Origin of the sequence: Porphyromonas uenonis 60-3 (assembly GCF_000174775.1) — a bacterium.
GTDB lineage: Bacteria > Bacteroidota > Bacteroidia > Bacteroidales > Porphyromonadaceae > Porphyromonas > Porphyromonas uenonis_A.
The window spans coordinates 1-41,745 of the sequence record NZ_ACLR01000183.1 but is presented as its reverse complement, the minus strand read 5'-3'; the positions used below and the strand labels follow the sequence as shown (position 1 = coordinate 41,745).

Below are 41,745 nucleotides of genomic sequence, written 5' to 3'. Positions count from 1 at the left end.
CCCAAGAACTAACTTCTAATCTCTATCTTCTAATCTCTATCTTCTAATTTCTATTATACCCTAAGGGACATGTATACGTATCGGAGAGTTTTTAGTATCTTTGTGGGACTTGAAATTAAGATCGCAACCAGTAAATATGAAGAGAACTTGTAAGTTTACACTTGATGCTACGCTGCCCAAGTACCCCACCTTTGAGGAGGGCATCCGTCGAGCACCTGATAGGGGCTATAGCTTGACCCCTGCACAAACACGTGTGGCACTACAGAATGCGCTACGCTATGTACCTAAAGAACTCCACGCTGAGCTCGCACCCGAGTTCCTCAAGGAGCTCAAGGAGCGTGGTAAGATCTACGCCTACCGTTATCGTCCCGAGGGCGATCTCAAGGCTGGTCCCATCGATAGCTACAAGGGTAAGTGTATCGAGGGTAAGGCCTTCCAGGTGATGATCCACAACAACCTATCGCATGCTGTAGCGCTCTATCCTTATGAGCTTGTAACCTACGGTGAGACAGGTCAGGTATGCCAAAACTGGCTCCAGTACCGCCTCATCATCAAGTACCTCGAGGAGCTCACACAGGATCAGACCCTAGTCATCGAGAGCGGACACCCACTGGGACTTTTCGCCTCGCACCCCTCTGCTCCTCGTGTCATCATCACCAACTCCATGATGGTCGGTCTCTACGACAATATCAAGGACTGGGAGATAGCAGCTCAGATGGGCGTCGCCAACTATGGTCAGATGACCGCTGGTGGCTGGATGTACATCGGGCCACAAGGTATCGTACACGGGACGTTCAATACGCTACTCAACGCTGGCCGTCAGCAGCTACACATCCCTAGCGGTGGCAACCTCGCTGGCAAGCTCTTTATCTCCTCTGGTCTAGGCGGTATGAGTGGTGCACAGCCTAAGGCTGCTGACATCGCAGGTGCTACCTCTATCATCGCTGAGGTAGATATGTCTCGTATCATGACTCGTCACAATCAGGGCTGGGTCAAGCACATTGCAGAGACAATCCCTGAGGCGCTTAAGCTCGCTGAGCAGGGTATGAAGGCTGGTGAGCCGTGCTCTATCGCGTACCACGGTAATGTAGTGGATCTGCTGGAGTACTGCGTTGAGCACAACATTCATGTCGACCTACTCTCCGATCAGACGAGCTGTCACGCTGTCTACGAGGGTGGTTACTGTCCTGTATCGCTTACCTTTGAGGAGCGTACCGACTTGCTCGCACACGACAGAGAGCGCTTCTGTCAGGAGGTCGACAAGGGTCTGCACCGTCACTACGAGGCTGTCAAGGCTCTTGTGGCTCGTGGCACTTACTTCTTTGACTATGGTAATGCCTTTATGAAGGCTTGCTTTGATGCTGGCATCCAGGAGATCTCTCGCAATGGCGTAGACGACAAGGATGGCTTCATCTGGCCAAGCTATGTAGAGGACATCATGGGTCCTGAGCTCTTTGACTACGGCTATGGCCCATTCCGCTGGGTATGCCTCAGCCACAATCACGAGGATCTGATCAAGACCGACCACGCTGCTATGGAGTGCATCGACCCAGATCGTCGTGAGCAGGATCGTGACAACTATATATGGATCCGCGACGCTGAGAAGAATCAGCTCGTCGTCGGTACCGAGGCTCGTATCCTCTACCAGGACGCTGCGGGTCGTCTGAAGATCGCACTTAAGTTCAACGATATGGTACGTCGTGGCGAGGTTGGCCCGATCATGATCGGTCGTGACCACCACGATGTGAGCGGTACGGATAGCCCCTTCCGCGAGACATCCAACATACGTGACGGTAGTAACGTCATGGCCGACATGGCTGTCCAGTGCTTTGCGGGCAACTGCGCTCGTGGTATGAGCCTCGTCGCTCTGCACAACGGTGGTGGCGTCGGTGTCGGTAAGGCGATCAACGGAGGCTTTGGTATGGTCCTCGATGGTAGCCGTCGTGTCGACGAGATCCTACGTCAGGCTATGACTTGGGACGTGATGGGCGGTGTCGCTCGTCGTGCTTGGGCTCGCAATGAGAACGCTCTGTCTACCTCTCGCGAGTTCAACGAGGAGCACTCTGACCTCTACCACATCACCATCCCCTTCCTCGTGGATGACGCACTCCTCGATGAGGTTCTCAAGTAAACCTTCATCGAATATCTAACGAAAAGCCTCGCCTCCCTAAGCGCACTGCTAAGGGGGCGAGGCTTTTTTCCACACTTTTACTAGATACTCACGGACTAATGGAAGAAAAACATCACTACACGGGACTGACTGACGCTCAGGTACTAGAGAGTCGCAAGGAGCACGGAGCGAATGTATTGACACCGCCTCAGAAGGAGCCACTATGGCGACAGTTTTTGGAGAAGTTTACCGACCCGCTGATCATCATCTTGCTGATTGCTGGTGGACTCTCCGTCGGCATCTCCTGCTACGAGTACTTTGGGCTAGGACAGGGCGCCGAGGTCTTCTTCGAGCCTGTGGGTATCTTCGTAGCGATCCTACTTGCCACGGGGCTTGCCTTCTACTTTGAGCTACAAGCAGACAAGGAGTTCACCATCCTCAATCAGGCACATGACGATGAGCTGGTGACGCTCATCCGCAATGGCAACGTAACGCAGGTGCCTCGCCGTGAAGTGGTCGTAGGCGACATCGTAATCCTAGACAGTGGCGAGGAGGTGCCAGCCGACTGCGAGCTACTCGAGGCGACGATGCTACAGATGGACGAGTCAACCCTCACGGGCGAACCGTTTTGCAACAAGAGCGTTCGCCCAGAGGAGTTTGACCAAGGCGCCACCTACCCCACCAATCATGTGATGAAAGGGACCAAAGTGATGGAGGGGCACGGCATCTGCAAAGTCCTCGCCGTGGGCGACAAGACGGAGCAAGGCAAAGTGTTCGAAGCGGTTCAGATCGAAGAGGGTGTCAAGACCCCGCTGAGCGAACAGCTCGACGGTCTGAGCAACTGGATCACATGGGTGAGCTACGGCATCGCAGCCCTCATCGTCATAGGGCGTGTCATCGTTTACCTAGTCACCAACGGTACCGACATCTTTGGCTCTGTAGAGCAGGCTACCCCCTTCTTTGCATACATCCTGCAGACCTTGATGATTGCCGTGACGCTGATCGTTGTGGCGGTGCCAGAGGGTTTGCCAATGGCGGTGACGCTGAGTCTAGCCTACAGTATGCGTCGCATGCTACGGACCAATAACTTGGTGCGCAAGATGCACGCCTGCGAAACGATGGGCGCGACCACCGTCATCTGTACCGATAAGACGGGTACCCTAACGCAAAACCAGATGAGCGTCGACGAGATGAAGCTCTACGGCGACACCCCTCAGGATCTACTCCACGAGGGCATTGCGGTCAATTCAACCGCTTCGCTCGACCTCTCCGACCCCGCCAATCCACAGGTGCTAGGCAATCCAACGGAAGGCGCTCTGCTCCTATGGCTTCACGGTCAGGGCGTCGACTATCGCTCTTTGCGAGAGCAAGCGGAGACGGTCGCTGAGGTTCCATTCTCCACAGAGCGCAAGTATATGGTGACGCTCGTTGAGTCGACTCGTCTGCAAGGCAAGCGGGTACTCTATATTAAGGGAGCCCCCGAGATCGTCTTTGACCTCTGCGCTGAGTCTGCCGTGAGCCGAGAAGAGCTGGAGCAGCAGTTGACCGAGTATCAGCATCGCGCTATGCGTACGCTAGGCTTTGCCTACCAGTTGGTTGAGGAGGGCGACTCAGTCATTGAGTTTAGTCAATTGACCGCCAGCAAGCTCTGCTTCATCGGTGTAGTCGCCATCGCTGACCCCGTCCGCGTGGAGGTGCCTGCAGCGGTGCAGGAGTGTGTCCATGCGGGGATCGATGTGAAGGTAGTCACAGGCGACACCTCTGGCACGGCACGCGAGATAGCTCGTCAGATCGGCCTGTGGGATGATAGCCAAGATGGAGAGAATAGCATCATCACAGGACCTGACTTCGCAGCGCTCTCTGACGAAGAGCTCCTAGCACGTGTCAACGAGCTAAAGATCATCTCTCGAGCTCGTCCGATGGACAAAAAGCGACTCGTCGAGGCGCTCCAAAACAATGGTCACGTAGTGGCTGTCACTGGCGACGGCACCAACGATGCGCCGGCTCTCCGTGCAGCGCACGTGGGGCTCTCCATGGGCGATGGCACGAGCGTTGCCAAGGAGGCTTCCGACATTACCATCATCGACAACTCCTTTAGCAGTATCGGCAAGGCAGTCATGTGGGGACGCTCACTTTATCAAAACATCCAGCGCTTCCTTCTCTTCCAGTTGACCGTCAATGTGACCGCCTGTCTACTGGTTCTCTGTGGTGCCTTCATGGGTACAGAGTCCCCGCTGACCGTCACGCAGATGCTCTGGATCAATCTGATCATGGACACCTTCGCCGCCATGGCGCTTGCCTCGCTACCACCCTCTGAGAGTGTGATGAAAGACAAACCACGTGACCGCAACGCCTTCATTCTCAACAGCCCAATGCTGCGTGAGATCATTGGCGTGGGTAGCTTCTTCTTTGCGCTGCTCCTGGTGCTACTCTATATCTTCCAGCGCACCGATGTGACGCAGCTGACCGACCTGCTCACGATGCAGCTCGGCACCAAGGGTCACGTCTCAGCGTACGAGCAGACGCTCCTCTTCACGATCTTCGTGATGACGCACTTCTTCTACCTCTTCAATGCGCGCGCCTTCGAGACTGGACGCAGTGCGCTCCACTTCAAGGGGTGTCGCGGACTGCTCATCATCGTCGCCATCATCCTCATTGGTCAGGTTGCGATGGTCGAGGTGCCAGGACTACAGCAGTTCTTCAACGTGACAGGGCTCAAGTTCATCGACTGGGTCATCATCGTCATCGCCTCCTCGCTCGTCCTCTGGGTGCGTGAGCTGTGGCACCTCTTGACCAAAAAGAAGAGTTAGCGCTAAATAGCCACTAAATAGCTATTAAACACCCGAAAGGTCACGGCAGGATCGCTCCTTGTCGTGACCTTTTCTTGTTGTCCTAAGGGGGACGTGGCTAAAACCTCGCTGTACAGCGCTGTAGGCTTACTTTACAGCGAAGCGGGCATCTCCGCTGATTGCGATTTCTCCCGAGGAAATCGAGAAGCTTCACGGAGCAAACGAAAATTCCCCACGGAACCGGGAAATAAAAGTTCGGAAGAATGAAATGAAACTTCGGAAGAAAGATTTCGAAGTTCCGAAGAATTTTCCCGTTCCTCGCTGGAGTTTCCAAAATCTCCACTGAGCAATCCGTCGATTTCCTTGATAGTGCCATTGATGCCCCCTCCCGATCATACGTCCACTTGGGGTGTCCAACTTTTTTCATGCCTATGAAAATGGATTTTCCTCGGTAGGAAAATGGATTTTCATACGGGAGAAAATGGATTTTCATGCCCATGAAAATCTAGTGCCAACGGTGTGGCAATGTTTTTTGTAACAGCCATTGCACGAAATAGTCGTACCTTAGTGGTGTCTTTAGGTAGACGGATCTATAGAACAGACGCAAGATGATACCACAATACAAGTGTAATCCACCGCAGTGGACAGAGATATACAGCCAGTCTAACCTCCCGGCAGAGCTACAATCGCTCAGGGCGTTGACGATGAACTTATGGTGGTCTTGGCAACCACGGGCGATACGACTCTTTCAGTCTATTGACCCTGAGCTATGGGCGCAGACTGATGGCAATCCTTGCTGGATGCTTCACCTCCTAGGGGCGGAGCGTATAGCGGAGCTTTGCCAGGACCAGCACTTCCTCGCAGAGGTGCAGGCGCTGTACGATGAGCTGCAGGCTTATCTGCAGGAGCGTCCCGATGAGACGCGTCCCTCGGTCGCTTACTTCTGCATGGAGTACGGCATTAGCAATACGCTACACATTTACTCGGGAGGCTTAGGCATCCTCGCGGGTGACTATGTCAAGGAGGCGAGCGATAGCAACGTTCGGCTCACCGCCGTGGGGCTCCTTTATCGCTACGGTTACTTCACACAGAGCCTTGACCCAAGTGGTAATCAGGTGGCGCACTATGTGCCGCAAAACTTTCACAATCTGCCCCTTGAGCCCGTACTCAACGAGCGTGGTGAGCGTCTGACACTACATCTGGAGATGGCTTCGCTGCCTGTGGCTTGTCAGGTGTGGCGTGTGCCGGTAGGTCGTGTGTCGCTCTATCTGCTAGACACGGATGTGCCTGAGAATGGAGATCTGGCGAAGAGCATTACCCACAGCCTCTATGGTGGTGACTGGGAGAATCGACTCCGTCAGGAGTACCTCCTAGGTATCGGTGGTACGATGCTGCTCAAGCAGCTCGGCATCACGTGTGATGTGTACCATATGAATGAGGGTCATGCAGCCTTTATGAATGTGGAGCGACTGGTCAATCTAGTGGAGGATAGGGGCTTGCCCTGTGACGTGGCACTGGAGGTGGTGCGCGCTTCTTCGCTCTATACGGTGCATACGCCTGTGCCAGCGGGTCATGACTACTTTGAGGATGCTTTGATAGATCGTTACTTCACTCCCTTCTATAGTCGTCTGGGTATCTCTCGTGATGAGTTTATCCAGCTGGGCAAGGACAGCCACGGGAGCGGTGGTAAGTTCTCCATGAGCGTCTTGGCGCTACACACTTCGCAGGAGGCCAATGGCGTGAGCAAGCTTCATGGCGATGTGTCGAAGCGTATGTTTGCTCCTGTATGGGAGGGTTTCTTTCCCGAGGAGAGCCACGTCTCCTATGTAACGAATGGGGTGCACTTGCCTACCTGGGCAGCGCCTGAGTGGCAGCAGTTCTTCGTCCGTCACTTCGGCGCTGACTACCTGAACCATCAGTCTCAGGAGGAGATGTGGGCTAGGATCATGAGTGTGCCGAGCGAGGATATACGTCAGATACGCCAGTGCCTGAAGAGACGACTGATACAGCACATCCAGAGCACGATCATAAAGACTCACGGAGAGATAGGACTGCCGCCACAGCTTGCTAAGGCAACGCTTGACGAACTACAGGAGCGGGCCCTTTACATAGGCTTCTCCCGCCGCTTCGCCACTTACAAGCGTGCTCATCTGCTCTTTGAGGATCTAGAGACTTTGGCAAAGATACTAGACAACGAGGAGCGACCCGTTCGCTTTATCTTTGCGGGCAAGGCGCACCCTGCCGATGGCGGTGGGCAGGCGCTCATCAAGCGCATCATAGAGGTGAGCCGTATGCCACAGTTTGTCGGTAAAATCATCTTCCTACCTGACTACGACATAGCGCTTGCCAAGACGCTTATCCCGGGTGTCGATGTATGGCTCAACAATCCGACGCGCCTCATGGAGGCCTCTGGTACTTCTGGTGAAAAGGCCGAGATGAACGGAGTCCTCAACCTCTCCGTGCTGGACGGCTGGTGGTACGAAGGGTACAAGGAGGGCGCTGGCTGGGCACTCTCGGCAGAGCGCACTTACACCGATCAGCATCTGCAGGATCAGCTCGATGCCATGACGATTTATCAGCTCATAGAGCAGGAGATCGTACCTACTTACTATGCCGATATGCCGACTGGTTGCTCGGATCGCTGGGTAGACTATATCAAGCGCTCGATGCTCTACATCGCGCCACACTTTACGATGCGTCGCATGCTGGATGACTACTACGAGCGCCTCTACAATAAGTTGGCAGTACGCTCCGAGCTCCTAGAGCATCAGGGCTACCAGCAGGCTCGTGATATCGTTGCTTGGAAGCAACGGGTCGCTGCCACATGGGATACGATCACCGTGCAGGAGGCGACCTTCGAGGGGGTCATGCGAGAGCCAAACTACAACGGCCAGCATAGCGATCCGACCTTTAGGGTGACGATCGATGCGGGACAAGTGGAGGCAGAGCTCGTTGCCGAGCTGATTGTTACGACGCGGGACGATCTGACGGGCGAAGTGCAGTATGTGGGCAAGGATCTCTTTCACGAGGTGATGCCACGCATGGGGACAACCCGTACCTATGAGCTAACGGTGCCATCGGCTCAGCCAGGCAAATATCAGATAGCAGTGCGTCTGCGTCCCTATCTACCCGAGCTACCTCATCTGATGGACTTCGCTTACGTTCGCTGGATCTCGTTCTGAGTGCTGGCTGTTGGCTGCTGGCTGTTAGCTTTTGGCAATGGTCGCATAGCTAAGGCGGGATAAATAACGAGAGGACTCAATCGCTGAATCGGGACGATTGAGTCCTCTGCTTTTATTCAGATCTTCTTATGATAACCTATTGGTAGCAAAAAGACAACGAAGGGGCAATCGACAGACGATACCTTTGCGTAGACAATCTAGGAAACGCAATATATCGTAATCGACAATGAAGCAAAAAACACAATCCCTCACACGACTTGCCTCGCTACTCATTAGCACCATCATCTTGCTAGCCCTCCCACTAGAGGGGTGGGCTGAGCGTCCCCCGCTCAGTGTGAAGTCGCAGTACACGCTCCTCGTCTGTAGCGATCCGCACATTATGGCTCCTGAGCTAGTCGTTCAGGAGGGCTCTGCCTTTGAGGAGACATTACGTAGCGATCGTAAGCTGCTCCTCGAGAGTGTGCAGATCTTTGATCAGTTAATAAAGGAGGCACTAGAGATACGTCCTGATCTCTTCCTCATCTGTGGAGACCTCACGAAGGATGGTGAGCTGGCTAGCTATCGCTACCTCACACAGCGGCTAGATCGGCTCACCGAGGCTGGTATCAAGGTACTTGTCGTGCCTGGTAATCTATGACATTAACAATCCCCTTGCTCAGATCTACCTAGGGGATCATACGACTGCTACGGAGCATGTTACTCCCGATCAGTTTGTCCAGATTATGGCACCATACGGGTATGACGCCTCCTCAAGTATCTCGAGAGGACCGGCGCTCTGCTACGTGTCGGAGCCACTCCCAGGGCTACGCGTCATCGGCATCGATGCTTGTCAGTACGATGACAATCTCGCCAATAACTACCCCACGACGGCTGGTCGTCTTGATGAGGAACGCATCCAGTGGATCGAGGATCAAGTGCGACAAGCCAATGCTCAGGGCAAGCAGGTCATAGCGATGATGCATCATGGCATCGTAGAGCACTTCCCGGGGCAGTCGCTACTGGCTAAGGAGTATCTGATACAGGATTATGATCGCATCGCAGAGCGACTCGCCGAGGCTGGTCTGCAGTATGTCTTCACGGGACACTTTCATGCTCAGGACATCGCAGCCAAGAGCTACAACCAGAGCGTCATACATGACATAGAGACTGGATCCACAGTCACATACCCCTGTCCATATCGTTTGGTTGAGGTCACCCCGACAGAGCTACGTATATCCTCTCGTCAGATCGCCTTAGCGATGCCCTCTCAGATCGCTTCAGAAGGAACGATCTCTTTACAGGACTACGCTTATCAGCACCTAGAGCTTGGGATGAATGATCTGGTACGCTTCCTCACGGAGCATCTAGAGAGTCAGGATAGTGCCTCGGTTATAGCTCCTTATAAGGGTGTGATTGATCAGGCGATACCAGAGCTAAAGCCTCTATTTATGGAGATCTATGCAAATCACCTGCAAGGTGACGAGCGGGGTCTGCATCACAATCCAGATAGTACGGCAAGGATGACGGAGCCATATCCGGGTGATCTCTTTGATCAGACGAAGGGGCTGATCCAGGGATTGGTACCATCGCTAACTCAGCAGATAGAGCTTTTTGAGACGGCTCTATACGATACCTCAGAGTCGGACAATAACGTGTCGCTGCCTTACGATCACACTGCTCGTCTGGACCGACAAAGACTTGCCAAGAGCAAGCCATAGGATATAGAAATACTCTTTAGTCTCTGGCTAGACGTGCGAAAGGATCTTTCGGTAGAACTGTAGTACCGAAGGGGCGGTGCGTAGGTTGTGCGGTTTGAGTGGCTGTGTGAGCGTCAAGCCCTCGAGCGTGCGACAGCGACTGAGTGCCACGTACCCTTGTCCAGGGGCGAAGAAGCGACTCGGGTCGACCACGATCTGATCGCACGTTTGCCCCTGCGCTTTGTGTACCGTGATAGAGTAAGCGACGATGAGCGGTAGCTGCGTGTAGGAGCCGGTCTGTCGCTCGACGATCTCCCCCTTCTTCTCGTCATAGTCGTAGTCTACCTGCGACCAGGTGTGAGGCGTGACGATGATGGTCTCGCCTTCGGGCGTCTTCACCTTGGCGTACGGCTCCGTGATGTCGCCGACAGAGCCACCGACGAGCTTCGTGATGACGCCTGTAGTGCCGTTGACCCACGCCCCGTCGGGATGGTTGCTCACGAGCATCACCTGAGTGCCCACTTTGAGCGAAAACTCTTCGGGGACGGGGAGCGCAGAGGCGGGGATCTTGCCCTTAAGCTTGCCACGGAAGGTCACTTCTTTGGCATCAAGCTGAGCACAGCGAGATAGGTTGTACGCCTCCACATTGGCTCTATGAGAGAAGAGTAGCACCGCATGCTGGTCGCTCTGGAGCAGTTCCTTCTGCCACTGCGGGGAGACGCGGCTGTTGAGCAGGGCGACCGTGTCCTCGCTGACACGTCCTAGGCGGATCTCCTCCAGTGCAGAGACAAAGTGCTGGTCGCTCTGGCGATACATACGACGCAGGACTATGGAGATGGGCGCTAGTGCAGCGTAGGAGTGCGCCTCGAAGAAGTAAAAGCCGTCGCTCTCAGGATAAGCGCGCTGCATCTCCTCCTGATCGGCTGTTGTCGTGACAGGTGGTAGTTGAAAGGGGTCGCCCACCATGAGGAGTTGCACACCCCCAAAGGGCACCTTGCTATGTCTCACGCTGCGCAGGATACGATCCATGGCATCGAGCAGGTCGCATCGCACCATCGAGATCTCGTCAATGATAATCAGGTCGAGCTGGCGGATGAGCTCTCGCTTGTCTTTGCGATAGCGACGTGTGATGGCGGAGGTATGGTTGGGATCTGTCAGCGGAGCGAGTGGTAGTCGGAAGAAGCTGTGGATCGTCTGGCCATGAATGTTGAGCGCAGCGAGTCCCGTCGGAGCCAGCTTGACAAACTTCTTGCGAGTCACCTCGCAGTAGTTCTTTAGGAAGTAAGACTTGCCAGTCCCCGCACTACCCGTCAGGAAGAGACTCATAGAGGTCTGCTCCAAACATTGCAGGGCAGACATCTGCTCGGCATTGTTCTGATCGAAAGCTTCTGGGACAACTAGCATACCGCCACCTACTCCTCGTAAAGCGTCGGATCCTCTAGTCCGTTTGCCACAAAAGCATCGTGCCGCTCCCGACAAGTACCACAGCGTCCGCAGTGGCGCTCGCCCCCCTGATAGCAACTGTACGTTTTGCTGTAAGGCACTCCAAGACGAGTGCCCCGAGCTACGATCTCAGCTTTTGTGAGGGCCGTGTAGGGCGCCACCAGCTTGACCCCATTGCTGGTACCAGCCGTGATCGCCTCGCCCATAGGCTTGACAAAACTCTCCCGACAGTCTGGGTAGATGGCGTGGTCACCGAAGTGATTTGCTATGAGTACCTGCTGCAAGTCTCGGCTCTCGGCCAACCCTGCGAGGACGCTCAGCATGATGCCATTGCGAAAGGGCACCACCGTCGAGCTCATATTCTCCTCCGAATAGTCCCCGAGCTGCATCTCGCCACCCGAGAGAAGGAGGTCACTGCGAAAGTACTCCCCGATGAAGGCGAGCGGGATGATCAAGTAAGGGATCTCTAGCTCACGACAGATAGCCTTGGCAGCGGCGAGCTCACGGGCATTGTGCTTGGAGCCGTAGTCAAAGCCTACGGCACAAGCTATCTCCTCACGATATTCGTAGAGGAGCGTCGTGCTATCCACGCCACCGGAGAGAGCAATCAGCGAATTGCGCATTACCGTGGTCTTAGTAAGAGCGAGCGATGATGACTCTACACTTAGAGGGGCGACCAGTCACCATACAGCGACCAGGCTCCGAGGGAATGTCGCGAGGTATGCAGCGGATCGTTGCTTTGGTCTCCTCCTTGATACGTGCCTCGGTCTCAGCCGTGCCGTCCCAGTGGCAGAGGAAGAAGCCTCCGTCTTCGATGCGCTCCTTGAATTCATCGTAGCTGTCGCAGATGTAGGTGCGCTCCTTGAGCGACTGGAGTGAGCGGTTGTAAAGGTTGCTCTGGATATCCTCGAGCAGTTGCTCAATATGTGCGGAGATGCCCTCTAGGGGCATCGTCTCCTTGGTGAGTGTGTCACGACGAGCCACCTCGACGGTACCATGCTCCAGGTCGCGCATACCGAGAGCGAGACGTACGGGGACACCCTTCATCTCATACTCAGCAAACTTCCACCCCGGCTTCTTATTGTCGTTGTCATCGATCTGAACCGATACGCCATGCTGACGCAGCTCGCTGACGATCTTGTCGGCCGTCTCGTGGATGCGTTGTAGCTCCTCCTCGCTCTTGTAGATCGGCACGATGACCACCTGGATAGGCGCAATGCGTGGAGGCAGCACCAGTCCGTTGTCGTCGCTGTGTGCCATGATGAGCGCACCGACAAGGCGAGTGGATACGCCCCACGAAGTAGCCCAAACGTAGTCACGATTGCCCTCTTTATCAAGGAAGGTAACGTCAAATGCCTTAGCGAAGTTTTGCCCTAGGAAGTGCGAAGTGCCAGACTGCAAAGCTTTGCCATCCTGCATCATAGCCTCGATGGTGTAGGTGTCGATAGCACCAGCAAAGCGCTCGGTCTCACTCTTGACCCCAACGATAACTGGCAGCGCCAGCATCTCACGGGCAAAGTCCTCGTAGACCCCGATCATCTTGCGTGCCTCAGCGATTGCCTCCTCCTGGGTAGCATGTGCCGTGTGACCCTCTTGCCAGAGGAACTCAGCCGTGCGGAGGAAGAGACGCGTACGCATCTCCCAGCGCACTACGTTAGCCCACTGATTACAGAGCAGTGGCAGGTCACGGTAGCTCTGGATCCAGTTTTTGTAGGTACTCCAGATGATCGTCTCACTCGTTGGGCGAACGATCAGCTCCTCCTCGAGCTTCGCATTGGGGTCTACCTCTACGCCATCGCCCGCCTCATTCGTACGTAGTCTATAGTGCGTCACGACGGCACACTCCTTGGCAAAACCCTCGACGTGCTCTGCCTCGCGGCTAAGGTAGCTCTTAGGAATAAATAGTGGGAAGTAAGCGTTGCTGTGTCCCGTCTCTTTAAATCTACGATCAAGGTCTTGCTGCATCTTCTCCCAGATGCCGTAGCCGTAGGGCTTGATGACCATACAGCCGCGCACGGAGGAGTTCTCTGCCAGTCCGGCCTTGACAACGATATCTTGGTACCACTGTGAATAGTTTTCGTCACGTGGTGTGAGTTCTTTAATCTCTTTTTTAGCCATGATGCTAGTCTATCTGATTTATTTGCTAGCAAAGGTACCGCTTTTCGCTAGAATTCACAATCAGAGACGGTTGTCTCACTGCTTTTGCCGAGAGATGCTGAGTGGAAGCGACTGAAGCTGACAGGGGATGCCTTTAAATGGCAAATTCTTCCGAGGAATTTGCCAAATAGCTCGGAGGAAATCGACCATTTTATCGGAAGAGTGAAATAAAAGTTCGGAAGAATGAAATGAAACTTCGGAAGAAAGAAATCAAAGTTCCGAAGTATTTCCCGATTTCTCCGTGACGAATTCTCATTTCTTCGGGAGGAACTCGGACAAGTCAAGAGTCTCGTCGCAAATGTTTACAACTTGTCAGAAACAAAAGAAGCCCCCTCATCGTTAGACGAGGGGGCTTGGTTATTTCGTAGGGCTTCGGTGCGAAGCTATCTCGACTGCGAGATGAGCTGCTCTAGCTGGTCTACCCAGCGGGGCAGGCTGTCGCCGTCTTGTAGCGGAGCATAGCGTGTGAGCTCGACCTCTGAGAGGAGGGTGAGCCAGACGTTGACCTCTGCGTCCGCTACGCCTTGCTGCTTGAGTGCGCTCGCTAGTTGCTGCCGTGTGAGACTGGAGGTGGTGAGTGCGTAGCGATCTTGGAGATACTGCGTTATGGTTGCATAGAGTCGGGTCGTAGCCTCGGTCTGCTGTCCCGCTTTGACGAGCTGTCGTATCGCTTGGATCTGCTGCTCCGCCATGGGTGTGGAGCGCTTCTTGTGATAAGCGACATGGTCGGCACGCAGGCGCTGGCCGCTACGTATGATCCTGTAGGCGACCCCGCCAGCGATGATAAGGAGTAGGTAAAGGAGCCAGTAAGCCCAGCCAGCACGGCTCCAGGGGTGCCACCCGCTCATCGGAGCAGGAGCCTCGTAAGGGTAGGGTGCATATCGCTGTGAGTTGGTGCCTGCCTCTCCAGCTTTACCAACTTGTGGCACATCGTTGGAGCCTTGTGCGACCTCAATGCGGATAGGCGCTGTGGTAGCGGTGCGGTAACTACTCGTAGCTGGATCGAAGTAGGGGAGACTGACGGCAGGTAGCGTCTGCTGTCCCGTGGCATGCGGTATAATGGTGTATTCGTAGGTGCGGTGCACCTCCGTATTGCCATTGCGCACCTCTTGATCGTCACGGATGAGCTGCGGCTCGTACACTTCAAACTTATCGGACAAGCCTAGCTCTGGAGCTAAGAGTAGGGAGACATTGCCCCGCCCAGTGATGTCCAGTCGATAGGTCATGGCGCGACCCGTCTCGTAGGTCGGATCGGGTGCGGAAAGCGTGCCTTGTACCTGGAAGGAGCCGACCAACTGATCGTACCCTTCGGGAGCACCCTCGGGGAGTGGTCGTACGGTCAACTTCAAGGGTTGCGAGTGCAACTTCTTATGTGTCGTTGCGACAGCTTTATTGGCAAAAAGATCCTCTTCGTTGTCCACATTCCGATTCACCGCCACTTGAAATTCATACTCAAAGGAGGGAATGATCAACTCACCGCTACGCTGCGGGTAAGCGAGGATTTGCCAGATGAGCGCCTTGTACATGAGCCTGCCACCGACTCGCTCGGTGCCCCAGGTGGTGCGCTGTAGCGGTATTTCCTTGGTGACGAAGTCGGTCACCTCGGGGGGCTTGCGATCTACGCCTGCGAGGTTGCCATAGCGTGAGTAAAGGTAGAGCGATACAAGGACTGGCTGCTGCGTGTAGACCGACTGCGAGGAGACGACGGCACGCATATACATGTCTCGGTCTGCTATCCGTAGCGCTTCGCCCGAGGCGAGCGACTGCTGTGACAGCCCCTGAGCCTTGACGACTTGTACGCGCTTGGAGAGTGCCATGAGGCTCCGTTGTCCGACTCGTAGCTGAGCCGCACTGATGGCGTATGAGCCAGCCTTGCTCGCTTGCAGGGTATAGGTGATGGTGGTGTACTCTTTGGAGGTGCCTCCACGCATCTCATGTAGCACATTGAGCTGCGGACCGTAGAGGACCTTCAGCTCGGAGGCAATCTGCGGAGCGGTAAAAGCGCCCAGCTCGTGCGCTCCAGCTACACGATAAACTAACCGAAAGGTCTCTCCCTCGGCGACCTGCGGAGGAACGATCACTGTGAGCTGTGCTAAGCCCGCGAAGGCAACGGCACAGAGCCATGTGAGCGTCAGGAGGGTGCGTTGTATCGAAGTGCGTAGGCGTAGCATTACCAGTTCTTCTTGTTCGGATTCTGTTGCTGTGGCTGGCGCTGGTTGATGCGCTGGCGTGTGTGTTGCTCTTGCTGGCGGAGCGCATCAAGGATACGGTCAGCCTGTGACTTGTCGAGGTCGGGCTTCTTGCCTTGCGGCTGCTCATTGGGCTGCTGCTCAGGAGGTGTCTGCGACGGATCGGACTGTGACCCTCCGCCACCACCTCCACCGCCACCTTGCTGTGGGGGCTGCTTGTTGAGCTTGATTGCTAGGGCTAAGTTGTAGCGCGTCTCATTGTCAGTAGGGTTTCTGCGGAGGGACTCTTTGTAAGCTTCGATCGCTTTGTCATACTGTCGGGTATCCATACAGCGGTTGCCCAAGTTGTGCCACGCTAAGGCCTGCAAGCGTGGATCAGCCTTGCTGTCGCTCACTATACGCTGCCACATCTGCACAGCAGCGACCGTGTCGCCAGACATGTAGAGTGCGTCGCCTAGACCAAGTCGGGCTGGAGCGTAGACTGAGTCCCGAGCCACCGACGAGAGGTAAGCCTTACGTGCTGACGAGTAGTTGCCCCGCTGGTAGCTCTTGTTGCCCCGGCGTGCGTCCAGTCGTACGGTCTGGCTGACGAGTGTCAGGCTAGAGAGCAAGAGTAAGACAATGTATAAAGACTTACGCATCATGATGACCAAAGATTTGAATACGACTGAAGAGGCGACTCTTGCGACGCATGATCCCGTTGGCGAGCAGAAGCAAGATAAGCGCCGCTAGCGTGGGTAGCGCGTAGAGCTCCTCGATCTGATCACCCTCGCCACTTAGATTGGCTTGGGGTAAAGTGCGGAGCTGGTTGACCAACTGGTTGCTAATGGCTCGGGGACTGCTACCGACGAAGCTCTGCCCGCCCGTAGCGTCGGCAATATCAGCCGTGATCTCAGGATTAGGCTTCGAAAGCACAGGCACACCAAGCGAGTCGGTGAGGAGCGTTTCGCCAATTGGTATGGTGGCTCCCTCGGGGAGTCCGATGGTTACGACGTAAGCTTTGATCCCCTGCTCTTTGAGTCGCTTGATGCCTTCCTCTAGTCCGCCTTCGTGGTCCTCGCCATCGGTCAGGAGAATGACCGCTTTGCCAGCTCGTGAGGGAGCTGAGAGCGCTTGGGCGGAACGCTCGAGCGCTTGCCCTAGATTGGTGCCTTGGTTGGAGACCATGCCTGGCTGTATGTCTGCGAGGAAGGTGCGAGCCGTTGGCAAGTCGGGCGTGAGTGGCAGACGTATGTAAGCGCCTCCGGCGAAGACGATCATGGCGATCCGTGAGCCCGCCAACTGCTGCATCGTATGGGTCACAATCTGCTTAGCAAAGCCGATACGGTCGGGCTTGACATCACGCGCCGCCATCGAGTTGGAGACGTCTATGCAGAAGGCGAGGTCCACACCGACCGTCTGCTGTGCCGAGACGGGCGCATGGGTGTAGAGTTGCGGACGAGCCAATGCCACGATGAGCAGAGCGATGGAGAGGAGCTTGAACGAGGCGCGCCACCAGTCACGCTTGGCTGAGCGGTCGGGCATGATCTGCCGTAGCATCTGAGTCGTGGCGAAGCGCAACTGCTGCTTGCGTCGCCGTCTCTGTCCTGCGATCATGACGAGTAGCAGGAGTGGTACGAGTAGCAGGAGCCACAGCAAGAAGGGATAGGCAAACTGTATCATGGGTTAGCTCGCAGCAAGGTGGTTCGTAATAAGAAGGCGGCGCCAAGGAGCACGATGGCGAGCAAAGCAAAGAGCATGTAGCGCTCTTCGTAAGCACTCACCGAACGAGACGTCAGACGAGACTTCTCGAGTGAGTCGATCTCCTTGTAGATCTCGTGAAGCTTCGTCTCGTCGGTCGCACGATAGTACTTTCCACCCGTTTGCTGGGCGATATGTCGTAGCGTGCCTTCGTCAATTTGTACGTCGGCCTCCACATATTCGATGCCAGAAGCGGTCTGCACGGGAAACTTGGCGACGCCATTGGTCCCAGCCGCCACGGTGTAGATACGTATACCGTACTGTTGCGCCAGTTCAGCGGCCATTGAGGGAGTTATGTCGCCCGCATTGTTTGACCCATCGGTCAGGAGGATGATCACTTTGCTCTTGTTGTCGCTACCGCGGAGCGTATTGATAGCGGTCGCCAGTCCTAGTCCGATGGCGGTGCCGTCCTCCAGCTGTCCTATCTCCGTGGCGTCGAGCATTTGTAGGATCACGTCGTGGTCCACCGTCAGCGGACAGAGCGTAAAGCTCTCCCCAGCGAAGACAACCAGACCGATGTTATCATTCGGACGAGCAGCGATCATTTCGCTCGCCACATCACGCGCTGCCTCAAAGCGGTTAGGCTTTAAGTCTAGCGCCTGCATACTGCCACTGAGGTCCATGGCGAGGACAAGGTCGATGCCTTGTATCGATCGCTCCTCCCAGTGGCTGGAGTCCTGAGGACGAGCCAAGGCTAAGATCATCGATGCCAAAGCTAGTAGTTCTAGGGCAAAAGGCAAAGCCCGCAGATAGCTTCGCCAGCCGCTTCCTTTAGGCAAAAGACGGTACGCTGAGAGCGAAAGCTTTGCTTGGTGACGCTTGTTGTAGCGAATGTAGAGCAGCACCAGTAGCGGTAGGAGCAGGAGCGCCCAGAGCCACTCAGGATGAACCCATATCATAGCGACTTACCCTCCTTTCTGCTAGCTAGTTGATGTACTACCTCGTAGATGGTGGTCGCGTCTTCGTCTTGCCAAGCAGGCTCCGCCCAGGTGTCGGCAAAGCGCACCCACTCCGAGTGGATCACCCACTGCGCTAGCGCATTCGGAGCCACATCGTAGGGAGCCTTTTGAAGTAGCTGGGCTAGTTCGCGAGCGGTCAATTCGTCTATCTCCAAGTCTAAGCCTTCGGTCAGATAGCTTCGCAAGGCGGTGATCAAGCCATCGTAGTAAGCTATCTGCTCCTCTTGATGGTCAAAGGGTAACGCACGCAACGTGGCGAGCGTTTGGTCGAAAGTCTCCAAAGCGGTCAACGGGACCACGACCACCTCTGGCTCGGGGCGTGTGCGCTTGTAGTTTCGGTACCACAAGATGAAGAGCACCACTGCGACGATGCCCAGCACCACCCACGTAATTGGGCTCATGAGGACGAGGAGGATGTACTCCCACCAGCGTAGCGAGACCGAAACAGGGGCTTTGATCGGGTTGTACTTGAGCGGTTGCGTTGTGTCCACCTCGGGCATTGTCACCTTGAGGTAAAGGGGCTTGGAGAAGTAGCTCTTACCGCCTACCGTCACGCCAAAAGCAGGTAGCTCCGCCATTCCCTCGGCAAACGAGGTGATGGTCATCAGTGCGTTCAGCTGCACCTCTGTCCCCTGGAGCGGTATCGTGTCGGTCACCTCAAAGGCAATCATCTCCGCCTGCCCCATCTGCCGCTCTTGGGGTATCACGAGGAGCGTGTTGTCGAGGTCATTCGTGCGGATAGTCATCTTGATCTGTGCATACTCGCCGATCTGAATCGTCGAGGGCGTCAGCTCAGTCGTGATGGCGACATCCTGTGCCGCCGCGAAGCTCCATAGACCTCCGCCGCCACAGATCAGTAGTATATATAATAGTAGACGATATCGCATAGATTAGCCTTAAGCATCTAGATTGGCAACCGCTGACTATGTGCCTCTAGACCGTACAACGCCACAAAAGTACCGATAATTCACGAATAGGAGGTAAATACAGGGCTGACGCATTAGATACGATGAGGTCAACCACCTCTCTATTCCTCTCTTGAGACTATTGCAAAAGTCAATAGTCTCCTCTTTGACAGCTATCTTACACCCATCGTCCTCCAAAAACGTTTAGGACACTATTGACTGACTATCTATTTACTGCTACGATAAAATCCAATTTGAAGCACTACTCATAGATTGGAATTAGCAAATACATGTCATGTTTCTTTTCCACTCTAAATTTCGCATTGCGTTTCTTCATTTTCAGTTTTCTTATATTGTGATCAAGCATTACACCAGTTTGTGGTTTATCTGGTGTGTAATACCAATCTTGTGTGTAAGTTATTCTGTTGTCATGAACAAAAATCATTCTATCACTTGTGTCTTCGAACTCATTAAACTGTATGCCTAAATCCTTGTTAATCTCCTCTAAAGAGCATTTGCTGGAGAAATAATAACATACATCCCAGTCGAAGCTAAAACAAGAAGAAAAGTCTACAATACAATTTATGCTATCTTGCTGCCAATGATTCGAGACTATCTTATTGATGTCGTTTTTGTTTTGGCAAGCTGCCAAAACAAAAACGACTAAGATAGAATGTAATATATTTCTTATCGCCTCATTGCTCTCCATATCTGTTGTAAAGTTTCTAATTCCTGTTTGGCTTTTGCATCAGCATTTTTCAATGGAATCTTTTTTTAGAAGTATTGGAGTTCTTACCTGTAATCCAAAGATACCTAATAAGAAAAACAAGTGCAATTACAGCTGAAATATTAGGAATCATCTTTTCGATCAAGAATGCTGTAAAACTCACTGATGTCGACATAGAGAGCAAGTCAAAAATCGACATGTGCAGTATCATAAATACAGAATATGTTAGAATCAAGGTTATAATAACTTTAGTTAGTATAGAAAAATTCTTATATGTCATGCTATTTGTCTTTTAATACGGTCACAGCTTGACTTATTCTAAAAGGACCTATCAAGATATGACCATGTCGTAGCCAATCTTGTTCACATAGTCGTAGCTGTAGGACTTGTAACCACGCACATGATCCACCAGCCCACCGAGGTTGTAAGAATGCAAATCATTTACCATGGCTTTATCTTTAGATATCCAAAAGACCTAGGGTACTTTTCTATAAAATAGCTGATATCGCATTTTCCTTGACTAGCTATTCCTATTAAGAGATATCCTTTGACACTTATTTTTTTTTGATTGACTTAGAAGTGTAAGGGCTTTGAAAACAAACACGTCACCTTTTTCCCGTAATATTTCTAGTAAAATTTGTCCATGTTCTGAACCTGTTGAACAAGTGGAAAAATAATCTATGCTTAAGAAATGAGATAAGTCCTCTACGTTATTTGAATCCAAAGACTGATTCAATAATCTTACATACGAATTATAATGCCCTGTTCTTACAAGCTCTTGTTTTAATTCTTGAGGTATTGCTATTCTTGGCTCTAATGTACAAGAATAGCAATGCCATAGAAATAGAAAGCAGAGGAGATATTTATTTTTTATCTATCTCGAACTTTTAGAACGCCAAACTTAATCTGCTTACCATGGAAATACTTATGTAATCCACGATTGTCGGGGACTTTCTCCGTTTTTGTATGACTTATCATATTATGAATTATATGCCATTCCTGTTCCCTTTCCTCAGGGGATAGCGTGTTGTTTCTACAAACCGTAACACAGCCTCAGCTTACATTTCCAGGATGAAGATAGAGCCAGCTTCTTTCTTTGCCCGCAATCAGGTCATCACACAGAATCTCGGATGGACCAGTTTTTGAGCGAGATGAAAGTCATCGGACAGTGATAGTTCAATTTATTCTTAGGGGAATGTCGAATTTTCTAACAGAATCAATAAAAGACAAAGAATCCATTGGTCCGATTAACCCATTAGTAATAATAGGATAGGCAATGCCATTTATGTATAAAACAACAGAGTCCTGCTTATTGTGATGTATTGGCATTTCTTTGTCGATAATCCAATAATTGGTTAGACTTGAACTATTTTTCTTCTCCTGTAAATTGCGTGTTATGGAATATCCTTCGGTGTATGCCACAATCCATTTTGTATTGTATGTATATTTTGTCACTCCAAATGGAAGTACAAAATACTCCGTATTACCATCTCTATATAATAAACTTTTGTCTGATGTGATTATAAACCCACTCCCAAGTTCTTCAGATATACCCCAGTTCAGTGGATATATTATTATAAAATAGGATGCAATTCCAGCTCCTATTATTAGCAACATCTTCAATAATTGTTTCTTCATCGCACATTTCAGTGTCAAGTGCAACACAGTTACAAATGTAGGAAAAAACTTCATGGCGCACAGTCCAGTGTCAAGTGCAACAGGGTTACAAATGTAGGGAAAAAACGGCGTAAAGGTCAAAATGGTTGGTGAAGTACCAGGACTGACGCATTATGAGACTGTTGCAAAAGTCAACAGTCTCACAATCTTGCAAGCAAGATTGTCTAGACTTTGCAGAAAGGATGAAGCGCAAGGCGCTGAGGGTGAGGTCTGAAGGGAGCATACCTCCGTATGTGACCAAAGCCGAATCCCGAAAGCAACACAGCGATTCGCCTTTATGCAACAGCCTCATTATATATAATGAACTCACCGATTCCTCTCTGGTCGCTATGTGTAGCTTCTGAAAGATCGATTATGATGCGTCATCCCTAGCTGGGAAAATACAACGCCGGCTCGTTACAATAGTTTAGAGCTGACTACATATCAAAACGGCGTCATGTCGGGGAAAACTGATTTCCACGTGGATATTTCGAAATCCCCACGTGGAGAATAAAAAATTCTTCGGAGGAATGAAATGAAACTTCGGAAGAATCAAATGAAACTTCGGAAGAAATGATTCGCGCCCACGTGGAAAATAAAAAATATCCACGTGGAGATTTGAGATTTCCCACGTGGATATTCGAGAAAGGAGGGAATCGGACGAATTTCCCTGTAAAGATATGTTATTAGAGATTAGAGGTTAGAGATTAGAGATCCGATCACTCTGATAGATCCGATGGTTCCGATAGCTAACAGCCTATAGCTAACAGCCAACAGCCAATCCATAGGTGACACATTATATTATAATGCGTCAGCCTGGGAGGTAAATAAGCACCGAAAGCTTCACTGAGATGAGAGATCTTTGTTCGGGCAGTGTGCTAGATGTTTGTTTAGATCTAGTGATTGTATCTTGCTGATAGCTAATGCCTATCGTGTGCTACGTGCGAGATGTGTCCCCTTGCAGATGATAGATGTCTGTATCATGAACAAGAGTGAAGTGAGTCTTCGGCCACTCTCGTTTAGTTAGATGCGCTTGCGGAAGAGCTGCGAGAGGACGGGGATGATGTCTTCGCCGGTCTCGGCGATGGCGTGGTCAATGCCCGACTCACGCATCAGTCGCTCCCACTCGGTGGCAAAGGTCGTATAGTTGGTCGCGTACTGCTCACGAAGTCGTGCCGACGAGGTGTCTACGTAGCGACTCGCTCCCGTCTCTAGGTCACGCATGAGCGTCAGGCCCATAGCCGAGAGGTCGTAGTCACGTCTGTCCACAACGCGTATCGCCAGCAGGTCATGTCTGCGTGCCGTGCGCTGGATTAGAGCTCGCTCCGCAGGGGTCGGTTCGTCGGTTATAAAGTCACTCACGATGAAAGCTGAGCAACGCTTCTTGACCACTCGCGAGAGCATCTCTAGGCTAGAAGAAATCTGCGTAGAGTTACGCTCGGGGCGGTAAGTCAGGATCTCACGAATGAGCTGTAGCACATGCTTGCGGCCCTGTCCTGCGGGGATGTAGCGCTCCACACGGTCGGTGTAGAGCATCAGCCCGACACGGTCGTTGTTGTGTATGCAGGCGAAGGCGATCGTCGCGGCAATCGTCGCAACCAGATCACGCTTCGTCTCACTCGTAGAGCCAAAGTCTAGACTGTGGGAGACATCCACGAGGAGCATAATCGTCAGTTCGCGCTCCTCTTCAAAGACCTTGACGTGTGGCTGCGCATAGCGTGCCGTCACGTTCCAGTCAATGTCTCGCACATCATCTCCTACGTAGTACTCACGCACCTCGCTAAAAGCCATCCCTCGACCCTTAAAGGCGGAGCGATACTGCCCAGCCAAGATGTTTTGGCTGAGACCCCGAGCTTTGATTTCAATGCGTCTGACCTTGCGCAAGAGATCTTGCATGAGACTTTAGACTTTAGAGATTAGACCTTAGAGGTTAGAGATTAGATATTAGATGTCCTATCTTTCCGATAGCTCCGATGGCTCCGATACTTTTAGCCAACAGCCAATTAAGGTACTGGCACCACGTTGATAATCTCGTCAATCGCCTTGTCGGCACTCATGCCAACTGCATCCGCCTCGTAGCTCATGCCGAGACGATGACGTAGCACATCGTGGCACACGGCACGCACATCCTCAGGGATCACATAGGCTCTCTGAGCGATGAAGGCATATGCCCGTGCAGCGGCTGCCAGCGAGATCGACGCACGTGGCGAAGCGCCATAAGCGATCATCCCTTGTAGCGCTGGGACGCTCTCTGCTTGTCGTGTTGCCATCACCAAGTCTACGATGTAGCGAAGGATCTTCTCATCTAGATAAACCTGCTGCACCGCTTCGCGAGCTGCTAAGATCTGCTGGGCAGTCGTCACAGGCTTTACCGAGGGTAGCTGACTAGCCAGATTCATCTCAATAATCTTCATCTCCTCCTCGTGCGAGGGGTAGTCCAGCACCACCTTGAGGAGGAATCGGTCTACCTGCGCCTCGGGCAGTCGGTAGGTACCCTCCTGCTCAATGGGGTTTTGCGTTGCCATCACTAGGAAAGGCGAAGGGAGCGGATAGGTCTCCTCACCGAGCGTCACCTGTCGCTCCTGCATCGCCTCGAGGAGCGCACTCTGCACCTTGGCGGGAGCACGATTGATCTCATCTGCGAGGACAAAGTGAGCGAAGATAGGTCCCTTCTTGACCGAAAAAGACTCGCTACGCTGACTGTAGATCAGTGTACCGATGAGGTCGGCCGGGAGTAGGTCTGGGGTGAACTGTATGCGGCTATAGTCTGCATCAATGAGCTTAGCGAGCGTCGTGATAGCGAGTGTCTTAGCGAGCCCTGGTACACCCTCGAGGAGGATATGTCCATCGGCTAGCAAGCCGATCAAGAGCGACTCCACAAGATGCTCCTGCCCGATGATCGTAGTGTGCATCCCTTCCTGTAGCTGGCGTATGAAGCCACTCTGCTGGGTGATGTATGCTTGACGATTCTCTAGATCTGATACCTGCGTCATAGTTTTCTTCTAGCTTAGATGCTACAAAAGTAACGATAATCTCCGAATGGACGCTCTTCCCGCCTCACAACCCTCGATAATCAAGACTATCTGCGGAGGAAAATTGGGCCCCCCGCTAGTGAAGTTCTAAAGAGCCGAAAAGAGAGACACCACACACCATAGCATTGTCTATGGGGCGTGGTGCCGCTGTCGTGTGTGGAGAGACAGGGGGGCTGTGTGGCCGTCGTCTCCCTCTGTGTGGATGTGCGCTTACTTCAGCGCTGCGATAGCCTTGTCGTAGTTAGGCTCCTGGGTGATCTCGGGCACTAGCTCCTCGTAGATGACCTTGCCCTCAGCGTCGATGACGATGACGCAGCGAGCCTGTAGCCCTGCGAGAGGTCCGTCCTGCATCATTAGCCCGTAGCCCTTGCAGAAGGCAGGCTCTGAAGAGGGGATCGAGCAGCAGCGGAAGGCAGAGAGTGTCTCAACATTGTCCAGACCCTCAGCGCCACAGAAGCGTGCCTGTGCGAAGGGTAGATCCTGAGAGATGCAGAGGACGACGGTGTTGTCGAGCTTAGCAGCCTCAGCGTTGAAGCGACGTACAGATGCTGCGCAGACGCCAGTGTCGATGCTGGGGAAGATGTTGAGGACGACACGCTTGCCACGATAGTCTGAGAGCTTAGCCGTGGAGAGGTCCTTGCGAACTAGCTCGAAGTTGGGAGCCATCGTACCTACCTTAGGTTGCTCACCAGAGAGTGTGACTGTGATCTTATCTTGAAATTTTACTGTAGACATACTGTTTGTTTGGTTTATAGTTACTGTGTATTAAGTGTTTTACTGATTATTCGTCTTGACGCCTATCTTGCCGAGGAAGCCCTCGATATGCTCCATGGGAAGATCTCCGAGGCTCTTGTAGGGCAGGTCATCAAGTGGCACGAAGAGTACCATCGGGATGCTCTGTACCCCAAAGAGTGTGGCCAGCTGCGGGTTCTCGTCCACATTGACCTTGTAGACGACGAGCTGGTCAGCGTATCGGTCGGCAACCTCTTGTAGCTTAGGGGCTAGCTGGCGACAGGGACGGCACCAGTCGGCGTAAAAGTCGATGATGGCCGGCTTGTCACCCTTATAGACGAAAGTGTCGGGATGCGCTTCAAAGTCGTAGATATGCTCGCGCATATAGTTGGCATTGATGTGCTGGATCTCGGCCTTAGTCGTCTCTTTCTTGCTCTGAGCTGTGCAGGCGACACTGAGCGTGAGGAGCACAGTCATGAGTAGGAGAGACTTCTGTATGAATTGTATTCGTTTCATCTGTTATACTCGTTAAAATCGCCCTCTAAGATAGGGAAAACTTGCGACACCGCCAAAAACTCGCTTGTAGGAATGCCCGGGAGTGTCTAGTGGAAGGGTGTCCGTTGTGTCAAAGCGGGACGAGTAACTGTTTTGACGTGTAGCCCTTTGTAGGAACGCACGATCGGGGCGTCCGTTGTATCAAAAGTTACAGCACCCGTGGTTTTAACGGGGACGGACGCCCTCCCGCTAGACACTCCCGTGCGTCCCTACACAGGACTACACGTTTCGTTATTCGTATCGTGTTGTGTACGTTGCATATACGAATTTCAGAATAATTCCTCCCTTGGGATTTTTCATTTTCAAGTGAGGGGCTTGAGATTATCCAGCGAGGAATGGAAAAATTCTTCGGAACTTCGAAATCTTTCTTCCGAAGTTTCATTTCATTCTTCCGAACTTTTATTTCCCGGTTCCGTGGAGAATTTTCGTTTGCTCACTGGTTATTGTGGAGTTCCTCCGTGGAGGTTGCTACCTGCACTCTTACGGTGTCGCGTTTAGTCGCAGTCTCTCAGCGCGCCAAAACAGGGGGCGACAGTCAAATCGGGCCAAAACGACGAAATAAAAGCGCAAAATCGGGACACGCTGTCCCGATTTTGCGCAAAAAGATGGTATCTCTGTCCCGATTAGAGGATCATTCAGTATGACGACAGAGGTAGAAATATTGCAATACTTGCATTCTCATCCGCTATCCAAGCGGGTTGACATAAGTAGTGCAAGAAAGAAGGTGTGTCAAAAGGCTCCAATAGTGGCTCCTTGACACACCTTCAGTAGTTAAGTCAGAGATAGACTAGCGTGGCAGTGATTGGTACATCTCGTTGACTCGCTTCTGAATCTCAGCATAGCGAGATCCGAGGTTTGCCTTACGAGTCGTGCCATTGCCATATAGCCCTCTGATGACATCTCGAGCTACCTCGTCTATAGACTTGTTGGGGTCTACCGTAGCAGATGCAGATGCTCTAGTCTCAGTTGCCGTAGCAGTGCTAGCATCTTGTGCGGGCTTGCTCTCAGTACTGACAGGATGCTCTTTTGCTGGCTCAGTAGCCGTAGCAGCAGAGGCAGGAGCCTCTGAGTCTTGTTGAGCCTCTGTCGACTGAGGAGCATCAGGCAGCTCTGGAGTAGCCTCACCATCTGCGTCTTGAGAAGATGCTTGCTCTCCTGCAGGACTATCAGATGGAGACACTTCCGTAGCTGCAACTAGCTCGGTACTCTCAGTGGGCTGAGCATCTCTATTGTTGAAGAGGAAATACCCACAACCGATGAGTGCTACTATCACTATCACCAGTATCCACACCTTCGGTCTGCTAGACTTGGGAGCCTGATCTGATGGCGTAGGGGTAGCACTGGGCTGCTTCTCACGAAGAGTCACCTTGCGCTTGAGGGTGACTTTGTCTTGGTGGGGTGCCATAGCCTAGTTGCAAATAAGAGCGAAGCCTGGGATGTCCTCAAAGGCACGGCTCAGATCCATCACTTGGCTCTCGTTCTTAAGAGCGTATGTGCCACCATTGTTCTTGATGGAGCAGACGCAGTACACAGGCCCCTCATCAGGAGAGTCTGCGAGTACCTCAAGGTAATCGCCCGAGTCGCTCTGAATCTCAATACGTGCACTAGCCTGTGAGTAAGTTACATCAAGTTCGTTGACAGCCGCAGTATAATTGACTATACATGCGTAAGCCTCATCAATCTCATCAAGGCTGGCAACATTAATCTGCTCTGACTCCTCTGTGTCTCCAGTAGCCTCTTTAGCATCTCCCATATGGAGTATGTAAGGGAATTGGTCAAGTGAGCCTAGGTCACTCTTCTTGCCACGGTACTCGTTTGAGAAGACACCACCTACGGAGCCATCCTTCTTCTTGAAGAAGAGGCATAGATCCATATCAGACTCTATCACTCCTTCCTTCCAGAAGAGTTTGACCTTCAGCTTACCATCGAAGGTAAAGTCTGCTTGCTCTTGCTTCTTGCGAAGCGTGATTTTCTTTTTTAGCTTTACTTCTGCCATAATTGATTTGGTTATTGGTTTATAAATTAGAAATTGAAGTCGTCTATAAGTGAATGACTGACTGTGAATGAAAGGCTAATTACAAATTAGAGCGAAGCCTGGGATGTCCTCAAAGGCACGTTCCAGGATTCATCACTTGGCTTGCATTCTTAAGTGTGTAGATACCTCCGCTGTTCTTGATGGAGCAGACGTAGTACACAGGGCCACTATCGGGGGAGTCTGCTAGTACCTCAAGGTAGTCGCCTGAGTCGCTCTGGACCTCAATGCGCGCATTAGCCTCTGTGTAGGTTGCATCTAGCTCATTAATAGTAGCGTAGTGGATGAAGCAGACGTATGCTTCATCAATATCTTCAAGGCTAGTTACGTTGATCTGCTCTGTGTCTTCAGAGTAATCAACTGGTTCCTCTGCATCGTCACCTAAGTGAAGGATATAGGGAAATTGGTCAAGTGAGCCTAGGTCACTCTTCTTGTCACGGTAATCGCTTGAAAAGACACCACCTACGGATCCATCTTTCTTCTTGAAAAGAGGGCTAAATCTAAGGTGTCGTAATATGGCGTGTATCCCCCCCCAGAAGAGCTTGATCTTCAGCATGTCATCGAAGGTGAAGTTTACTTGTTCTTGCTTCTTGCGAAGAGTGACTTTCTTTTTTAGATTAAACTCAGCCATAGTTGATTCTAGGATTGAGAATTAGAAATTGAAGTCGTCTAGTGTGACTCCTTTCTTGCTCGTGCTAGGAGAGGCGGTCCCGAAGAAGTCGTCTGCGGAGGTCTCTCTTTGAGGTTTAGGAGGATGGTTTGTGCTGCCTTTCCCTATGGGCTTCTCTCTCTTGGAGGGAGAAGGCATATCGAAGAAGTCGTCGGTTGTGGCTGGAGTGGTAGCCCTCTTTGTAGCTTTGTCAGAGCTACGCTGGGCAGAGCTTGCCTCGCCTTCGAATATCTGATTGAAGAGTTTCTTGAAGCTCTCTTTCTTCTCGGGATACTGCTCTTGTAGCTTTAGGAGCATTTCATTGGCTTGGTTCCACTCCTTGTCTACGATGTAGCTCTTGACCTGTCGAGATGCCTTGGTCGTATAGCTCTTGCTGTCTGATGGTATCGAGCTTTTGTCGAGCTCTGTCGAGATTTGACTTGAGGAGAGGATCCTCGCGAAGCTTGAGAGCTGTCTCTCCTAGACGGACTACCTCATCCCACTGTTCGCTAAACAATGCCTTGTCTATCTGCTCCTTGAGGCTGGCCCACTCGGCAGCCTCCTGAGCGAGCCTCTGCTGCTCAGCTTTGAGGTGCTGAGACTGCTCAGCCCACGCGTCGCTGATGCTCGGTGTCTATCTCTATGAGCTTATTTGCTAGGGAGATCGCAGTGTCAAGGTCTCCAGACTCCGTGGCGCCCTCCAGCTCCAGCTTGAGGGCATCAATCTTCTTGTGGAGCTCCTTTATAGCTTGATCAATGGCTGATAGCTGGTCAATGGCTCTCTTATTGTTTTTGTCTAGAGCTAGGACCTTTTGGATCTCCATGCGAGCCTCCTTGTAGACTTTTTGACTTAGATAGGTCTCTGCTTTGGTAAAGAAAGTATCAATCTGCTCGGCACGCTCGAGGAGCTTTGAAGCCTCGGACTTTATGCGGTTTGCCTCCTTAGAGGTTGGCTTGATACTCAGAGCCATCTCCGCTTGAGCGATAGCTTCTGACCATAGGCCATCTCCAAAGCTCTTCTGAGCTCGCATCATAGTGGATTTGTACTGCTCCTCTCGCACCTTCATCTCAGAGAGTAAGCGGGTACTCTCCTCAACTTTCTTCTTAGCCTCAGCACTGTCGGGACTAAGCTCTAGAGCAATCTTGGCCCAGTCCAGCATTTGTGCATACTCTCCCTGCTTCTCATAGTCAGCGACATTGTTCATCGCCTCGTCGTAGTTCTTCTTGGTCTCAAAGGCTTTACGCTCAGCCTCAGCCTGTTCAGCACGGCTCTGCTCAGCCTCTCTCTTGCGTCGCTCCTCCTCCTTGGCGAGTTGCTGTCGCTTTAACTCGTCCTCGCCTTGAGCCAGCGAGCTTTGTGTTGCCTCGGAGAACTGACTGCAGTCCATCTGCGGATATACCCCAATGATGGTGTATAGATCGCTGTCTGTGTAGTGTATAGAAGCTTCGGGGGAAAAAGTATATCTCTTGAAGAGAGCCTGCTCGAACTGAGAGTTTTCAAAAGTATTACCTAAGAAGAGTACCCCCTTAAGGTCACTCTGCGATATGTCTAGTCGTGACACGCTACTTGTGATCTCTCGGATTATATCCTCTATGATCGCTTTAGATCGCTCCTCAATGTACTGCCTGAGGAGTGTGACGTTGTAAGGATTGTCACTCATCTTGGAGAGCCTGATGTTAGTGAGCGTGATGGGTAGCCCTGGCTGCGCTGCTTGCAGCTCAGAGAGCCACTCCTCTACATAACTCTCTAGATGTAGATACTCATCTTTGCGATCTTCCTCTCTGATGATGAGCTGTCTCTTATTGATCTCTTTCAAGACATACTCTAGGAGTGCTCTGCTCGTGAGGTTTATCCCTAATCCCTCGAGGCAGCCCTCATGCACTCTGATTAGAATGTCTCCCGTATGCTTGTAGAGAGAGTAGTGGAGATTCTCATTGCAGGCATTGAGTAGGAGGTAGTGACCATCTTGGTCATACCGCTTGGCTCTAAAGGTGTGCTCTAGGGCGAGGTGATCGATGCGCACGATAGACTCCTTGACGTCAAAGTCCTCGGGCTCTAGCACATCCCGAATGAAGGTGAGTCGAGCAGCATCGGAGATGTCTTGAGAGAAGGAGAGGTAGGTTGTTATGGGGGCTTGATCGTCTTTGTGCAGAGCCTCTTTTAGCTCGTCTACGATGCCTGAAGCCTTAAAGATCTTGTGTAGCTCTTGGTCGCGACCATACCGCTTGAATGTCTTCTCGCGGTCTATCATCTGAGAGAATATATCTCCGTGATAATGGGGCGTATTGCTATGATAAGCTCTCTTGTAGCTCTTGCCATAGATAATCTTGTCACTAGCGGTATCTTCGTAGAAATAAAGCCAAAAGCGATCTTCATTATTAGACGGAGTCACACGATAGACTACATCATCGGAGATGCTCGCTCCGATGATGTAATACTTGTCTATGTATAGTGCTAGAGACTGGGACATAGATCGTACTAGTTAAATACTCTCTTGATGAGTGTCTCTAGGAAACAAGCTCCCTCAGCAATGATGAGTGGCTGATGATAGTGAAAACCATCTCGCTGGTTGCTACGGGCCTTCTTGTACTCGTCATCGGAGTTGCAGATGAAGCTCGCAATCCGGTTGGGTAGATCTGCTAAGTCTTCGTATAGACTCTCTGCTTGAGGGTAGAGGTGGGTCTTCTGACAGACGAAGTCAATGAAGATGTTGATAAACTTCTCAAAGTTTGGTACGCTTTGGAATGTGAAGTTGTTCATCTCATTGGTGAAGTACTCTCCCGTCAGCTCATCATCTACACGTAGTGTACGTATGCTACCATCCTCCATGGTGTACTTGACATCATCCTCTCCGCAGATGTCGGAAGATACTTCTGACTCCTTTTTGTAGAGTTCCTTCGCATTGACGAGGCCCTTTGCTACTTCGGCTTTGTTGTCTACTGCAATCTCCTCACGATAGGACACTTGTATCTCCTTGTCTATGACACACCTTACGCCAGCATTGAGACATGCTCCGTAATACTCGTTGGTAAGTCTGTTGCCTGCAGAGTTTTTCAACCAATGGAAGAGACGTCCGCCCTTGCCAAAAGATAGTACATCAACTCGTGATACTTGGTCTAACTGCTCAACCTTGATAGTCTTACCTATTAGCATCCCAGAGTAGAAGAGGAGTAGCCCAGTCACATAAGCTGGTATTGTGAAGACGGACTTGGCGTTGTTGTCTATGGAGCGATAAAACTCATCATACTCCTCTCTCGTCTGTAGCTGATCGAATATACTGTTGAGGAAGTAGGGTGCCTTCGAAGGCTCGCTTTGGAGTGCCTTGATATTGCTGACATTGACATTGGTACGTCTCCCCTCGTGAAAGGCGATCAGCGCCTCTCTAAACTCTTGGGACTTGATGACTGTGTTGAAGAAGACTCCCGCAGCCATTCGCACTGAGCTCTCTCTTAGGAGCGATGCTCTGTTGCCGTTGTTGGGGTCTTTGCCTAGGATGAGTATATCACTGGTGCTACCTCCTACATCAATGCCCAAGAATAGATTATTTACATTGAGACCAAACTCCTGAGATAAGGCAAAGCTACAGACAGCCTCGGCCTCTGTCGTGAGTTGGTCGCTAAGCTCAGGCTTCCGCTGATTAGAAATCGGAGTTAGCTTGCACAAGTCCTCATAGATACGCTCTAGCTCTGTGCGGTCGGCAGGCATCATAGAGCCAGGATAGCTCCAGACGAGCCTAGCAGGACGAATCCTGTTTTTGTAGAGGTAAGCGCACGCTTGGAGCCAAATGGTCTTAAGGAATGCACTCTTCTTGAGTAGTCCACGGTTATCGCTAAGCCACTTCATATTGTAGTGCAGGGTGCCAGCTTGCGTAGTGATGGCAAAGCGATCCATCTTGCGAACCAATACGTTGGGACGATTGACGGGTACGCCTCCTGCAATCTCTAAGGCCTCGTTGTGGGTGTTGTAGCGTGAGTCCTGCTCGTGCAGCCAAGACTTAATCTGACCATTGGAGGCTGGGTAGTTGGAGAAGAATAGTAGTTCGTTGTTTTCGGCTACGGCTTTTAGGTTGTTGTTTTCCTTGCCTACGACTACTAAGCGGTAGTTCTCAAATTCTATCGGAGCTGGCTCTCTGTCGCCCTCATTGTAGAAGAGACACGTATTGTTGCTCCCGAAGTCTATACCGACCACAGCCTCAGTCTGTGGAGGTAGGGAGGAGCGATCCTCCACAATCTGTGGACGGAATATGAGAAATCCCGCATGGCTTGGCTTGCCCATATCCTTGACATATGCTACGACGCCTCCTAGAGGCTTGTCTGTGCAGATGATATTGTACTTGTGTAGATCCTCACCTTCACCAGCTGGGTAGGTGATAAGCTTCTTGACGTCTACTTGCTTGGGCTCGTCTACCTCAGCTTGGTAATCTCCTGTCCAAAAAGTCCCTTTGATGGTCTTTAGAAATTGATTCTGGATCTTGAAGATCGGTTCAAACAGCTCCTGAGCATCGGATGTGAACTCGGAGTAGAGGTAGTACTTGTTCCAGTTTTCTGAGACGAAGTTGGGCCACATGATAACCTTGCCGAGGTCGGTCATCCAGTGGATGGCATACTCTCGCGTGTTGAGCGTGACTCGCTGACCGTCCACCTTGACTGAGAGTGTGGCTGCTAGTTGCCCTGAGTCGGTGATCACGCCCGAGAGAGATACGTTGTCAGAGTCACTGTAGCCTAGCATCCCAGAGAGATCGTTTTTGAAGACATCTACACCAGACTCCGATAGGGAAATCGTAAAGTAATAGTTCTTCTTAGACTGTAGGTCCTTCGTCTTTAAGTAAAAGACGGGCGCTTCGGATAGCTTAGGACGGGCATCCTCGTCTTCTACCCAGCCGATGACGAACTTGTCATCGCTCAGTAACTTTTGGATATCCCCGATAAGCTTGTACTCCCCGTCTCTTTCATTTGTGTAGGTGAAGGTGTAGTCGTCCAGCTTCAAATAGACGGGCACATTGCTCTCTAGAAGCAATGAAAACGGACACTCTAGATTGGAGTAGGAGGCTATAGGTCCTCTGTCCCTTAGGTTAGAGCCTTTCTGACGTAGCTCCTCCTCCCACAGACGGCTCATCTGCTTGAAGCCGTTGATCTCCTCGTGAGGCTTATCTCCACGCTGAGAGTTGATCTTCTCTTCAAAAGCTCTCAGGTTACTGTTGAGGTTCTTAACAAAGAGGTATAGCTTCTGCAGATGGTCTGGAGATAAGTAGGGGTCTGGACACTCAAACTTCCCGCCTCGGTACCAGCTTATGTCGCTAGCCTCAGGCAGATGGTCATACTCCACACCTGTGAATACTCCAGTCATCGGAGAGGTCCCTCCGACCAAGCTGTCACGATAGTAGATCAACTGTATGAATGGTTGCGTATCTGGCTCTGTAGCTAGCTTGTCTTGATTGCTCCAAAGGTCTCGGTCGTCAAAAAGCATACGACCGAAGGATGGAGCAATGCCGTAAGCCTGACCATTGACATCCATCTCTATAGGATTAGAAAAGCGGATTCGGTCTGGATACAAAGCTATCACAGCTAGTAGTCCCTTCCACTCATCATACAGCATCTCATAGAATTGCTGTAGTCCCGAGCTGTCGATGTTTGGATCGGGTGTGGCGAGGGTATTCAGAGCAAACTTAAAGAGCTTAGCACGAGCCCAGGGTGTGGGGATCCCTGAGATTAGTGTGTTTAGTTTGTCCGCCGTGAGGTCATCAAGGATTTTGCCCGTCTCGATGCCTTGGATGTATGATACGGGCATGTTGAGCTCGTTCCACTCTCCTGGAGTGCCCGTCGTTAGATTGGTATAACTCTTTATCAGTAACGCTTTAGACATAGTTGTATCCGATGTGTCAGTTGAACTTATATAGCTTGGCTAGCGTGTCAAAGATGAGCTTGTAGAGTTGCTCCCCCTTGTTGCTGATTTGGGTCCACTCTTGCTTTTGGGCGTCATCTCGTATGCTGATAAGTGTCTTCTTAAAGGGGTCGAACTTTGACTTATTAAGAAGAAGTTTTCCCCCCTTGGAGTACTTGTTGTCCTTACCTACCCCCTCATTACGATAGAGCTTATCGTTCCAATCGTACTTCATAAGATCTCTAAAGCTGGCTGGTGAAAACAAATCTGCATGAAACAGGAAGGAGTCACCACTACCTGCAGATCTATGGAGCTGACGTAGCCATCCCTCTTGTAGAGTCTCGTCACTGAGCTTCTTGACGAAGAATAGATTGAAGTAGTTTTTTAGGCTTGTCACTTGAGTCACATCCATCTCGGTGAACCCTGGAATCTCTTTTTGATTCCCAGATTGTACACTATCTACGAAGTTAGCCTCACCATTGCAAAAGAGAGCGAAAGCGATGAGCATGCCAAACTTCTGAGCAAACTCCTTAGCTCGATCCTTGCCTACGAAGTCTTGAAAGTCTAGCTTACCTGTATCGCTGATGGCTCGGTACATGTAGTCCGTTTGATTCTGAGCCTTGTTGTCTCTGAGCTGGCTCTCGTCCATGCGATAGAAGCTGAGAGCAGCACACGCTGCAAGTAACTCGATGTAGTGCGAATCGTTTTTCTGCTGCTCTCCACCCGTGATGGTCTCAGAGATTTTGTCTGACTGCTTCTGCATAGGATCCCAGTCTAGACCGCTCGTGCCGAGCATATAGAACTTCTGGTAGGTGCTTGCGACAGTCTTGTCATCGTTGTAAAACATCATAGCGACCTGCGAGTTCAGGGCAAACTTATCACTCGTCGCGATGACCTTCTGATTGCTAAGCTCACTACCAGTGGGAGCCTTGAAGGTAAAGTAGGCTGTAAGTAGTGTAGAGCCAAAGTAAGCATTGCTCAGTACGTTTGCGACGCCATTGCTCATGATGGCAGCAGCGCGAGATATGGCTTGGGGTATAATAGGGATAGAGGAGGCTCCCGTACCTCCAAAGACAGAGCCCAAGATGAAGACTCGGGGCTGACCGTTTTGAGCAGCTGTCGTTAGTCTGCCCAGAAAGCGCTTTAAGTCGTTGTCTCGAGGAGACTGAGCTGCCTCTATGATAGAGTGGTACATCATCATAGAGCCTAGGTGCGTCTGGGCTCGATAGCCGTGACGCAGGTTGAAGTTTTGCACATTGTCAGAGAAGACAAGGTCTGCTAGATCAGCCTCCTCACGATTGTGATAGTGCGTGTCATCATATCCAAAGACTGCTCTAAAGGTGCTCTTCTGCTCATAGTTGGGGCTAAACTCATAGTACTTCAGGTTGGCAGAGAAGAAGGTGTTAGACAGAGCTACTCTATCCGCGTCCTTGCTTCCTTTGGCATTACAGTATGCCTCTTTGACCTCTTTGAGTCTAGAGAAGTTGCCATTGTTCTTGTCAGTGTCTAGTGCGAGCAGATGTATCTCTGTATCGTCAAACATCCCCATAGCACAGAGGTGGATCAGAGACTCAATGCAACGCATCCCTGTACCTCCGATACCTAAAACAAAAAATGGTGTAGGCATAGTTATCTGTGATTACTTCTTTTCTTTACCAAGTATTGAGCCAAACTTCGAGTGACGGAAGGCAAACATGAGTATCAGCCCGACGACTAAATAGATACCTAGGTTAATCCCTACGCATTTGAGGTTGCAGGCAGCGAACATATTCTGGAGTCCCACATTCTTTATGTGGCTCATCACCACAAGGTCGTTGTACATCCAAAATCCTAGTACAGCGACGGCACCAATGACAAGATACACGATGCGTCGCTTGATATAAGAGCGGTCATGTCCACCCTCCCACGGGATCAGATAAGAGGAGATAAGCCATGCTAGGGCTAGAGCTACGAGACTCACCACAATCGCATAAATCATGGTGCTATTCATCAACTGAGTCAATTGATTGACGTTGGTTACTGGTGTCATAAGTACGTGTTGGTTTGAGTTATTATCGTTGGTTTGCTTTTACATAGATAGTGTAGATAGGGCAAGACTTCATCTTGGCAATGATGTCGGGATCAGCTAGACACTGCTCTATACTAGATACGATGGAGACGTTTTGAGAGCCAGGCATATCTATACTGTCGAATGAAAACATCTCCTTGTATTGATCCTCTAGCTCTACGTCTGCCACGCTTAGCCTAATCATAAAGTAGTTAAATGGGGCCCCGTCAAGGGCTGATGCGGGGTTGTAATACTCCGTGTCAAAGCGAAGGTTGATTACAGACTCGTCGCGCCAAGCCTTATCGTCTATCTTGACAAAGTGGTCACATTCGCTAGAAGAGATCTGCTCTTCGGGAGGCGTCCCTGCCTCTCTGCTGTTGTAGTAGTCGGTGTAAGCTTGATTGATATTGTAGACTGTCGCTTTAATCTCCGTGATATGACAACCTCCGAAGCTACTCTTATCTAGATGCAGACCTGAGGTAAAGGGGATCCCCTCGGGGAGGGCGTCGCCAGTCTCAGGATCTATAGCATTGACGAGTAGAGGCTCTATGCCATTTTGCCAGTCTATCTCCCAGTCCTGTATTTCATAGGATCCGCCTGGGGTCGTTTTAGCACTGAGTATGGAGTGAGGCGAAGAGGTCTGTCCCCCCTCCGTGTAGAGTGCTGGGTGATCTGCAGATAGGTGAAAGAGCTGTACGCCATCGTACTGACTTCTATCTACTGTCTGTTTGATGCGTTCATAGATATTTCCTGCGAGACGGTTGTCAGTAAAGATGAAATAAAAGCGCTTCTTCTGATAGGTCTCACCCTTGTACACCTCTTCGTAAGGCTCTATATAGATGTAGATGTCGTGTCCCCTTTTGAGCCAAGTCTTAAAAGCTTCTGCCATATAGGGGTTGTTGATATTCCCTTGTGCTATCGAAGGCTGAAAGTACTCCCCATCAGTCAGTAGCACTCCTTCGGTATTGCCATGTGCTATGCGTTCTGCAGCTGTTTTGATATCGGCATAGTTGACCTCGCTCACACTGCGTAGTAGTAAGAAGGTTGAGTCGGCGGAGTGCTCCTCTATGGTACTACCCTTGATGGCAAAGAAGCTTTTCGCCGCATTTGTCCAAGAGGGTACGAGGGCTTGAAAGAAGGGCGAGTTTTGCCCCTGAGCTATACAGGTGGAGTAATCCACATAGAGAGCCAGCTGATCAGGGACGATAGCATCAATCTTCTCACGATAGTAGGTGTCGTGAAAGTCTGGTATATACTTCGTGTCAGGAGCTGTAGGTACCTTATTACTACAAGATACGAGCTGTAATAGAGCGTAGCTTGCTAGAGTGATAGTAAGCAGACGTGCTGAAATCTTGTTCATAGACTCTTAATTGATTAGTTCTTTGTCATATTGATGAGGGTAGGGTGGGGAGCTTACGCCTTACACCTGCGGAAGATCTCTCCACACCATAGCACTAAGCTCGTAGAGAGTACGATGATTGCCCAGCTGACGAGATCTAGTGGTACTACACGAAACATCTCTCCACCAAACGTCGTGATAACCACCTGCCCTATGACGATGACGCTCGCAATGAATAGGAAGTTACGACAATGCTTGAGATCTGCTAGCGCAGACTTGCCCGAGTGAAAGGCTTTGGCGTTGAACATATTCCAAAACTGAAGGAATACAAAGAAGCAGAAGAAGACAGTTAGCTCATAGCCACTGAATGCTCCCTGGTTAAAGTCAAAGAAGTGACGTCCTAGCTCTGCAAAGCTAAACTCAGTCAGAGTAGTCACCTCCGCATGCTTGAAGTACTGCATGACAGCAAAAAGTAGCACGACGAAGAAGCTCCCGAGACCAAATATACGCTTGGCCATAGCTGGTGATATGATATTGTCCGTTTGCTTGCGAGGCTTGCTCTTCATGACTCTAGTACTAGGTGGTAGTGAGGCGAGAGCTAGCGCTGCAAAGGTGTCCATGATCAGGTTGACCCAAAGCATCTGTGTCACTGTCAGAGGGCTTTCGGTATCTAGGAATGCACCTATCAGCACAATGATACAGGCTGCGACATTGATCGTCATCTGGAAGAGTATGAAGCGCTGGATGTTGAGATACAGAGAGCGCCCCCACATTACCGCTTTGGAGATAGAGGCAAAGGAGTTGTCAAGGATTGTGATATCACTTGCCTCCTTAGCTACAGAGGTGCCGTCTCCCATAGAGAGACCTACGTGAGCACGATTGAGGGCGGGAGCATCGTTGGTCCCATCTCCAGTGACAGCGACTACCTCTCCTTGCTCCTGCAAGAGTCTTACGAGGCGCTCCTTATCCATAGGGCGTGCACGGCTCACGATACGTACATCTTGTACACGGGAGGCAAGCTCCTCGTCACTCATCTGAGCGAACTCAGCTCCTGCGATGATGTTTCTCTCGGTACAAGAGTCGTCCCACAGCCCTATCTGACGTCCTATCTCTTTAGCGGTGCCAGAGGTGTCTCCAGTGACAATCTTCACCTGGATGCCAGCATCTGTACAGCTTTGGATGGCTGCGGGGACTTCGGGACGGATTGGATCGCTAATGCCTACGACACCGATAAAGGTGAGCGTATCGACAGATAGCTTGTTGTCTACAAATGGGGTGGCTCCATTAAGAGGTGCGTAAGCAAACCCTATGGTGCGCATAGCACGAGACTGATAGCTTAGCAGTTGATCTTCGTAGTAGCTACGAGTAGCTGTGCTGAGAGAGCAGTGCTGCATCACGATCTCTGGAGCCCCCTTGATCAATAGATGATCTACTCCATCGATCTGGATGACTGATGCCATATACTTGCGCTCAGTGGAGAAGGGTAGCTGAGATACCAGAGGGTAGTCCTGACGTAGCTCTTTGTAGTCTACCCCTTGCTGATGTAGCCATAGGAGTAGTGCACCCTCTGTAGGATTGCCTAGTACGGAGGGGTGCTCGCTGTCATGCTGATCAAGGTGTGCCGTAGAGTTGACAGCCATAGAGAGGTGGACTAGTTGGGGGAATATACCCTCTACAAAGGAGGTGCCTGTGACGGTCATTCTATTTTGAGTCAGGGTGCCAGTCTTGTCGGTGCATATTACCGTTGCTGCGCCCATAGTCTCACAGGCATGCATGCGCCGTACGAGGTTGTTGGTCTTCATCATACTACGCATGCTGTAGGCTAGACTGAGGGTCACACTCATAGGTAGCCCCTCTGGAACTGCAACGACAATCACCGTGACAGCTATCATTACTTTCTGAAGGAAGTAGCTCAGCGTATGTGCCCAGTCTGCATTGCTAAAGCCTCCCTGCATTGCGTATATGATAGCAGACCCAACGAGGATGAGAATGGCAATCGCATAGCTAACCTTAGTAATCAGATCTGCCAGGCCATCTAGCTGGTTATTGAGGGGAGTCTTGACGCTATTGTCCATTTGAGCACCCTCGTAGACACGGCCATACTCTGTCGCATCTCCGACCTTGTCGATCCTAAATAGACAGTGCCCATCTAGGACAGACGTCCCACGGCATATGTAGTTCGTCGGATATGTAGCCTCGCTGTCAAACTCTTCGGGATTTGTACTCTTCTCTATATGTGGCTCACCTGTCAGTGAAGACTCGTCCATCTGTAGGGAGATGCACTCGATAAGGGTTCCATCTGCTGGAACCTCCTCGCCCGTCTCTAGTAAGACGACGTCTCCTACGACAAGCTCTTTCTTGAGGATTTGGGAGATTTGACCATCGCGATAGACCTTATAGAGGATATCTTCATTCACCTGATTGAGTATCTCAAACTCCTTCTCACTCTGTAGCTCGAAGTAAAAGGCGACACCCGTAGCGAGTAGTACGGCCAGCAAGACGCCTGCAGGCTCTAGAAAGAGGGCTAGACTACGCTCGCCTATTACGAAGTACTCATAGCAAGAGACACCTAGCGATAGAAACATCGCTACAAGCAGAATGATGATGATGGGATCTTCAAACTTCTCGAGAAACTTCTTCCAGAGAGACTCTTTCTTGGGTGGGGTCAACTCATTGGAGCCGTACTTTTGGCGACTCTTTGCTACCTCGGCAGAGGTGAGACCGAGGTTAGAGCTGTGTGATGCTGGGGTAGTAGACATACGTATTATATGATTGCTTGATTAGATGCAGAGGAGTGGCTACAGGAGTGGGGCTAAGGTGCTATCCAAAGGTCAAAACATCTCCTTAGCACTACTTGGTACTGTCGTAAAGTTTCCCTCTTCTTGAGTAGATAGTTCGTAGGAGAGTATCTTGTCTTTTAGTCGCGCAGGCTTGCCATCTTTAGAAAAGGTCTCACCCCTAGTGAAGCCTCCGATGATGGTATCTGACATAGCCTTGTCAGGAGACCAATCATTGCCACAGTAGAAGAAGGTCTGGTAGACGCGCCCATTGGGGAGCTGTATTGAGGCCGATTGATCTCGTCTGACGTAGATGTGTCCTGCCACGCGCCCACTGGGATTGTCATATCTGACGATGACGACCACGTCTGATTGGTGAGGAGCTTTAACCTTTATCGTGGCGTGTGGCTCGTCGCTAAGGTACGTTTGATTCTTGCCATACTGGGCTTCATAAGGGAGGGCACCATTGTCTAGTGAGTTAGACTCACTCAGCTCTTCTATAGGTAGACCCTCATCGCTCCCCTCCATGAGTTGCTCCGATCTAGCCTTGTCGCCTAGTGAGCTGTTATTGTCGTACTGTGTGACTCTCCTTTTGCTACAAGATGGTAGCACAGCCATCGCAAAGCTACACAACACCATCCCGAGTATTAGCGTGGATTGCCTCAGAGTCGCTAGCATCCTAGAGCACAGCTTCTGGTTAAAAACGACAAGGGACAACCCACTCCTGAAGAGAGGCTGCCCCTGGATTGCTGTACAATCGCTTGGCCACTGATTGTAATATGTGCTACACCTATGCTGTCTATATAGACTGCTATCATAGGAGCTAGATGAAGAGGATACTCCTATGAAACTCTGACTGTTAACGGAAGTTAATTTGTGGGGGGGGGTAAACATATTGTAGCGTTTCTCGTTGTATTGCAAAGGTACATCATTGAGACGAAACATACAAGTGCTAATTGAACCCGAAAATTGGACTACACATCTCATCAAACGGCATCAATAATCTCCTGAAATGTAGGGACCCTTTTGCGATCCCAAAAGGACTCTTCTTCCGCCGAAATACTTGTATCGGACAGCATACTTCCCGACTACTTGATTGCGACCAATTTACAGTTTCCTCCGTATGAAACTCTGGTTTCCTCCGTATGAAACTCTGGTTTCTTCCGTA

At 51.1% G+C, this 41,745-nt stretch carries 30 protein-coding genes; 5 read left to right on the top strand and 25 right to left on the bottom strand.

The annotated features are described in order from the left end of the window. Positions 1 to 136 precede the first annotated feature (136 nt). From PORUE0001_RS07695 to PORUE0001_RS07675, 5 genes are all read left to right on the top strand, one after another. A complete protein-coding gene (locus PORUE0001_RS07695) occupies positions 137 to 2,131 on the top strand; it encodes a urocanate hydratase (protein ID WP_007365874.1) in 1,995 nt (664 codons plus the stop codon). 98 nt (positions 2,132 to 2,229) lie between these two features. Continuing rightward, the gene (locus PORUE0001_RS07690; RefSeq protein ID WP_007365871.1) at positions 2,230 to 4,920 is read left to right on the top strand and encodes a calcium-translocating P-type ATPase, PMCA-type; all 2,691 of its coding nucleotides are present in this window, start codon (positions 2,230 to 2,232) and stop codon (positions 4,918 to 4,920) included. A 587-nt stretch (positions 4,921 to 5,507) separates the two neighbouring features. After that, positions 5,508 to 8,081, top strand: coding sequence for an alpha-glucan family phosphorylase (gene glgP, locus PORUE0001_RS07680; protein WP_007365885.1), 2,574 nt, complete (start codon positions 5,508 to 5,510; stop codon positions 8,079 to 8,081). 226 nt (positions 8,082 to 8,307) lie between these two features. Continuing rightward, the gene (locus PORUE0001_RS10960) at positions 8,308 to 8,718 is read left to right on the top strand and encodes a metallophosphoesterase family protein (protein WP_007365878.1); all 411 of its coding nucleotides are present in this window, start codon (positions 8,308 to 8,310) and stop codon (positions 8,716 to 8,718) included. Positions 8,719 to 8,803: 85 nt separating this feature from the next. Then, positions 8,804 to 9,778 (top strand): metallophosphoesterase family protein, encoded by a 975-nt coding sequence (locus PORUE0001_RS07675; RefSeq protein WP_232501438.1) that lies wholly within the window; start codon positions 8,804 to 8,806, stop codon positions 9,776 to 9,778. A gap of 27 nt (positions 9,779 to 9,805) precedes the next feature. Here the strand turns inward: PORUE0001_RS07675 and PORUE0001_RS07670 are convergent, their stop codons facing one another. From PORUE0001_RS07670 to PORUE0001_RS07540, 25 genes are all read right to left on the bottom strand, one after another. Next, entirely contained in the window at positions 9,806 to 11,161 is a 1,356-nt protein-coding gene (locus tag PORUE0001_RS07670) for an ATP-dependent RecD-like DNA helicase (RefSeq protein ID WP_007365858.1), read from the bottom strand. Between the two features lie 8 nt (positions 11,162 to 11,169). Further along, the gene (gene queC, locus PORUE0001_RS07665) at positions 11,170 to 11,823 is read right to left on the bottom strand and encodes a 7-cyano-7-deazaguanine synthase QueC (protein ID WP_007365866.1); all 654 of its coding nucleotides are present in this window, start codon (positions 11,821 to 11,823) and stop codon (positions 11,170 to 11,172) included. Positions 11,824 to 11,833: 10 nt separating this feature from the next. Further along, a complete protein-coding gene (gene proS, locus PORUE0001_RS07660; RefSeq protein ID WP_004330435.1) occupies positions 11,834 to 13,318 on the bottom strand; it encodes a proline--tRNA ligase in 1,485 nt (494 codons plus the stop codon). A gap of 422 nt (positions 13,319 to 13,740) precedes the next feature. Further along, positions 13,741 to 15,528, bottom strand: a complete 1,788-nt coding sequence (locus PORUE0001_RS07655) for a BatD family protein (protein WP_007365880.1) — start codon at positions 15,526 to 15,528, stop codon at positions 13,741 to 13,743. Further along, positions 15,528 to 16,187 (bottom strand): tetratricopeptide repeat protein, encoded by a 660-nt coding sequence (locus tag PORUE0001_RS07650; protein WP_232501437.1) that lies wholly within the window; start codon positions 16,185 to 16,187, stop codon positions 15,528 to 15,530. Before PORUE0001_RS07650 ends, PORUE0001_RS07655 begins: the two co-directional genes overlap by 1 nt. Continuing rightward, entirely contained in the window at positions 16,180 to 17,208 is a 1,029-nt protein-coding gene (locus tag PORUE0001_RS07645; protein ID WP_007365883.1) for a VWA domain-containing protein, read from the bottom strand. The genes PORUE0001_RS07650 and PORUE0001_RS07645 overlap by 8 nt, the downstream gene beginning before the upstream one ends. Continuing rightward, positions 17,205 to 18,185, bottom strand: a complete 981-nt coding sequence (locus PORUE0001_RS07640) for a vWA domain-containing protein (RefSeq protein WP_007365879.1) — start codon at positions 18,183 to 18,185, stop codon at positions 17,205 to 17,207. The genes PORUE0001_RS07645 and PORUE0001_RS07640 overlap by 4 nt, the downstream gene beginning before the upstream one ends. Continuing rightward, positions 18,182 to 19,132: a hypothetical protein gene (locus PORUE0001_RS07635; RefSeq protein WP_007365873.1), complete on the bottom strand. Its 951-nt coding sequence runs from the start codon at positions 19,130 to 19,132 to the stop codon at positions 18,182 to 18,184. Before PORUE0001_RS07635 ends, PORUE0001_RS07640 begins: the two co-directional genes overlap by 4 nt. Before the next feature lie 280 nt (positions 19,133 to 19,412). Next, positions 19,413 to 19,859 (bottom strand): hypothetical protein, encoded by a 447-nt coding sequence (locus PORUE0001_RS10955; protein WP_232501436.1) that lies wholly within the window; start codon positions 19,857 to 19,859, stop codon positions 19,413 to 19,415. A gap of 1,194 nt (positions 19,860 to 21,053) precedes the next feature. Continuing rightward, positions 21,054 to 21,515: a hypothetical protein gene (locus tag PORUE0001_RS07620; RefSeq protein ID WP_039865797.1), complete on the bottom strand. Its 462-nt coding sequence runs from the start codon at positions 21,513 to 21,515 to the stop codon at positions 21,054 to 21,056. A 1,041-nt stretch (positions 21,516 to 22,556) separates the two neighbouring features. Continuing rightward, on the bottom strand, positions 22,557 to 23,429 hold the full coding sequence (locus tag PORUE0001_RS07615; protein WP_007365872.1) for a DUF58 domain-containing protein: 873 nt from the start codon (positions 23,427 to 23,429) through the stop codon (positions 22,557 to 22,559). 107 nt (positions 23,430 to 23,536) lie between these two features. Further along, positions 23,537 to 24,526 carry an AAA family ATPase gene (locus tag PORUE0001_RS07610; RefSeq protein ID WP_007365860.1) on the bottom strand — a complete coding sequence of 330 codons (990 nt, stop codon included), beginning with the start codon at positions 24,524 to 24,526 and terminating at the stop codon, positions 23,537 to 23,539. 249 nt (positions 24,527 to 24,775) lie between these two features. Then, positions 24,776 to 25,300 carry a thiol peroxidase gene (tpx, locus tag PORUE0001_RS07605; RefSeq protein WP_007365867.1) on the bottom strand — a complete coding sequence of 175 codons (525 nt, stop codon included), beginning with the start codon at positions 25,298 to 25,300 and terminating at the stop codon, positions 24,776 to 24,778. A 39-nt stretch (positions 25,301 to 25,339) separates the two neighbouring features. Further along, positions 25,340 to 25,813, bottom strand: coding sequence for a thioredoxin family protein (locus PORUE0001_RS07600; RefSeq protein ID WP_007365863.1), 474 nt, complete (start codon positions 25,811 to 25,813; stop codon positions 25,340 to 25,342). A gap of 826 nt (positions 25,814 to 26,639) precedes the next feature. Next, a complete protein-coding gene (locus tag PORUE0001_RS07595; RefSeq protein ID WP_007365856.1) occupies positions 26,640 to 27,257 on the bottom strand; it encodes a hypothetical protein in 618 nt (205 codons plus the stop codon). 3 nt (positions 27,258 to 27,260) lie between these two features. Next, positions 27,261 to 27,848, bottom strand: coding sequence for a hypothetical protein (locus tag PORUE0001_RS07590; protein ID WP_007365869.1), 588 nt, complete (start codon positions 27,846 to 27,848; stop codon positions 27,261 to 27,263). A 109-nt stretch (positions 27,849 to 27,957) separates the two neighbouring features. Beyond that, complete coding sequence (locus tag PORUE0001_RS07585; RefSeq protein ID WP_007365876.1) at positions 27,958 to 28,515, bottom strand: hypothetical protein; 558 nt, start codon at positions 28,513 to 28,515, stop codon at positions 27,958 to 27,960. A gap of 21 nt (positions 28,516 to 28,536) precedes the next feature. Continuing rightward, positions 28,537 to 28,851, bottom strand: coding sequence for a hypothetical protein (locus PORUE0001_RS07580; RefSeq protein WP_007365882.1), 315 nt, complete (start codon positions 28,849 to 28,851; stop codon positions 28,537 to 28,539). 287 nt (positions 28,852 to 29,138) lie between these two features. Next, positions 29,139 to 31,004 carry a tetratricopeptide repeat protein gene (locus PORUE0001_RS07570; protein WP_007365884.1) on the bottom strand — a complete coding sequence of 622 codons (1,866 nt, stop codon included), beginning with the start codon at positions 31,002 to 31,004 and terminating at the stop codon, positions 29,139 to 29,141. A gap of 8 nt (positions 31,005 to 31,012) precedes the next feature. Further along, on the bottom strand, positions 31,013 to 34,396 hold the full coding sequence (locus PORUE0001_RS07565) for a hypothetical protein (protein WP_007365862.1): 3,384 nt from the start codon (positions 34,394 to 34,396) through the stop codon (positions 31,013 to 31,015). A 16-nt stretch (positions 34,397 to 34,412) separates the two neighbouring features. Beyond that, positions 34,413 to 36,041 carry a hypothetical protein gene (locus PORUE0001_RS07560; protein WP_007365877.1) on the bottom strand — a complete coding sequence of 543 codons (1,629 nt, stop codon included), beginning with the start codon at positions 36,039 to 36,041 and terminating at the stop codon, positions 34,413 to 34,415. A gap of 12 nt (positions 36,042 to 36,053) precedes the next feature. Next, positions 36,054 to 36,443: a hypothetical protein gene (locus PORUE0001_RS07555; protein WP_007365861.1), complete on the bottom strand. Its 390-nt coding sequence runs from the start codon at positions 36,441 to 36,443 to the stop codon at positions 36,054 to 36,056. A gap of 22 nt (positions 36,444 to 36,465) precedes the next feature. After that, a complete protein-coding gene (locus tag PORUE0001_RS07550; protein WP_007365870.1) occupies positions 36,466 to 37,821 on the bottom strand; it encodes a hypothetical protein in 1,356 nt (451 codons plus the stop codon). 53 nt (positions 37,822 to 37,874) lie between these two features. Beyond that, positions 37,875 to 40,559, bottom strand: coding sequence for a calcium-translocating P-type ATPase, PMCA-type (locus PORUE0001_RS07545; protein ID WP_007365865.1), 2,685 nt, complete (start codon positions 40,557 to 40,559; stop codon positions 37,875 to 37,877). A 72-nt stretch (positions 40,560 to 40,631) separates the two neighbouring features. Continuing rightward, positions 40,632 to 41,189: a hypothetical protein gene (locus PORUE0001_RS07540; RefSeq protein ID WP_157750200.1), complete on the bottom strand. Its 558-nt coding sequence runs from the start codon at positions 41,187 to 41,189 to the stop codon at positions 40,632 to 40,634. Positions 41,190 to 41,745 lie beyond the last annotated feature (556 nt).

What these genes read in the sequence shown, in the direction of transcription:
- PORUE0001_RS07695 (WP_007365874.1), top strand. Translation starts at nt 137, where the DNA reads ATGAAGAGAACTTGTAAGTTTACACTTGATGCTACGCTGCCCAAGTAC.
- PORUE0001_RS07690 (WP_007365871.1), top strand. Translation starts at nt 2,230, where the DNA reads ATGGAAGAAAAACATCACTACACGGGACTGACTGACGCTCAGGTACTA.
- glgP (WP_007365885.1), top strand. Translation starts at nt 5,508, where the DNA reads ATGATACCACAATACAAGTGTAATCCACCGCAGTGGACAGAGATATAC.
- PORUE0001_RS10960 (WP_007365878.1), top strand. Translation starts at nt 8,308, where the DNA reads ATGAAGCAAAAAACACAATCCCTCACACGACTTGCCTCGCTACTCATT.
- PORUE0001_RS07675 (WP_232501438.1), top strand. Translation starts at nt 8,804, where the DNA reads ATGGCACCATACGGGTATGACGCCTCCTCAAGTATCTCGAGAGGACCG.
- PORUE0001_RS07670 (WP_007365858.1), bottom strand. Translation starts at nt 11,161, where the DNA reads ATGCTAGTTGTCCCAGAAGCTTTCGATCAGAACAATGCCGAGCAGATG.
- queC (WP_007365866.1), bottom strand. Translation starts at nt 11,823, where the DNA reads ATGCGCAATTCGCTGATTGCTCTCTCCGGTGGCGTGGATAGCACGACG.
- proS (WP_004330435.1), bottom strand. Translation starts at nt 13,318, where the DNA reads ATGGCTAAAAAAGAGATTAAAGAACTCACACCACGTGACGAAAACTAT.
- PORUE0001_RS07655 (WP_007365880.1), bottom strand. Translation starts at nt 15,528, where the DNA reads ATGCTACGCCTACGCACTTCGATACAACGCACCCTCCTGACGCTCACA.
- PORUE0001_RS07650 (WP_232501437.1), bottom strand. Translation starts at nt 16,187, where the DNA reads ATGCGTAAGTCTTTATACATTGTCTTACTCTTGCTCTCTAGCCTGACA.
- PORUE0001_RS07645 (WP_007365883.1), bottom strand. Translation starts at nt 17,208, where the DNA reads ATGATACAGTTTGCCTATCCCTTCTTGCTGTGGCTCCTGCTACTCGTA.
- PORUE0001_RS07640 (WP_007365879.1), bottom strand. Translation starts at nt 18,185, where the DNA reads ATGATATGGGTTCATCCTGAGTGGCTCTGGGCGCTCCTGCTCCTACCG.
- PORUE0001_RS07635 (WP_007365873.1), bottom strand. Translation starts at nt 19,132, where the DNA reads ATGCGATATCGTCTACTATTATATATACTACTGATCTGTGGCGGCGGA.
- PORUE0001_RS10955 (WP_232501436.1), bottom strand. Translation starts at nt 19,859, where the DNA reads ATGGAGAGCAATGAGGCGATAAGAAATATATTACATTCTATCTTAGTC.
- PORUE0001_RS07620 (WP_039865797.1), bottom strand. Translation starts at nt 21,515, where the DNA reads ATGAAGAAACAATTATTGAAGATGTTGCTAATAATAGGAGCTGGAATT.
- PORUE0001_RS07615 (WP_007365872.1), bottom strand. Translation starts at nt 23,429, where the DNA reads ATGCAAGATCTCTTGCGCAAGGTCAGACGCATTGAAATCAAAGCTCGG.
- PORUE0001_RS07610 (WP_007365860.1), bottom strand. Translation starts at nt 24,526, where the DNA reads ATGACGCAGGTATCAGATCTAGAGAATCGTCAAGCATACATCACCCAG.
- tpx (WP_007365867.1), bottom strand. Translation starts at nt 25,300, where the DNA reads ATGTCTACAGTAAAATTTCAAGATAAGATCACAGTCACACTCTCTGGT.
- PORUE0001_RS07600 (WP_007365863.1), bottom strand. Translation starts at nt 25,813, where the DNA reads ATGAAACGAATACAATTCATACAGAAGTCTCTCCTACTCATGACTGTG.
- PORUE0001_RS07595 (WP_007365856.1), bottom strand. Translation starts at nt 27,257, where the DNA reads ATGGCACCCCACCAAGACAAAGTCACCCTCAAGCGCAAGGTGACTCTT.
- PORUE0001_RS07590 (WP_007365869.1), bottom strand. Translation starts at nt 27,848, where the DNA reads ATGGCAGAAGTAAAGCTAAAAAAGAAAATCACGCTTCGCAAGAAGCAA.
- PORUE0001_RS07585 (WP_007365876.1), bottom strand. Translation starts at nt 28,515, where the DNA reads ATGGCTGAGTTTAATCTAAAAAAGAAAGTCACTCTTCGCAAGAAGCAA.
- PORUE0001_RS07580 (WP_007365882.1), bottom strand. Translation starts at nt 28,851, where the DNA reads ATGCTCCTAAAGCTACAAGAGCAGTATCCCGAGAAGAAAGAGAGCTTC.
- PORUE0001_RS07570 (WP_007365884.1), bottom strand. Translation starts at nt 31,004, where the DNA reads ATGTCCCAGTCTCTAGCACTATACATAGACAAGTATTACATCATCGGA.
- PORUE0001_RS07565 (WP_007365862.1), bottom strand. Translation starts at nt 34,396, where the DNA reads ATGTCTAAAGCGTTACTGATAAAGAGTTATACCAATCTAACGACGGGC.
- PORUE0001_RS07560 (WP_007365877.1), bottom strand. Translation starts at nt 36,041, where the DNA reads ATGCCTACACCATTTTTTGTTTTAGGTATCGGAGGTACAGGGATGCGT.
- PORUE0001_RS07555 (WP_007365861.1), bottom strand. Translation starts at nt 36,443, where the DNA reads ATGACACCAGTAACCAACGTCAATCAATTGACTCAGTTGATGAATAGC.
- PORUE0001_RS07550 (WP_007365870.1), bottom strand. Translation starts at nt 37,821, where the DNA reads ATGAACAAGATTTCAGCACGTCTGCTTACTATCACTCTAGCAAGCTAC.
- PORUE0001_RS07545 (WP_007365865.1), bottom strand. Translation starts at nt 40,559, where the DNA reads ATGTCTACTACCCCAGCATCACACAGCTCTAACCTCGGTCTCACCTCT.